This window comes from Mitsuaria sp. 7, assembly GCF_001653795.1.
Taxonomy (GTDB): Bacteria; Pseudomonadota; Gammaproteobacteria; order Burkholderiales; family Burkholderiaceae_C; genus Roseateles.
Window position 1 is genome coordinate 4,486,332 of record NZ_CP011514.1, and the last position, 55,334, is coordinate 4,541,665.

Genomic DNA, 55,334 nt, shown 5'->3' on the forward strand with positions numbered 1-55,334 from the left:
AGATGCCGGGCCACGACGGCTACTGGACCTGCCGCGAGATGCGCGCGGCCGAACCCGGCGGCTGGACGCCGATCATCTTCCTCTCCCAGTTCAACCAGGACGAGGACGTCTGGAAGGGCATCGAGGCCGGCGGTGACGACTACCTCGTCAAACCGGCCTCCGCGATGATCCTGCACGCCAAGCTGCGCGCGATGCACCGTCTGGCGCAGATGCGCGCCCGGCTGGTGACGATGTCCGAGGAGCTGCGGGCCGCCAACGCGCAGCTGGAGGAACTCTCCAGCGTCGACGCCATGACCGGCCTGATGAACCGGCGCGCGCTGGACGCGCGGCTGCAGCAGGAACTGGACCTCGCCCGCCGCGACGGCAAGCCGCTGACGCTGATGCTGTGCGACGTCGACCACTTCAAGCGCTACAACGACGCGGCCGGCCACGTCGCCGGCGACGAGTGCCTGCGCCGCATCGGCCGGCTGCTCAAGGAAACCTGCCGCCGCCCGAGCGACTGCGCCGGGCGCTACGGCGGCGAGGAATTCGCGCTGGTCCTGCCCAACACGCCCCGCTCCGGCGCGATGACCTACGCCCGCGCGCTGATGCGCACGGTGGAGCTGGCGGCGATCCCGCACCCGGATTCGCCGACCGGCGCGACGATCACGCTCTCGGGCGGGATCACCACCTGCCTGCCCGACGAGAGCACCAGCGCCGAAGGCCTGATCATCCGGGCCGACGACGCGCTCTACAACGCCAAGTCCACCGGCCGGAACCGCTTCTTCAGCTACGAGATGCAGATGGACACGGCGGAACAGCGCCGCGCGGTGGCGCCGGCGCCGGCGTCCCCTGCATCGGCGGCGTCCGCCACCCCGCCTGCCGCGCCGCCCTCGTCCCCGACTTGAGGCATACCCGAACTGCTTTCGAGGGGACCGGCCCCGCATAATCGGCTCCGGCACATCTTGTTGCCGCCTGTCGACGATGCCCGGCCATGGACGCTTCCGCCTCGCTGCCGCCTGCCTCGCTCCCTCCGCTGCGAATACTCGTCGTGGATGATCAGGCGAGCACGCGCGGGTTCCTCTGCAGCCAGCTGCAGGCGATCGGACACCACACGCTGGAGGCGGACGGCGGCGACAGCGCGCTGGCCCGCTTCGACGGCGACCATCCCGACCTGGTACTCCTCGACGTCGAGATGCCCGACCACGACGGCTACTGGGTCGCCAGCCAGATGCGGGCGCACGAGAACGGCGGCTGGACGCCGATCATCTTCCTCTCCAGCCGCGACCGCGACCAGGACCTCTGGCAGGGCATCGAGTCCGGCGGCGACGACTACCTGGTCAAACCCGTCTCCAACACCGTGCTGCAGGCCAAGCTGCGCGCGATGCAGCGCCTGCGGCGCATGCAGACGCGACTGCAGGAGGTCTCGGACGATCTTCGCCACAGCAACGCGCGGCTGGAGAAGCTGTCCGGCGAGGATCCGCTGACGCGGCTGCTGAACCGGCGCGCCTTCGACGCCCGGCTGGCGCAGGAGATCGCCTGCGCGCGGCGCGACCAGACGCCGCTGACGCTGGTGCTGTGCGACATCGACCACTTCAAGCGCTACAACGACAGCTACGGTCATCTGGCCGGGGACGCCTGCCTGCAGCGGGTCGCGCTGCTGCTGCAGGAGACCTGCCGCCGGCCGCGCGACTGTGCGGCCCGCTACGGCGGCGAGGAGTTCGCGTTGATCCTGCCCGGCACGCCGCGCTCCGGCGCGATGACCTTCGCGCGGGCGGTGATGCGCACGCTGCGCACCTGCAACATGCGGCATCCGGATTCGGTCGAGCCGCACGTCACGCTGTCCGGCGGCATCACCACCTGCGTGCCGGATGCGGACACGACCGTCGAGGGCTTGCTGCGGCGCTCCGACGACGCGCTCTACACGGCGAAGTCGCGCGGCCGCAACCGCTTCTTCAGCTTCGAGATGCAGATGGACACCGTCGAGCAGGCGCCGAGCGGCTTCGCGCCGCTGTGATCCACCCCTGCTGACACATCCGGTGCCGCGCCGGGGTACCGTCAAGGCTTTCGACGACCCCTGCTTCCGAATGCCCGTGATCGACCATGACGCGCTGCGGCGTCACGCCATCGCCCGCACCTTCTTCAAGCCGACGACGCTGCTGCGCGCGATCCAGCGCCTGGGCTTCGTGCAGGCCGACCCGATCCGCGCGCCGGCGCGGGCGCAGGACCTGATCCTGATGCACCGGGTGAAGGACTACCGCGCCGGACAGCTGGAAGCGCGCTACGCCAAGCTGGCCGTGGAGGAGGACGCCCTCGTCAACTACGGCTTCCTGCCGCGCGAGATGCTGGCGCTGCTCCATCCGCGCACCGCGAAACGTCCCTGGGACGAGGCGATGAACGCACGCGCCGCCGAGGTCCTCGCGTTCATCCGCGCACGCGGTCGCACGCATCCGCAGCATGTGCAGCAGGCCTTCAGTCATGGGCGCGTCGAAGGCTACTGGGGCGGCGAGCTCAACGCGAGCACGCAGCTGCTCGACGGCATGCATTACCGCGGCCTGCTGCGCGTGGCGCGGCGCGACTCCGGGACACGGGTCTACGAAGCGATCGAGCATCTGCTGCAGGACGACAGCCCCGAGGCCCGCCACGCGCGGGCGGGCCAGTTGCTCGACATGATCGTGGCGCTCTATGCGCCGCTGCCCTCGCCCAGCCTCGGCTACCTGACCTCGCTGCTCGGCTACGGCGCGCCGCACCTGAGGGTCGAGGCGCGCAATGTGCTGAAGGAAGCGAAGACGCGCTGGGGCCACGCGAAGGTGGACGGCGAGGTCTGGTACTGGCCGGCCGATGAGAACCCCGCGTCGCGCGCCCACAAGGTCGAGCCGGAGCGGCTGCGTTTCCTCGCCCCGTTCGATCCGCTGGTGTGGGACCGCCGCCGCTTCGAGCGGCTGTGGGGCTGGGCCTACCGCTTCGAGGCCTACACGCCGCCGGCCAGGCGCACGATGGGCCACTACGCGCTGCCGATGCTGTGGGGCGATCGCATGATCGGCTGGGCCAACCTGAAGGTCGAGGGCGGGACGCTGGTCCCGGACCTCGGCTTCATCGACAGGCGTCCGCGCGACGCGGCCTTCCGCGCCGCGCTGGACGAGGCGTATTACGGGATGGCCGTGTTCCTCGGACTCGAGGACTGACAGCGATCAGGCGTTGACCAGCGCCATCGACACTTCGGGGTAACGCGCCCCGGCGACCGGGTACTCGTCGAGCAGATCGCGCAGGTCCTCGCGCAGCACGTCGTTGAGCCGCAGGCGCGCGGCCATCGCGTTCTCTTCGAGCCGCGCGATCGAGCGGGTGCCCGGAATCGGCACCACGTCCGGACCGCGGTCCATCAGCCAGGCGAGCGCCAGTTGCGCCGGCGCCAGACCATGGTCGCGGGCCAGCGCGACGATCGCATCGGCCAGCGCGAGGTTCTGCGCGAAGTGGCCGTCCTGGAAGCGCGGATTGACGCGCCGCCAGTCGTTGGCGGCCAGCTGATCGGCGCTGCGGATCGCGCCGGTCAGGAAGCCGCGCCCCAGCGGGCTGTACGGCACCAGCGCGATGCCGAGCTCACGGCACGTCGGCAGCACCTCGGCCTCGACGTCGCGGGTCCACAGCGAGTACTCCGACTGCACCGCCGCGATCGGATGCACCTTGTGGGCGCGGCGGATCGTTTCGGCCGACGCCTCCGACAGCCCGATGTGGCGCACCTTGCCGGAACGCACCAGCGCGGCCATGGCGCCGACGGTCTCCTCGATCGGCACGGACTTGTCGACGCGGTGCAGGTAGTACAGGTCGATGTGGTTGACGCCGAGCCGACGCAGGCTCGCGTCGCACGCCGCGTGCACGTGCAGCGGCCGGCCGTCGACGCCGGCCGAGAGCCCGTCGGCGTTGCGCACGATGCCGAACTTCGTGGCGAGCACCACCTCGCGGCGGCGGTTGGCGAGCAGTCCGGACAGCAGGCGCTCGTTGGCGCCGTTGCCGTACATGTCAGCCGTGTCGAGGAAGTTCATCCCCAGGTCCAGCGCGCGGTGCAGGACGGCCATCGAGGCGCCCTCGTCGGCCGGGCCGTAGAAATCGGACATCCCCATGCAGCCGAGCCCGAGCGCGGAGACCTCCGGCCCGTGCGCGCCGAGCCGGCGGCGCGGCAGCTGGGGCAGGTTGTTGAGCGGTTCCCTGGACATGATGGTCATGGCGGCACTCCTTCAAAAGCGGTGAAAGCGCGACGACCGGACGGCCGCCGCGATGACCGAGAGCTTAGGAATCCGCCCCCCTCCCCCACCAGCGCAATGCTCGCCCGTCCTTGCCCGATCCTCCGGAACCCGGTCCGCCGCGCTCGCGGGCGCTGGCGCCGCGCGCGAGGGACTTGCACAATCCGATGCATGGTCGCACCCACTCCGATTCCCCTCGCCGACGGCTTCCCCGACGCGCTGCAGGCCCTGCGCGCGCAGATGGTGGATCTGACGCTCCGGCACATCGACGGCGAAGGCTCCCGCCCCACCGCCATCCCCTGCCTGCACCTGATCAAGGCCAGCTGCAGCATGCCCAAGACCGCGCCGGCGTTCTACGAGCCCGGCCTGGCCATCGTGCTGCAGGGGCGCAAGAAGGTGGAGCTCGGCACCGAGACCCTGTACTACGACCCGCTGCACTTCCTGCTGGTGTCCATGCCCATGCTGCCCAAGGGCGGCGTCATCGAGGCGACGCCGGACAAGCCCTACCTGTGCGTGCGCATCGACTGCTCGACCGCGACGCTGACGGAGCTGATGCTCGAGGTCGGCCCGGCGAGCACCGACGCGTCGCCGTCGGCGCAGTCGGGGCTGAACGTCGCGCCGGTGTCGGAGTCGCTGCTGAGCGCCGCGCTGCGGCTGATGCAGCTGCTCGACAACCCGTCGGACCAGCGCGTCATGGCGCCGCTGCTGCAGCGGGAGATCTTCTATCGCGTGCTGACGGGTCCGCTCGGTCCGCGGCTGCGCGCGCTGGCGCAGCAGGACAGCGCGACGCGCCGCCTGTCTCGCGCGATCGACGAGCTGAACCGCCGCTTCAGCGAGGCCATCAGCATCGACGAGCTGGCCGAGGTCGCGCACATGAGCGCCTCCACGCTGCATCAGCGCTTCAAGCAGCTGACGAGCATGTCGCCGATGCAGTACCAGAAGCAGCTCCGCTTGCAGCACGCGCGCCGGCTGATGCTCGGCGAAGGGCTGGACGCGGCGGCGGCGGCGCATCAGGTCGGCTACGAGAGCGCCTCGCAGTTCAGCCGCGAGTACCGGCGCCTCTTCGGCACGCCGCCGCGCGCGGACATCGAGCAGCTGCTGCGCGCCGGATGATGCCGGCGATGACGACCTCGATGCCGGACACCGACACCTTGAGCGCGATGCTGTCGCGCCATGCGCCGCGCGAAGGCGTCTGGCCGACGGCCCTGCCCAGGCTGTGGATCATCCGGCTCGACGCGCCGGGCGGCGAACTCGCGCATGCGGTGCAACCGGCCTCGCTGTGCGTGATCGCGCAGGGCGCGAAGGAGGTCCTGCTCGGCGACGAGCGCTATGTCTACGACGCGACGCGCTTCATGGTGTTCACGACCGATCTGCCGGTGAGCGCCCGCGTGACTGAAGCGACGCCGGCGCAGCCCTATCTCTGCCTTCGCCTGGACTTCGATGCGGAGGAGGTGGCGGAGCTGGTGGCGCGCAGCGGACCGCCCAAGGCGCCGGTCGCACCGAGGGAAGGCGGTGAGGGCGACGATCCGGGCCGCGGCCTGTTCGTCAGCGCCGTGACGTCCGAGATGCTCGATGCGTCCGCGCGTCTGATGCGGCTGCTCGACCATCCGGAGGACCAGGCCGCGCTCGCGGCCATGGCGATGCGGGAGCTGGTCTACCGCGTGCTGCGCAGCGACCAGGGCGAGCGCCTCGCGCAGGTCGCGCGCGCCGACAGCCAGACGCAGCGCGTGCACCGCGCGATCCGCTGGTTGAAGGCGCACTACGCGCAGCCGCTTCGCATCGAGTCGCTGGCCAAGGAGGCGCACATGAGCGCGTCCTCGCTGCACCACCACTTCCGCGCGCTGACATCGATGAGCCCGCTGCAGTATCAGAAGCAGTTGCGGCTCCAGGAAGCCCGCCGGCTGCTGATCGCCGAGGGCCTGGAAGTCGCGCGCGCCGGCCACGCGGTCGGATACGAAAGTCCGTCGCAGTTCAGCCGCGAGTACAGCCGCCTCTACGGCGCGCCGCCGTCGCGCGACGCGGCGAAGCGGCGCGACACGCCGGCTGCGCGGTTCACGGCCTGAGCCCCGGAGCATCGGGGCGGTCCGGTCGGCGTCGTCAACGGCGCCGAGCGGCCCCCTTCACTTGTTGAAGCAGTTGCCCATCATCGCGGGCGCGTCCTTCAAGCGGTCGTCGGTCGGGTTCATCGCGGCGACGCGGTTTTCATAAACCCGCGTGCATTTGCTGCCCTGACGGATCACCTTGGAGCCCGAGCCGCTGGTCGACACGCTCGACACGATGGGCAGCGTACCGGCGGCGTCGGCGATCGCCGACTCGACGGTGCGCGACGCGCTGTGCGAGCGCTCGTCGTTGCGGATCTGCTCGGCCATGCGCACCCAGGGATCGGAAGCAGGACCGGCCTTCGGCAGCGCGAGGTTGAGCGTCGTGCGGCCGTTGCCGAGCGGCGCTGAAGCGCCCGAGGCGGGCTGGGCCGCCGCCGTCACGGTCTGAATCGAGGTTGACGGCGAGGGCGCGGTGATGGCCACCTCAGGCGGCGCCACCAGGATGGCCGTCGGCACTCGCGGCATGTCGGGCCGGCGTCGTTCGAGCTCGGGTCGGGGCACAGGCAGCGCCTCGCGACTCATCGGCAACGGCAGTAGCCGCACCTCGGTCAATCGAGGCCCCTCGGCGGTCGTGCGACGCCGCCAGCCATGATCCATCCACAGCATCGACAGGAACACGGCCTGCACCAGCAACGCCGCCCCCAACCCGATCCATCGTCGCCTGCGCGCGGACCCCTCCCAATGCGCCACCGTCATGACGGCGTGCCGCGTTCCTCCATCGCGCCCTCCCCGGCGGACATGTCCCGGGGCGGGATGGTATCCGCCCCCCGTGACCGCTGCCGGAGGTCAGTTCAACTCAACTCAACTCAACTCAACTCGACTCGACTCGACTCGACTCGACGCCCCTCAGACGTCGTCGCGATCGAGCGAGGCCGACAAGCCCGCGTGCGCTTCCACTTCCGCCATCCGCTGACCGAAGGTCTCGCGCGCCATGCCCAGCGCGTCCGACCCCGCCACGAAATGCAGCGGCGGCGACGGCATCGCGGCCAGCTCGATGAAGGCCCGGCCCAGCTTCGCCGGATCGCCGGGCTGCTGGTGGTTGTAGGCCTCGTAGGTGGAGAGCGGCGGCGTGGGCAGCGTCGCGTAATCCGCGATCGACTGCGACCCGTACCGGACCGAACTGGCGTCCAGGAAGTCGGTGCGGAAGAAGCCCGGCTCGACCACCGTCACGCGGATGTTGAAGCCGGCGAGCTCGGGGGCCAGCGACGCGGTGAAGCCGTCGACGGCGAACTTCGTCGCGCAATACACCGTCGCGCCGTCGAAGCCGCGGAAGCCGCCGACCGACGCGATGTTCAGGATGTGCCCGTCGCGCTGGCGGCGCATGACCGGCAGCACCGCGCGGGTGACATGCATCAGGCCGAAGACGTTGGTGGCGAACTGACGTTCGATGTCCGCCGCGCTGATCTCCTCGAAGAGGCCGAGCTGTCCGTAGCCCGCGTTGTTGACCAGCACGTCGATGCGGCCGAAGCGCGCGACGGCCTGTTCGACCGCATGGGCGGCGTCCGCCTCGCGGCTGACGTCCAGCGGGAGGCAGAGGACCGCCTCGCCATGGTCCGCGTAGGCCGTCTTCAGCGCGTCGACGTTGCGGCCGGTGGCGACGACGCGGTCGCCGGCGGCCAGCGCCGCCCGGGCGATCTCGAGACCGAAACCGCGGTTGGCGCCAGTGATGAACCAGATCTTGCTCATGGGATTCCGTCCTTCAGGGGGGTTCAGGGGGTTCAGGGGATCAGGGCCGGACGGCAGCGGGTGCCGGGGCCGGTGGGGGGACGGATGAATCCTAGGAACGGGGCGGCGATCGCACGTGCCCGTTCCGGCGTGGCGCTTGCACGATCCGACAAAGGCGGCACTTGCGCTCCTCCCAACACCCGGGGTCGCGGGAGATGCAGGAATCCGGCGCTTGGGCTACAATCGCCGCTTGACTCGCACAAGACCACCCTCTTCAGGTCTTCTTCTGCAGCCCCTCCGGTCCCTCCCAGGGACACTTCTGCGAGCGGCTCGCACCAGCATCACCCCCCGGTTCGTGCGCTTGAGCGTTTCTGGTTTCGGCCTGCCTGTTCGCCATTCGGCTGATCGGCATCAGAAGCCACTTTCCGTGCCCCTTCTGTTCGTATCATCGAATTGGAGTGGTACACCTTCCCACACCGCGCCAAGACGGTTGCTTATTGCGATTGCCTGTCAAGGCGCACACCTCAAAATAATGATGCATAACAAACGCATTGAGGTGGGGCGATTCCTTGTCTCACCGATGACCAAACCCCATGCCGACGGCGGATTCGCCGCGGCCGTCTCGATCCAGTCGGGACGCGGCATGGCCAGCATTGATCGTGTCATGCGATTCGTGCCGACCTTCGAGACCCGCCGCGCCGCGTTGCGCTATGCGGAGACCGAAGGCACCGCCTGGGCGCGCAGCCACTGAGCCGCGCGCCGCTGATATCCAAGGCGAAGGCCTGCGGCAGACCGCGGCTGGCGCCGTTTTCATCTTCAAGAATGGAGCAAGCCGTATGGCCAAGGAAGAACTGATCGAAATGCAGGGTGTCGTGAACGAAATCCTGCCGGACTCGCGCTTCCGCGTGACGCTGGAAAACGGCCATCAGGTCATCGCCTACACGGGCGGCAAGATGCGCAAGCATCACATCCGCATCCTGGCCGGCGACGCCGTCTCCCTGGAAATGTCGCCGTACGACCTGACCAAGGGCCGGATCACCTTCCGTCACCTGCAGCGTTCGAACCACTCGGGCCCGCCGCCGGTCCGTCGCTGACGCGCCTTGCCGCGGGAGGCTCCGGCCGCCCGCGGGAGCATCGCCAGCCCTGACCGACGCCATGACCGACGTTCAGTCCGATACCGCCGCCGCGCCGGCCTCTCCGGAGGCTGGCGACGATCCGATGCCCGTGCCGCCGCCGCAGCCGGACATCGATGCGTGCTGCGGCAACGGCTGCGACCCGTGCATCTTCGACTTGCACGATCTCGCGATGGACGCGTACCGACAGGCCCTGCGGGCCTGGAAGGTCCGGCATCCCGGGACGCCTTGAGCGTCGACGGCCTGACGATTCTCCGAACCCCACCTGAAGGGCCGCCTCGCGCGGCCCTTTCCTTTTGGCGAAAGCACCACCCCGTCCGCACCCCCGTCCGCCTCCGGAGAGTGTTTTCCTTTCGTGACGTTTTCGGGGACATCCCCCGATTCAGAACCCTCGACCGCTGGCCGACATCAAGGACAGGCGCCGTACTTGCCACAGCGGCGCGGTGATCCCGCCCTCCGGAGGTCTCGATGTTCATGACCGGCCAGAACCATTTCCATGTCGCGCATTCCGACGCGCAGGCCAACTTGCGCTTCGCGCTGGCGCGGTTGAGCACCGATTGGCGGGGCCTCGATCCGTTCGGGCTGGAGATCCTGCTGCGTCATCTGCTGATGGCGGAGCACCGCTGCATGCCCCATCCCAGCGTGATGCGCGAGCGTCCCACCAACCGCTGGCTGCTGCCGCGCCTGCGTCGCCGGCGGATCGAGGTGGCGGAGCGCCTGGTCGCCGTCGGGGGCCGGGTCAGCCATGCGGCGCTGGCCCGCGTGCTGCCGCGCGGGCATGACTGGCCGGGCGTCTCGGCGCTGGTCGGCCGTCATGCGTGGGATCCGGTCGAGGGACGCCAGCCGCGCCCCCACCGCCCGGTCGTCGACGAGCCGAGCTACCCCCGCGCCAGCAGCAGCGCCCGGGCCACTTCCGCGAAGCCGTCGCCGCGCTCGGTCGCGGTGACGTAGGCGGGCGGGTGATCCAGCATCGGCAGGAAACGCGCGATGTTGGCCACCCCCACCGAGAGCGGCATGCGCTCGAACATCAGCTGATCGTTCGTCGAGTCGCCGACATACACCCACTCGACCGGATCGAAGTCCAGGCCCGTCAGCCGCTTCACCGCCCACTGCGCGGCGGTCCACTTGCTGTGATCGCCGATCCAGCCGTTCACGTGGATCGAGCTGACCGTCGCCACCAGCCCGTGCGCGCGCATGCGGTCGCAGACCGCGGCGATCGCGTCGTCGTCCAGCGTCGTGAACTCGCTGTGGTCGACGGCGATGTCGGTCAACCGGCCGGCGCTGTCGCGCGCGAGCATGGCGCCGGGCACGGTCGCGACGATGTCGCGCGCGCAGGCCTGGAGTCGCGCGAAATTCGCCAGACGCGTGTCGTCGTCCTGGGCGAACTCGGTGGCGAGCCCGCCTCCCTCGCGGTGCAGCAATACCCCGCCGTTTTCCGCCACGATCCCCCGGACCGGCCACGCCATGGCGAAGGGCTCGCTCCAACCGGCGGGCCGTCCCGTGATCGCGATGACCGGTACGCCGGCCGCCTGCAGCCGCTGCAGCGCCTCCAGCGCGGCGGGCGCGATGGCGCCCTCCGCCGTCAGCGTGTCGTCGATGTCCGTCAGCACCCCGCGCAGGGGGAGCCAGGCCGCGCGGGGGCAGTCGCTGAGCGGGGGGATCGTTCGCATGGGGGGCGATTGTGGCCCCGGCCACAACGCTGTCATCGAGCGCCGGCTGAACTTGACTACAATCGCGCCCTGTTCCGAGGAGCGTTGCGACCTCCCATCCCATCGAGGCCAGGCTCGGAACCGCCGCGCGGCGACACGTCCGCGGCAATGGCAACCGCGCTCACCCGTCGACCCTTCGCAGGCCGGGTGAGGACCGAGCGGCAAACGCCCTCTCCGCATCTCCCCGCCCCCTGATCGTTGGTGTCGACGGCCCTTCTTCGCAGGAGTCCGCATGAACGCCCAACTGAAGCCGCTGGCCCAAGACCAGTACCTGATCAAAGACCTGTCGCTGGCCGACTGGGGCCGCAAGGAGATCAAGATCGCCGAGAGCGAGATGCCCGCGCTCATGGCCATCCGCGAGGAATACGCCGCCGCGCAGCCGCTCAAGGGCGCGCGCATCACCGGCTCGCTGCACATGACCATCCAGACGGCCGTGCTGGTCGAGACGCTGCAGGCGCTGGGCGCCGAAGTGCGCTGGGCCTCGTGCAACATCTTCTCGACGCAGGACCACGCCGCCGCCGCGCTGGTCGCCGTCGGCACCCCGGTGTTCGCCTACAAGGGCGAGACGCTGGAAGACTACTGGGACTACACCCACCGCATCTTCGACTTCGGCGCCAAGGACACCGCGGGCGAAGGCCCCAACATGATCCTGGACGACGGCGGCGACGCGACGCTGCTGATGCACCTGGGCCAGAAGGCCGAGAAGGACCTGTCCGTGCTGGCCAACCCGGGCAGCGAGGAAGAGCGCATCCTGTTCGCCGCGATCAAGAAGAAGGTCGCCGAGGACGCCACCTGGTACACCCGCAAGAGCGCCGAGATCATCGGCGTCACGGAAGAGACGACCACGGGCGTGCACCGCCTGAAGGAAATGTCGGCCAAGGGCACGCTGCTGTTCCGCGCGATCAACGTCAACGACTCGGTCACCAAGAGCAAGTTCGACAACCTGTACGGCTGCCGCGAGTCGCTGGTGGACGGCATCAAGCGCGCCACCGACGTGATGATCGCCGGCAAGATCGCCGTGATCGCCGGCTACGGCGACGTGGGCAAGGGCTCGGCGCAGGCCATGCGCGCGCTGTCGGCGCAAGTGTGGGTCACCGAGATCGACCCGATCTGCGCACTGCAGGCCGCGATGGAAGGCTTCCGCGTCGTGACGATGGAATACGCCGCCGACAAGGCCGACATCTTCGTCACCACGACCGGCAACAAGGGCGTGATCCGCCATGAGCACATGGCCGCGATGAAGCACAACGCCATCGTCTGCAACATCGGCCACTTCGACAACGAGATCGACATCGCCTCGATCGAGAAGTACGAGTGGGAAGAGATCAAGCCGCAGGTCGACCACGTGATCTTCCCCGACGGCAAGCGCATCATCCTGCTGGCCAAGGGCCGTCTGGTGAACCTGGGCTGCGGCACGGGCCACCCGAGCTACGTGATGTCGTCCAGCTTCGCCAACCAGACGATCGCGCAGATCGAGCTGTTCGCGCACAAGGACGCCTACGCCGTCGGCCAGGTCTACGTGCTGCCCAAGCACCTGGACGAGCACGTCGCCCGCCTGCAGCTGAAGACGCTGAACGCGCAGCTGAGCGAGCTGACGGACGAGCAGGCCGCCTATATCGGCGTGTCGAAGTCGGGCCCGTACAAGCCCGATACCTACCGTTATTGATTGACTGACCCGAGACCCGACCATGCGTGCTGACCAGCTGCTTCTCTCCCTCGGCCTGGCGCCCACGCGCTCGGCTGCCCAGCGGCTGATCGACGCGCGTGCGGTCGAGTGGGAAGGCCCCAAGGGCTGGACCGTCGTGCGCAAGTGCGGCGAGGACCTGACCGAGACAACGCCCCTGCGCGTGACGGACGACGCCGAGCTGCGTTACGTCTCGCGCGGCGGGCTCAAGCTCGAAGGTGCGCTGGCCAAGGTCGGCTTGTCGGTGGCGGGCCTCACGGCGCTGGACATGGGCCAGAGCGCGGGCGGGTTCACCGACGTGCTGCTCAAGGCGGGTGCGACGCACGTGACCGGCATCGATGTCGGCCACAGCCAGCTGCATGAGACCTTGAAGGCGGATCCGCGCGTGACCGCCCATGAAGGCATGCACGTGAAGGACTACGTCCCCGCGGAACCCTTCGATCTGGTCGTGGGCGACCTGAGCTTCATCTCGATGATCGGCACGCTCAAGCACGTGGTCGGCTGGCTCAAGCCGCAAGGCCAGGCGCTGCTGCTGATCAAGCCGCAGTACGAGCTGGGGCCGAAGGCCTTGAACAAGAACGGCATCGTCAAGGACAAGTCGCAATACGTCGTGCTCAAGGAGCAGGCCCTGGCGGCCGCCGAGAAGCGCGACCTCGTCGTCAAGGGCTGGTTCGAAAGCCCCGTGACCGGCGGCGACGGCAACACCGAATTCTTCATCTGGGTTCAGAAACCATGACGACGCCCGTCAGCATCGAATTCTTTCCGCCCAACACACCCGTCGGCACCGAGAAGCTGAAGACCGTCGTGCAGGAGCTGCGCGCGGTGAATCCGCAGTACTTCAGCGTCACCTACGGCGCGGGCGGCTCGACGCGCGAGAAGACGCTGTCGACCGTCGCCGACATCGCCTCATCGGGCTTCGATGCGGCGCCTCACCTGTCCTGCGTGGGCTCGACGCGCGAGAACATCGCCGAGATCCTGGCGACCTACCGCGACCAGAACATCCGGCGCGTCGTCGCGCTGCGCGGCGACCTGCCCAGCGGCACGGCGACGGCGGGCGAGTTCCGCTACGCGGCCGAGCTGGTGCGCTTCATCCGCGAGACGCAAGGCGCGGACTGGGACATCGAGGTCGCCGCCTATCCCGAGTACCACCCGCAGCAGCGCTACGCGGCGCGCGACCTGCAGTTCTTCGCCGACAAGGTGCGCGCCGGCGCCAGCGGCGCGATCACGCAGTTCTTCTACAACCCCGATGCCTACTTCCATTTCGTCGACGCGACGCGGGCGATGGGCGTGGAGGTGCCGATCGTGCCGGGCATCATGCCGATCAACAACTTCGCGCGCATCGCGCAGTTCGCGCAGCGCGACGGCATCGAGATCCCGCGCTGGGTCGCGCTGAAGATGGAAGGCTACATGGACGACGCCGCGTCGGTGCGCGCTTTCGGCCTGGACGTCGTCACGCGGCTGTGCGAGCGGCTGATCGCCGGCGGCGTGCCGGGGCTGCACTTCTACTCGCTCAACCAGAGCGCGCTCACGCTGGCGTTGTGCGAACGCCTCGGCCTCGCGGCCAAAGTTTGACAAGGCGCAAGCGCTCCGCGCCATCACCAGGAACCGCCCGAGTTCACCGCCGTTCCTTGTGAACGGTCAAGGTTCCCGGAGCGCGGCACGCGTTCAATCCCGGTCATCCCATCGACCAGGAGTGACCGCATGTCCCGCACCCGCAACCCCGCCTTCTTCCGACCCTCGATCGCCGTCGGTGTCGCGCTCGCCGCGCTGGCCACCGCGATGGCGCCATCGGCCCACGCGCAGAACAGCCCCTGGGTGGTCCGCGCCCGCGCGGTGAACATCGACCCGGCGGACAAGGACAGGACCGGCCTGGGTCTGTCGCTGAGCCGCAAGACGATCCCCGAGTTCGACTTCAGCTACTTCCTCGCGCCGAACTGGGCCGCCGAACTGATCCTGACGGTGCCGCAGCGCCACACGCTCTACAGCAACGGCACGCGCATCGGCTCGGTGAAGCACCTGCCGCCGACGCTGACGCTGCAGTACCACTTCAATCCGGAAGGCAGCTTCCGCCCGTACGTCGGCGCGGGGCTGAACTACACGAGCTTCTCGGGCGTGCACTTCGATCCAGCGGTACAGGCGGCGCTGGAACCGACCATCAAGAAGCACAGCCTCGGCTTGGCCGCACAGGCCGGCTTCGATGTGATGCTCAACCGGCAGTGGTCGATCAACGTCGACGTAAAGAAGATCCAGATGGACACCGAGGTCCGCTCCAAGGGAACGAGCGTCGGGAAGTTCAAGATCGATCCGCTGCTGGTGGGCGTGGGGGTGGGCTACCGGTTCTGATCAGCCCGGCTCAGATCAACTCAGATCAACGCCGCGAACGCATCCCGCGTCAGGTTCTCCGGCGCGCCCGTCTCGCGGCAGGCGACGTCGTCCTCGATGCGGACACCGCCGAAGGCGCTCAGGTGCTTCACCAGCGCCCAGTCCACGTTGGCCGCCGCGGGCGTCGCGCGCAGCTTGTCCAGCAGCATCGGGATGAAGTACAGCCCCGGCTCGATCGTCACGACCATGCCGGGTTGCAGCACGCGCGTCAGGCGCAGGTACGGATGACCGTCCGGTTTGGCGATCGTGCCGCCGTCCTCACCGGCCATGAAGCCGCCGATGTCGTGGACCTGCAGGCCCAGCAGATGGCCGATGCCGTGCGGCAGGAAGGTCGAGGTCACGCCTTGCGCGAGCATCGCCTCCTCGTCCATCTTCACGATGCCCAGCTGGCGCAACACGCCGGCGGTCTCGCGGTGCGAGGCCAGGTGGATGTCGCGGTAGTCGACACCGGCGCGCACGCGATCGACCAGCCGCAACTGGGCCGCTTCCATCGCATCGATCAGCGCCTGGAACGACGCGTCGCCGTTGCCGGTCGTGCGCGTGATGTCCGACGCGTAGCCGCAGCTGTGCGCGCCCGCGTCCACCAGCAGCGACAGCGATTGCGCCGGCGCCTGCTGATCCTGGTACTGGTAATGCAGCACCGCAGCGTGCTCGTTGAGCGCGACGATGTTGCCGTAGGGCAGGTCGCGCTCGGCGAAGCCGCATGCGTCCAGATACGCGTTGTGGATGGCCGACTCGGACCGCCCCTCTCCGAACGCGCGCTGCGACGCCAGATGCGCGGTCGCGCCCAGCGCCGATGCCTCGCGCAAACGCAGCAATTCGTAGCCCGTCTTCGCGGCGCGCGCGTAGTGCAGCGGGTTCAGCACCTCAGGCGGGTTGTTCGGGACGATGTCGCCCAGCGCCGCATCCGCTTCGCCGACGATCGCCAGCGTGCCCGGCACCTGCAGGTAGGGCAGCGCCTCCTCCGGCTTGCGGACGACGATCAGCTCGAAGTGGTCGACCCAGAAGCCGCTCGGCGCTTCAGGCGGCACGTGCCAGTAGTCCTCCGGCTGCACGTAGACGAGACGCGGCTTGTGCCCCGGCCGGATCACCAGCCAGCTGTCCGGATGACGGATCAGCGGCACCCACAGCTTGAAGTGCGGGTTGGGCTGAAACACGTAGGGCCGGTCGTCGAGGAAGGCAAACTTCTCGATCCCCGAGGCGATCAGCAGCGCGTCGAAACCGCCGCGCTGCAGCGCGTGTTCGGTGCGGCGCTGCTGCTCCGCGAGGTGAGCTTTGTAGAGCTCGTTCAGGGCGTTGGAATCAACAGGACTCATGGCAGGGCTCGAGGCGGCATTCATGCGCGGGAATTCTCCCAGACGACCCCCATCTCGGTCAGCATCGCGTCGAGTCGCACGTCGTTCGGCTGGGCGGTCAGCGTCGGTTGGAAGCCATGGCTGAAGCCGACGCCGACGACCACCGGCCGAGGCTGGATCTGCGCGATGGTGCGCAGCATGAAGCCGCCGCCGTAACCCATGCGGATGCCGCCCGGCCCGTAGCCGAGGCAAGGCAGCAGCAGCAGTTGCGGATCGAATGCCTCGGTGTCCTTGGGTTTGGTGATGCCGGTGGCGTCCTCTTCCATCGGACAGCCCGGATACCAGACGTGGAAGCGCAGCCGGCCCTCCTCGCGATCGACGACGGGCAGGCCGATGCGGCGGTCGCCGTCGACCTCGCTCCAGCGGTACAACGCCGGCAGCGGATCGAATTCCCCCTTGATCGGCCAGTAGGCGGCGATGCGCTTCTCCTTGCGGCCGACCAGCCACACGCGCAGCACGCTCTGCACGACGTCGGCGAGTTCAAGGCGGCCGGGCAGGTCCAGGCGTTCGCGGATCAGGCGCTCGCGCAGCGCCTGGCGGTCTTCGGAGATCGGCAGCTTGTCGTTCGGATCCATCCAGCCCATTCGCCTTCCCTTGCGGACCCGGCGGGCCCTGGAGCGGACCATTGTGGCCGCCTCGCGGACAGGGCGCCAGCGCTGAACTAGAGTCGGCGTCATGGCACGCACCACGACCACGGGAACCGTCCGCCGCACCACCGGTGCCGGCGCGGACTTCGCGAATCACTGCATGGAGTTGCTGGCGCCGCTCGGGCCGGTGCTGGCGCGGCGGATGTTCGGCGGCTTCGGGCTGTATGTGGACGGCCTGTTCGTGGCCATCATCAGCCGCGACGAGCTCTACCTGAAGGCGGACGCCGCCAGTCAGTCCCGCTACGTGGACGCGGGCTGCGAGCCGTTCCGGTACTCGAAGACCGGCAAGGACGGGCGACAGGACGTCGCCAGCCTGAATTACTTCCGGCCGCCGGAGGAGACGCTCGAATCGCCCGCGCTCATGCTGCCCTGGGGGCGGCTGGCGATGGAGTCGGCCTTGCGCTCCGCCAATGCGAAGCCGAAGGCCAGGACGCCGAAGAAGAGCGCCGGCACCAGCGCCGAGCCGAGCACCGTCACGAAGGAGAAACCGGCCAGGGCGCTGAAGGGGGTCACGACGACGGCTCCAGCGGTCAGGCGTTCGCCAGGCGCTGGCCGAACAGCTGCCCGAAAGAAGGCAGGCGGCTGACCTGACGCGCCAGGCGCGTCGGGCAGGCCTGCGGCGGCACCAGCAGCTGGAAGCGGGCGGTCGGCCAGGCTTCCACCACCAGTTCGGTGCCGTTGGCGACTTCCAGCGTCTCGCCGGCCGACAGCCAGAAGTCCTGCGCCGGCAGGTTCAGGTCGCCGCGCTGGGTCACCCAGACGCGACCGTCGAGCACATGCAGTTCACGGCGGCCCGGGCCGATGGGCAGGCTCATGGCCTCGCCCTGCGACAACGACCACGCGGCGTCGTCGCGGCTGACCTGGATTGATGACTTTTGCATGACATTCATGATCGACTCCTCATCCCCCGGGCGGTCCGCGCACCGGCGGCCTTCCTCGTGGACATGGTGCAATATTAGGGTTGACCCGCAGCCGGGTCCAATGAGTCTTGTCGCGTCGATTGATACCATTCACGCATGAATCCGCCCCGCCATCGCCCGCTCGCCGTCGGTACGCTGCGCGCTTTCGAGGCGGTCGCGCGACGGTTGAGCTTCAGCGCCGCCGCCGAGGAGCTCTACCTGACCCAGTCCGCCATCAGCCGCCAGATCCGGTCGCTGGAGGAGGAACTGGGCGCGACGCTCTTCAAGCGCGGTACGCGCCACGTCGAGCTGGCGCCGGATGGCAAGCTGCTGCTGTCGGCGGTGGAACCGATGCTGGAGCGGCTGGACAGCACGGTGCGGCAGATCCGCTCCACGCGCGGGCGGCGCGTGGTCAACGTGACGACCTTCGCGTCGTTCGCGTCGCTGTGGCTGATCCCCCGGCTGGAGGCCTTCCAGCGCGAGCATCCGGACATGGACATCCGCGTGTCGGCGCTGGACCAGCTCGTCGAGATCGATGACAGCGAGTTCGACGTCGCGCTGCGCTACGCCGCGCCCAACCGCGTGGCGCCGTCGGCGCAGCGGATGTTCGGGGAGATGCTGACGCCGGTGGTGAATCCATGGGTCGCCAAGCAGGCGCAGGAGGGCCAGGGACCGCCGCTGAGCCAGGCGGCCGACCTGCGCCAGTACACGCTGGCCGAGGAGGATGACCAGCGCCCCAGCGGCCTGTTCCTGAGCTGGCGGCGCTGGCTGGCGCTGCATGGCGCGCCGGACCTGCAGCCGCGGCGCTGGATGTACCTGAACTTCACCTACCAGCAGATCCAGGCGGCGGTGTCAGGACAGGCGGTGGCGCTGGCGCGGCTGCCGATGATCTACGAGGCGCTGGAACGCGGCGAGCTGGTCGAGCCTTTCGGCGACGCCGGCCGTACCGATTGCCCGACGGTGTATTGGCTCATGATGTCGGAGCACGGGCGGGCGCGGCCCGAGGTCGTCGAATTCGCGCAGTGGATCAGCGGGCAGGCGGCGATCACGCGTCGTGCGATCGGCGAGCCCGATCCGCCGGTGGATGAGAACTCGGGCTGAGAAGGCCTCTGTACTTCCACCGCCGCTGGCCCTCACCCCCGCCCTCTCCCGCAAGCGGGAGAAGGAGTAAAAGCTCAGGGCGCGATGAGCTCGCGCTCGGTCAGCACGACGGTCAGTGCCTGGTCGTGCGGCTGGACTTCGAAGGCCGCCTCGCAGCAGCTCCACCCCAGCCCGATCGTCGTGACGCCGGGATGCGCCTCGATCCAGCGGTCGAAGTAGCCGCCGCCGTAACCCAGTCTGAAGCCTTCCCGCGTGTAGCCCAGGCATGGGACGAGCAGCACCTCCGGCACCAGCACCGGCCCGGACGAGCTGGGGATGCCGCACTCGTCCTTCACCGTCGGCTCCTGGCCGTCCCAGCGCCGGAACGTCATCGCCGCCGGCCCGTGGTCGCCGGCTTTACGCGCGAAGGGCAGCGCCAATTGCATTTCCCCCCCGAGCTTGTGGGTCGAGGCCCAGGCCGCTGCGTTAAATTCACCCTCCAGGGGCCAATAGAGGCCGAGGGTCAGCGGCTCGAGCTCGCGCAGCAGCGGAAGCAGCTGCTCGCCCAGCTTGTCGGCCGCGAGACGCGCCTCGGCACCGGCCCACCATTCGCGGCGGCGCGCCAGCAAGGCGCGACGCAATTCGCTTCGCTCATGGGGCCAGGTCTTGCCGGTTGTGCCGGCGGCTTCGGGGGCCGTGGGGGAGTCACTCATCGCAGGTCGGCATGAAGTTCGCTCGGATCACTGTAACCGCCCTCGCCTCCGCCACCGTGACCGTCTCGGCCACCGTCGGCGCCCTCGGTCTCCTGTGCCTGACCACGGCGGTCACGGCGCCCTCCGCCCTCGCGCAGTCGAGCACGACCTTCAACGTCGTGCCCAACGCCCTGCCGCCGCTGCCGGACCTGGTCACCGACGCCCGCGAGGCCTGGCGCGTGCGGGACCGCTCCCGCCTGGCCGCGATGCGGCAGGCGGCCTTCGACCAGCAGCATCCGCTCGCCCCCTGGTTCGACTACTGGGAGCTGAACGCCCGGCTGTCGGAAGCCCAGCAGCCCGAGCTCAACGCGTTCTACGCGCGCTGGCCCGGCGCCTACGTCGAAGACCGGCTGCGCAATGACTGGCTGCTGGAGCTGGGCCATCGCCGCGACTGGATCAACTTCCGCCGTGACCACGCCGCCTACAAGATGCAGGACGACCGCGAGGTCGCCTGCTACGCGCTGCTCGCCGACCCGCCGGGACGCGACCTGCGCGACGCCGCGCGCGCCGCCTGGTTCGCGCAGCGCGACGCGGATGAAGGCTGCAACATGCTGGCGGCCACGCTGCATGAGAACGGCCAGTTCAAGGATTCCGACGTCTGGCGCAAGCTGCGCTTCGTCGTCGAGACCAACAAGCCGCGCGCGGTGAAGCAGACCGGGGCGCTGCTGTCCAAGCCCGACCAGGAGGCGCTGGCCGAGCTGATGGACAAGCCGGACCGCTACCTGAAGCGCAAGGCCGCGGCCTCGCCGCGCGCCAAGGCCGAGCTGACGATGCTGGCGCTGATGCGCCTGCTGGCCACCGACTACGACAAGGCGGACGACGACGTGCGCCGCTGGGCGGCCAAGCTGCCCAACGACCTGTCCGCGTGGCTCTGGGCGCAGTACGGCAGACAGGCGGCGCTGCGGCTGAAGGACGAGGCCAACGAGCACTTCGATCGCGCGATGAAGCTGCAGGCCAGGCTCGGCCCGGTGGAATGGAGCGACGACACGGTCAGTTGGATGGCACGCGCCGCGCTGCGCGGCGACGCGGGCGCGAGCCGGCCGGAGCAGCTCATGTCGGCGATCTCGCTGATGAAGCCGTCGGACCAGAAGGACATCACCTGGCAGTATTGGCGCGCGAAGGCGCAGCAGCAGCTGGCGCCGAGCGGCCCGTCCGGCGACGCGCAGCGCCGCGAGACCCAGGAGACGCTGCGTGCGATCGCCTCACCGCTGAGCTTCTACGGCAAGCTGGCCGCCGATGAACTGAAGCTGCGCCTGCCGCTGCCGCCGACACCCGCCGATCTGACGGCGCCGGAGCGCACGCAGGCGCTCGCGAATCCGGGCATCCAGCGCGCGCTCCAGCTGCTGGCCGTGGGCCTGCGCAGCGAAGGCCAGCGCGAATGGAACTTCAGCCTGCGGGGTCTGTCGGATCGCGAGCTGCTGTCGATCGCGCAGGCGGCGTGCGAGCGCGAACTCTGGGAGCGCTGCATCCAGACCAGCGAGCGCACGAGGACCGAGATCGACCTCGCGCAGCGCTTCCCGATGCCCTACCGCGCGGACGTGTTGAAGCAATCGACGGCGGTGGGCCTGGACCCGGCCTATGTCTACGGCCTGATCCGTCAGGAGTCGCGCTTCATGATGGACGCGCGCTCGCATGTCGGCGCCGGCGGCCTGATGCAGGTGATGCCGGCGACCGCGAAGTGGACGGCCAAGAAGCTGGGCGTCGATTTCAAGCCCGACATGCTGCATGACCGCGACACCAACCTGCGCCTGGGCACGGGCTACCTGAAGCTGGTGATGGACAGCTTCGAGGGCTCGCAGGCGATGGCCGCGGCGGCCTACAACGCGGGACCGAACCGGCCGCGCCGCTGGCGTGACGGTCCGCAGCTCGACGCCGCGATCTGGACCGAGAACATCCCCATCTGGGAGACCCGCGACTACGTGCGCAAGGTGCTGTCCAACGCGACCATCTACGCGCAGTTGATGGGCCGCGAGACCGGCACCGTGCTGCGCGACCGGCTGGGCCGCGTCATCGGCCCGGCGGCGGCGTCGGCGCCGGACATCCCGGCCAACGGCACGAACTGACCCCCGGGGCGCCGGCGACGGCGCCCTCCCCCCTTTTCAGAAAGCGTTCCGCATGCAGCTGATCATCGGCAACAAGAACTACTCGTCCTGGTCGATGCGCCCGTGGGTGCTGATGAAGGCGCTGGGCATCGCCTTCCAGGAGCGGATCGTCCGCTTCGACTTCACGCCCGATTCGGCCTTCTATCGCGAGATCGGCGCGGTCACGCCGGCCGGCAAGGTGCCGGTGCTGGTGGACGACGGCCTGGCGGTCTGGGACTCGCTGGCGATCGTGGAGTACCTGGCCGACCGTTTCCCCGACAAGGCGGTCTGGCCACGCGACATGCGCCAGCGCGCGCGGGCTCGCTCCCTCTGCGCGGAGATGCACAGCGGCTTCGGCCAGCTGCGCAGCCACTGCATGATGAACATCGATGCGGACCTTGCGACCGTCGGCGCGCGCCTGCTGCAGACCGAGGCCGGCCTGCGCAAGGACCTCGCCCGCGTGGTGGAACTGTGGTCCGACGCGCTCACGCAGAGCGGCGGCCCCTTCCTGTTCGGCGGGTTCGGCGCGGCGGATGCCTTCTTCGCACCGGTGGTGATGCGGGTGACGCGCTACGGACTGCCGCTGCCGGCACCGCTGAAGGCCTACACAACCGCCGTGGAGGCCGCGCCGGGGGTGCGCGAGTGGATCGCCGACGCGCTGGCGGAGAAGGACTTCCTCGACTTCGAGGAACCCTACCGGGACGTCAGCGGACCGGTGCCGGTGCTGAAGCCCTGAAATGAAAAACCGCCTTCGGTTTCCTGTGCGGGCAGGTGACCGAAAGCGGCGAGGTGGGCCGAAACGAAATCAGTTGTCGCGGCGGCGGCGCACCATGAACCCTGCGGCGAGAAGGCCGCCGAGCATCATGGCTTGGTTCGTGGGCTCGGAAACGAACGAGGGCACGACGGTGTCCGCACCTTCTTGTTCGTTGACATCGGCCAGCTGCGCGGGGGCGGGCTGGCTCTGATGGGTAAAACTGGTTTCAGCGGCGACGTGCACGGAGTTCGTGTCCGGCGCTTGCTGCTCCTGGGCCTGGGCGGCGAGACCAATTCCGCCCAGCAGGAGGAGAAGAACAGACTTCATTCAAGATACTCCCTACTGCTATGCCGGCCTGCCTGACTACAACGTCTCTCTCGGTAGCTGGCCTGCTTGGGCAGGCACTGGTGTGCAGGTGGCATTGGTGAATATACGGATAGATAGCCTAATGGAGGTATCCCCTTTATCAGGGATGCTGCGCCGCAACATGAGTGATCAGATGTATCTCGTTGGCGGGGCCGTCCGGGACGAGCTCCTGGGACTGCCCGTGCAGGATCGCGATTGGGTGGTGGTGGGTGCCACGCCCAAGTCCTTGATCGACAAGGGATTTCTGCCTGTCGGCAAGGATTTTCCCGTCTTCCTGGATCCCATGACCCATGAAGAGGTGGCATTGGCCCGGACGGAACGGAAAACAGCGGCCGGGTACCACGGCTTCCAGTTCCACACGGCCCCCGATGTCACCCTTGAAGAGGACCTCGCCCGCCGGGATCTGACGATCAACGCGATGGCCCAGGCCGCGGACGGGACCATCGTCGACCCGTACGGGGGTCGGCGCGACCTGGAGGGTCGGGTGTTGCGCCACGTCTCGGAGGCCTTCGCCGAGGATCCGGTGCGCATCCTGCGCCTCGCGCGCTTCGCGGCGCGCTTCGGCGACTTCACGGTGGCACCGGAGACGATGGCCCTGATGCGCGCCATGGTCGCCGCCGGCGAGGCCGACGCGCTGGTGGCCGAGCGCGTCTGGCAGGAGGTCGCCCGCGGCCTGATGGAGGCTCACCCGGCGCGGATGATCGAGATCCTGCGGGACAGCGGCGCGCTGGCGCGCATCGCGCCGGAGCTGGAGCGGCTCTTCGGCGTGCCGCAGCCCGAGGCACACCATCCGGAGATCGATACGGGCGTCCACGTGCTGCTGGTGCTGCAGGAATGCGCGCGCGTCGAGGCACCGCTGCCGGTGCGTTACGCCTCACTGTGCCACGACCTCGGCAAGGGGACGACGCCCGAGGAGGAATGGCCGCGGCACCTGAAGCACGAATCCCGCGGCGTCGAGCTGGCGGCGGCGCTGTCGCAACGCTGGCGCGTGCCGTCGGACTGCAAGGAGCTGGCGGAACTGGTCGCGCGTGAGCATACGCATGTGCACCAGAGCCTGGACTTCACCGCCGAGGCGCGGCTGCGCCTGATCGAGCGCTGCGATGCGCCGCGCCGGCCAGAGCGCTTCGCGCAACTGCTGCTGGCCTGCGAGTGCGACGCCCGCGGCCGCACGGGTTTGCACGATCGCCCTTACCCGCAGCGTCAGGCGCTGCTGCACGACCTGCGCGCGGTGCAGTCGGTCGATCAGGCGGCGATCTCTTCAGCCGCACTGGCGGCCGGCAAGAAAGGCCCGGCCATCGGCCAAGCGATCCACGAGGCCCGCAAGGCCGCGCTCAGAGCGTGTGAGACCGATCGCCCACGCTGAACCCCAGGCAAGTCTTACTCCGGGGATACCGCAGCTTCAGTTTGAAGGGCGGCCGTCGAAGCGTCAGCCTGCGACGGCATATCGACGGGATCGATCACCCCTTCCAAATAACTCGAGTAACGCTCATGCAGATGCTTGAGCGCGGCACCCTTGTTGGCCTGGTAGGCCAGCCGTTCCTGAAAGAACTGCATGCGAGCCCGGTTGTCGTCGAGCACCTGACCCCACGTTTTGATGTGGATGGACACGTTGTCGTTCTGATGAACGAGACCGGTCGATGTATTTCGGCCGATCTTGAATTTCCCCACGGGACCGATGTCATCGCTGATCACCCAGAACACCCAGTTCACATCGACGTTGCGAAAGCGTTCGTCAGCGGTCACTGAGGCGGCATAGCACTCGATCTGGGAAATCTCGTCGCGGTCGATCTTGACGGAGGGCGCCTTGAGTTCCACAACGAGATGCGTCAAGTCGTTGGCGCGATAGCGCCGCGTCTGCCTCGACAGCATCAGGTCGACGATGCCGCGCGTCTGGACGACATGCTTGACTGGTGCGTCGATGACGACGTTCTCTCCCAACAGCGCCTTGTGCTTGCGAAGCACTTCGGTCAGCGACATGTCGTCGACGGAAAGATGGAACTCCTCACCGAAGATCCAGGGGTTCTCAGCGAGGATGCGATGCAGTTGGGCACGCTCCTTCAGTCGCTGCTTCGGTCCCTTGTCGAAGAGGATTGCTTCAAGGCCGTTCAGAAACTTGAGCCGTTCGGAGACGACCTTCGCGCCGTTGATGATTGAAGACAGCGAGCCCTCACGCAACAGTTCGGCAAGTTCCTCCTGCTGGCGCACAGGGAGGTTCAAGACCTCGGTCAAGATCAGTTGAAGATCCTCGGGGCCCTTCTCGATCGCCTGTCGGAGCATCCGAAGGTGAAGGGCCTTGCTCCTCGGCGCAGCACCTTCGAAGCCTGGAAGATAGCGGGCGACATTGAGGGCGACGATGTCGAAGACCTGGCGCTCTATGAACTCGAGCTGGGTTGTGGGTTCATCGTCGGGGAACGGATAAATCTTCTCCGCCTTCCAATCGGCGACGAAGCTGCGGGCTTCCTGCGCCGCGATCGCACGCAAGTGGCTCTTGTTCAGATCGAACGCACGACGTCCAGCGATCCTCGACTGAACCTCGATCCGAAATTCTTCTAGCTGCATGACACCTCGCTTCATTCGCTGCTTCGCGCCGGTGTGGCGCATGCGAATGGAGAGGTGATTGAACAATAGCCGCGAGGACTCGAACGCGTTCAAGACCCGCGGTTAACTAATGCCAGTCAGTGCTGCTTGAATTCCCACCAAGATGGGTCACTCCCGTTGTCGCGCCGCGCTCACAACGTATGCGACCGATCCCCCGCGCTGAACCCCAGCGCATCGAAGCCCTCCTCCGGCGCGAAGCCGATGACCTTGAAGAGCTCGCCCATCTCGTGCTCCGCGATGAGCCGGTGGGCCATGCCGCGTTGCGCGAGGTCGGCGCCGCTCATCAGGTCGACCAGGCCGCAGTTGATCAGGAAGTTGGCCTGGCTCGTGTAGCCCAGCACCATCAGCCCCGCGTCCTGTCCCGCCAGCGCGATGCCGGTGAAGTTCACGTGCGCGGTGATGTCCTTCTGCCCCGGCAGCGCCAGCGGATCGGGGTCGGACCGGTGCAGGTGATGGCACATCACCGTGCCGCCGGTGCGCTGCGGGTGGTAGTACTCCGACTCCGGGAAGCCGTAATCGATGAAGAACGCCGCGCCGCGCTTCAGGCGCTCCGCGAGCGTGCGCACGAAGGCCTCGGACTGCGGATGGATCTCCGTCACCGTGCCGGGGACGAAGCCCACGTCGTGCTCGGGCGGCGTCGGCGGACGCGCGTCGCCGGGCCGGTCGTCGAAGGACAGCACGCCCTGCCCGTCCATCGTCACGCCGCGCTGCAGCCAGTGCTCGCCGTCCCAGCGCAGCAGCTCGACCGGGATCGCGTCCAGCAGCTCGTTGGCGACCAGCACGCCGTGGATCTCGTCCGGCCAGCGATCCAGCCATTCGACCCGCGGCGCGAAACGCGCGAGCCGCTCCGCCTGGCGCTCGCGCAGCGTGCCCGACAGATCCACGATGAAGTACTTCGACACCGGCGTCCCGGCCGCATCCAGCGTCTCCAGCAGCTGTGCCGCCAGCGCACCGCTGCCCGCGCCGAACTCGATCACCGTGTCCGTGCCGCTGACCGCCAGCGCCTGCGCGACCTGCTTCGCCAGCGCTCGACCAAACAGGGGTGACAGCTCCGGCGCCGTCACGAAGTCCGAGCCCTGCTGGGGCATCGTGCCGAACTTGCGGCGCGCGTTGGCGTAGTAGCCCACGCCCGGCGCATACAGCGCCAGGCTCATGTAGCGGTCGAAAGGCAACCAGCCGCCGGCGGCGTCGATCTCGTCGCGCAGCAGCGCGGTCATGGCGGGATCGGTCGCATGGACCGGCGTACTCGGCGATGAACGGGCAGCGCCATGCGGCGCGGACGCCGCGCCATTCAGGCGGGCGGCATCGGGTGTCTTTGAAGTCATGTGTCGATTCCGGGAAGCGTCGGCTTGCCGCGCGCGGCCAGCCAGGCTTCGAATTCCTCGGCGGGCATCGCCGGGGCGATCACCTCGCCCTGCAGTTCGTCGCAGCCCCACTCGGCCAGCAGGTGCCATTGCCGCGCGTTGCGCACGCCTTCGGCGCCCACGCGCATGCCCAGGCCCTTCGCCATCTGCACCATCGCGCGCGTGATCGCGGCGGCACCGCGATCCTCCGGCAGCACGGCGACGAAACTCTGGTCGATCTTGAGTTTGTCCAGCGGCAGCCGGATCAACTGGTTCAGCGCCGTGTAGCCGGTGCCGAAGTCGTCGATCGAAATCGCCAACCCCTGCGAGCGCAGCGTCTGCAGCAACTCGGGCAGGCGGTCGATCTCCTCGGTGAGCATGCGTTCGGTCAGCTCCAGCTCCAGCCACTCGCCGGGCACGCCGGCCGTCTTCAGCACGTGGGCCACCGACTTCGAGAAACTCGCCAGCCGGAACTGCATGCTCGACAGGTTCACCGCGATCGGGATCGCGGCGACGCCGCGCTCATGCCACGCGCGCGTCTGCCGCGCGGCCTCGTACATCACCCACTCGCCCAGCGGCAGCATCAGGCGATGGCGCTCGGCCACGACGATGAAGGCGTCCGGCGTCAGCAGGCCGCGCTCCGGATGCCGCCAGCGCAGCAACGCCTCGGCGCCCACCAGTTCGCCGGTGCGCGCGTCGACCTGCGGCTGATAGAAGAGCACGAACTGGTCCGCCGTCAGCGCCTGCGCCAGCTCGGTCTCCAGCACCAGGTCCGCGTAGGCGTTCTCCGCCATCGCGTGCTCGAAGAAACGGTAGGTCGCGCGGCCCGCGGTCTTCGCGAGATACATCGCGGTGTCGGCGTGCTGCAGCAGTTCCTCGGGCGATTCGCCGTGCTCCGGGTACATCGCCACGCCGATCGACGGCGTCACCGACAGGTCGCGGCCGTCCGCCTGCACCGGCACCTCGACGACGCTCAGCAGCGCGTTGAGCACCGTCTGCACGTCCTTGCGCTGGTGCACGTCCTCGAGCAGCACGACGAACTCGTCGCCGCCGAAACGCGCCACCAGATCGCTGCCGCGCAGCCCGCCGCGCAGACGCTCGGACACGGTCCGCAGCACGCGGTCGCCTTCGAGGTGGCCCAGCGAATCGTTGACCCGCTTGAAGTTGTCGAGGTCGATGAACAGCAGCGCGGCGCGGCGCGCGGCGCCCTGCGTCAGCCGCTCGCGCAGCCGTTCCATGAAGGTCGCGCGGTTCAGCAGCCCGGTGAGCGGATCATGCTGCGCGAGGTGCTGGATGCGCGCCAGCGCCTCCAGGTGCGGACGCAGGTCGCGGACGATGGTCATGCGCAGGCGCTCGCCGTTGCGCCACAGGGTCCGCACGATGAATTCGACGGCGATGCGCTCGCCGCTGCGATGCAGGATGGCCGTCGGGTAGCGCGTCTCCGTGCCGGTGGTCATCACGTCGCGCACCGTGTCGACCTGGTCCGGCGCGATCATCGACAGGGCCGACCGCCCCACCAGTTCCTCGAGCGTGTAGCCCACCAGCTCGCACAGCGGCGGGTTGACGTCGGTCATCACGCCGTCGCGGTGGAAGACGATGCCCTCCATCGACGCCTGCATGAACTTTCCCATCCGCTCCTCGGACTCGCGCACGGCCAGTTCGGCCTCGCGGAAGCGGGTGATGTCGGAGATCAGCACGAAGCTCGACTGCACCTCGTCCGCGCCCGGCGGCACGTAGGGGATCAGGTTGACCTCGATCCAGCGCGGGCTGCCGTCGCGGCGCTCCAGGCGGCGTTCATAGCTGACGCTGACGCGCTCGCGGAGCACGCGCTGCACGTGGGGCTCGATCTCCTGCGAGGCCTCCTCGCCGATGATCTGCGCGAAGGTGCGGCCCAGCACGCTGACCTCGTCCAGGCCGAAGCTGCGCGCGTACTGGCGGTTGGCGAAGCGGCAGGTGCGCGTGGCCGCGTCGAAGACCGCGATCAGCACCGGCACGTTGTCCGCGAGCAGCCGGAACTGCGCGGCCTGGTCTTCCGCGGACGGCGCCGGGCCGGCCGGCGGCAGAGGCGGCACCGGCGCGTTCATTCAGTCCGTCCCGGCCGTCGACGGCGTGGCGGGCGCCGCGCTTGCGGCATCGCCGTCGCCGCGCGGGGGCTGCTCGTCCAGCGTCTTGAGCGCGAGGCAGAGGTCCTCCCACGCCCGCGCCTTGTCGGGCAGGTTGCGCAGCAGGTAGGCTGGGTGATAGGTGACGACCAGCGGCACGCCCTGGTAGCGGTGGACACGCCCGCGCAGCTTGCCGATCGGCTCCTGGCTGCGCAGCAGCTGCTGCACCGCGAAGCGGCCCATCGCCAGGATGATGCGCGGCTGGATCAGCTCGATCTGGCGCTGCAGGAAGGGCTCGCACTGCGCGAGCTCCGACGGATCCGGGTTGCGGTTGCGCGGCGGCCGGCACTTCAGCGTGTTGGCGATGTAGACCTGACGCTCGGGCGTGCCCTCGCCGCGGCTCAGGCCGACCGCGCGCAGCATGCTGTCCAGCAGCTTGCCGGCGGCACCGACGAAGGGTTCGCCCTGCAGGTCCTCCTGCTCGCCCGGCGCCTCGCCCACCACCATCCAGTGCGCACGCTCGTTGCCGACGCCGAACACCGTGTTCTTGCGCGACTCGCAGAGTCCGCAGGCGCGGCAGGACGCGACCTCGTCGCGCAGGCCGGGCCAGTCCAGGCGGGCGATGGCCTCGCGCGCCACGCCGCGGGCCTGGGCGAGCGCGGCATCGGCGGCAGCGGCCGCGGTCACGGGAGCCGCGATGGAGGCCACGGTCGGCGCGGTGGCGGGCGTCCTTGCCGGCGCCTCCGCAACGCGGCGCGGCGCGGGCGGTTCGGCAATGGCGACGTCGGATCCAAGCTCCGGAGCGCGCAGTGCCGGCGCGGCGACCGGGTCGGCGGATCGTGCGGGCGCAGCGGCCCGTTGCGCGACCGGCGAGGCAGACGCGACGGCCGCCGGGGCCTCGGTCGACGACGTCCCCACGGCGGGCGCCCACAGCTTGAGGCCCATCGCCTCCAGCATCGCGCGTTGACGATCGTTCCAGCTCATGGGGCGGGCTCCATCAGGCGCAGGGTCATCAGGATGGCGTCCTCGCGGCCGTCGGCGCCGGGGTAGTAGCCGCGGCGCAGGCCGCTCTGCACGAAGCCGTAGCGCTCATACAGCCGGCGCGCGCGCACGTTGCTCTCGCGGACCTCCAGCCACACCTGGTGGCAGCCTCGCGCCCGCGCCAGCAGGCCCAGCGCATCGAGCATGCGACGCGCCAGGCCTTGTCCCTGCCGCTCCTCGATGACGGTGATGTTGAGCAGGTGCATCTCATCGATCACCTGCATCGCAAGAAAGTAAGCGCAGAGCCGCGCCTGCTCGTCACGCATGACGAAGCCGGCGTAACCCGCGGCCATCGAATCGATGAAGTTGCCGCGCGTCCACGGATGGCTGTAGGAAACGGCCTCGATGGCCATCACCTCGTCGAGGTCCAGCGCGCGCAGCGGCTGCAAGGATTGCAGCGACGGCGGCCAGGCGAAGTCGCGGGGTTGGGCGCTCATCTGGGGACTGCTCCCTTGGCGGCCTCGCGCTCGGCCGTCGTCAGCGCGACCTTGTCGCGCACGTACAGCGGCAGCGCGTTCGCGGCATCTTCCGCGAGACCGGCGTTGAAAGCCTGCTGCGCGAGCGCCCCCAGCGCGCGGGCACGCGAGACGGTGGTCGGGAAGCGGCGCGCGGCGCCGGTCTCCAGGTCGAACGCGCCCAGCGCCGAGCCGGCGACGATCACTGGCGGCTCGTCGCGCCACAGCGCGCGCAGCGGGTCGACATCGGTCAGCAGCGGCCCGACGACCGTCGACCAGCGCGCGTCGTTCCAGCGATACCGGCCAAGATAGATCTGGTTCATGCGGGCGTCCATCGCCACCCACACATCGAGCGACGACACCGCGTCACCGGCGGCGATGAGCTGCTGCCGCGCGTCCTCCGCGACCAGCATCAGGCTGTCCAGCGCCAGCACCGGTCTGCCGGCGCCGAACGCCAGGCCCTGCGCCACGGAGCACGCGGTGCGCAGCCCCGTGAACGCACCCGGCCCGCGGCCGAATCCGACGGCGTCGACGGCGGCCAGCGGCAGTCCGGCCTGCTTCAACAGCGCCATCACATCGGGGACCAGCCGCTGGGAGGCCAGGGCCCCGCCATCGGCGTCCACAAAAGCATCATGGCCCTGGCCCACGAGGGCCAGAGCCATGTGTTCGGTCGAGCTATCCAGGGCCAGCAACACGCTCATGTCTGAAGTGTAGTGGCCCGGAACCGCACGGAGCGGGGAGATCCCCCGACCCCGTGGGGCTCGATCCGTCGTTCGACCGGCAGTCCGATCAGAACGAGTAACCCAGCGACAGCGTGTACACCACCGGACGGAAGTTGATGTCCGTGTGCAGCTCTTCCACGCCGTCCTTGGTCGTCGTGTACGAACGCATCTTGCTGCGCACGTCCGCGTAGGCGACCGTCGCGTTCAGCGACCACTGCTTCGTGTACGCCACGGTGAAGCCCGCGTGGGCCGCGAGGCCCCACGAGTTCTCCAGCGTGATGCGGGTCGGGCCGCCGCTGATCGCGTCGCCGGTGGGCGTGCTGCGCTTCTTCTCGAAGTAGGTGTAGTTCACGCCCGCGCCGACGAAGGGATGGACCTTGGGGAGCCATTCGCCGAGGTGGTAGTTGACGAAGGCCGTCGGCGGCATCTGGCGCACGACCGCGATCTGGCCGGCGTTGGCGAGCACGCCGTTGCCGTAGATCTTGTGCGACGGCGGCAGGCCCAGCGCCAGTTCCGCGCTCCAGCGCGGCAGGAAGCGGTAGGTGTAGCCGAAGCCCGTGGTCGTCGCGTCACCGACGCGGATCTGCGCGCCCGGCGCCGGGAACTGGCGGCTGCCGCCTTCCAGCGGACCGGCCTTGCTGTTGACGTCGATGTGCGCCAGGCCCAGGTAGACCGAGTGCGTACCGACCGCCGGCTCTTCGGCGCGGGCCGCGCCCGCGAGTGCCATCAGCGAAGCGGCCAGGATGAGGGTGATGTTCTTCTTCATGAATGATGTCTCCGTTCTGGTCGTCGGCGATTAAGGCTGAGCAGCCAGGACCGATTGGAAGAAGCCGCGTGCCAGCGCATTGCAGAACGGCGGGACCAGGGTGCCGTGATAGGCGCCTTGCACCGCGGCCGCACCGGCCGCACCGCCGCCCGCCGCGGCGGACGTGGCCGTCTTGGCTTGCGCGAATCCACCCGCGATGGTGGCTGCCGTCACCTGGCCGGCCCAGGCCATCGAGGCCGAGTTTTCCAGGTTGGAGGCCGGGTAGGACTTGCCGCGCGAGAAGAAGTCGGCCTGCGCCTGCAGGGTGTTGGTGAAGTACACCGTCGGGTCGTTCGATCCACCGCACAGCGCGACCGGCGCCTTCGGCGTCCAGCCCAGCAGCGTGTTGGTCTGCAGCGCCTTGCGGAAGTTGGAGGTCGGGTACGCGGTCTTGAAGGCCGGGTTCAGCAGGCCACCCGTGCCGAACAGGTTGGTGAAGGTCGGATCGGCCGGCAGCTTGCCTTCCTGGATCAGCGTGGTGATCGACTTCTTCGACGGGAACAGCGTTTCCGAGGTCGCCGCGAACTGCGCCGCGTACACGTCGCTCGGCGAGGTGTAGATGTTGCCGTAGGCCTTCTGGTAGCTGGTCAGCATCAGCGGCAGGAACAGCGTCGCGCCGGCGTTGACCGGGCCGGTGCTCACGATCGTGTCGCTGAAGCCCACCAGGTTGTACGGGCCGGACATCGGCGCGGCGGCGGTGACCGGGAACTCGGTCGCGTAGTCGCGCTCCATCACCTTCTGCGTCGCCATCGCCACGTGGCCGCCTTGCGAGTAGCCGGCCAGCAGCAGCTTGGCCGACGGCTTCACGGCGCTTTCAGCGGCCAGGTGGGTACGCGCGGCGCGCATCGCGTCGATCATCTCGATCGCGGACTGCTCGGCGTTCAGGTAGGTCGTGTACTGCAGGCCCGAACGGTCGTAGCCGAGGTAGTTCGGCGCCACGACGATGAAGCCCTGCGCGGCGTAGAACGCCGCGACCAGCGAGCCTTCGGCGTTGTTCTGGATGTCGGCGATGTTGTAGGCCTGGTCCGTCGTCGTGCCGTGGGCGTAGAGCACCACCGGGCGGTTGCCCGTGCAGGCGGCGGCGGTACCGGAAGGCACCAGCACGGCGGCCGAGGCGGTCGCCGGCAGGCCCTGGGGGTCCCGCGTCCAGTAGTAGACGTAGCGCACGTCCACGTCGCAGGCGGCCTTGCCGGTCAGCGCCTGCACGCCCTTGGCCGCGGTGCCCAGGTCGATCTGCGCGGCGGTGGCCGCGCCGGCCTTCAGGCCCAGTTCCAGCGTGCCGCGTGCCGGCGGCGAATCGTCGGTCGACGGGTTGCTGCCGCCACCGCAGGCGCTCAGCAATGCGGCAGCGGCCACAGTCAGGCTGGCCAGTTTGAATTGGCTGTTCATTCGGACTTCTCCAGGGGTTGTCTCCGTCGTCTGCACCGTCCCGGCGATCGCGGTCGGCACTAAATCGAACGGTCGTTCGTTTTTCTCAGGGTTCACTTTAAGCGCACGTCGCGCGACGCTTACAAAAGGAAAACCCTGACAAGCCACAGCATGCCAGGGTCGTCGGGATGACGGACGCACAACCTGACCCCATCGAGGCGTGGTTGCAACACTCCGGTCATCAAGGCGCGCGCGATGCGCGCGACAGGATCGGCTTTAGAACGGGTTGTTCGTCGCCCGGTTGATGGCCTGCGAAGCCATGTTGTTGTGCATCACCGGACCGACCAGCCGGTCGCTGGCCCACATGTGCGTGGCCGAGGTGGCGTTGGCCACCAGCGTCTTGTCGGTGCAGACCGGCGGCAGCGAACTCGCCAGGCAGGCGGCGTCCGCCGAGTTCGACGCGGAGTACAGCGTCGGATAGCGGCTCATCGTGCCCATCAGCTCATCGGTGAGGATGAGGCCGATGTAGTGGCCGTCGTTGCGGATCTTCAGGCGCATGCCGGCGTTGAAGCGGCGTGAAAGTTCCGTCAGCAGCGCGGCGCGGTCGGTGTCGGCGTGGACCGCCTTCTCGCGGATCGCGAACGGCGACAGGCCCATGTCCTGCACGGTCGAGAGGATGATGCGGCCGTTGGCGTCGACGATGCGGTTCACCTGCGCGGCCAGGGCCTCGCCGCGCGCCTGCGCCGCGTTGCCCAGCGTGCCGGCGTCCTGCGCCGGATACTGCGCGTACAGTTCGAGCACGTCGTTGGCGCCGGCCAGGATGGTGACCAGGTCCTTCGGATTGAAGCCGTCGAGCGCGAACTGGCGGTCGATCTGCCCGGTGATGTCGGCGACCTTGGCGCCGGCGGCGGCATACATGCGCGCGGTCGGCGTGGCCAGCTTGTCCGGATTGCATTCGGCGAACACGAGCCCGAAACGGGCGGCGACCTGCTGCGTCCACACCTGGTTCAAGGTGCAGGTCACGGCGGCGGTCGTCGCGTCGGTGCCGTTGATCGAGTACTTGGTGCCGTCGCTGCGGATGGCGCTCGTCTCATCGCCGAAGGCGATGACGCGGGTCGCACGGAACGGGTCGATCTGCTCGCCGCCGCCGCCGCAGGCGGCCAGCATCGCGGTCGCACCCAGCAGCACGGCCAGGTGGCGCTTCACACTCTTCATGAACTCTCCAAATCTCGAAAACTCAGCGGGGCGGGAAAGCCGCCGCCGCGCGGGACAAGCGGTCCCGCACCCCATCCCAGGCGGCCTCTTGCGGAGGCGCCTCGATCCAGATCTCCGTCGCGCCGGCCGCGTCCAGCTCGCGCAGGACGGCAAACAGCTGACGCGCCGCCGCGCGCGCCTGGGCCGGCATGGCCCGATGCAGCGCCGGGGCGCCCGTCCCGTCAAAGGACGTGCGGGAATATACCGCCAGCCCCGCCGGACGGTCGCCCGCCAGCGCGGCCTGTAACGCTTCCGATCCCATCAACCGGACCGTCGCGCGCGGCGCGTAGTGCGCAGCGAGTGTGCCCGAGGCGCGCGGCGCCTGGGCGTCGGGGGCATGTAAAGCGAGGCCCGCGGCGGCTTCCAGCTGCGCCGGCGTCAGCACGCCGGGCCGCAGCAGCACCAGGCCGCCGCGGCTGACGTCGACGATGGTCGATTCGATGCCGACGTCGCAGGGACCGCCGTCCAGCACGGTCAGGCCGGGGTCGAACTCGTCGGCGACATGGGCGGCGGTGGTCGGGCTGACCCGCCCGAAGCGGTTGGCGCTCGGCGCGGCCAGGCCTTCGACGCCGAGGGCGCGGCACTCCGCCATCAGCGCGCGGAAGACCGGGTGCGACGGGCAGCGCAGGCCCACGGTGTCCTGCCCGCCGGCGGCCGCGGCGGCGATGCCGGGCACGCGCTTGACGATCAGCGTCAGCGGACCGGGCCAGAAGGCCTCGATCAGCCGGTGGGCGACCGGCGACAGGTCTTGCCCGAAGACCCGGGCGCCCTGCTCGTCGAGCACGTGCACGATCAGCGGGTGGTCGCTGGGGCGGCCCTTGGCGGCGAAGATCTTCGCGACGGCCTCGTCCTGGTCGGCACGCGCGGCGAGACCGTAAACGGTCTCGGTCGGCACGCCCGCCAGTTCACCCGCGGCGAGCACGCGCGCGGTGGCGCGCACCGCGTCGGGTGCGTGGCCATCGAGGACCCTGGCCGACGCCGTCGTCATGTCGTCGCCCCGCGCCATCACCACGCGTCGGGCAGGCCGAGGAGCGCGCAGGCGCGGCGGGCGCTCGCGCGGGCGTCCTCGGCGGTCGCGCCGATCACGTTCAGGTGACCCATCTTGCGGCCGTGGCGCGCCTGCGCCTTGCCGTACAGATGCAGCTCGGCGCCGGGCAGCGCCAGCACGCCGGCCCAGTCGGGCGTCCGTTCCCGGCCGTCCGCGTCGAACCACAGATCGCCCAGCAGATTGAGCATCACCACCGGCGAATGCAGGCGCGGCTCGCGCAGCGGCAGGCCGGTCATCGCACGGACCTGCATCTCGAACTGCGAGACGTCGCAGGCGTCCATCGTGTAGTGGCCCGAGTTGTGCGGACGCGGCGCCATCTCGTTGACGACCAGGCGGCCGTCCTTCAGCACGAAGAACTCGACGCACAGCACGCCGACGTAGCCCATGCCGGTCGCGATCGCGGCCGCCGAGCGGCGCGCCTGCGCCTGCAGCGCGTCGTCGACGTCGGGCGCGGGCACTTCGGTGACCGCGAGGATGCCGTCGCGGTGCAGGTTCTGCTGGACGGGGAAGGTCACGACCTCGCCGTCGGCGCCGCGCACGACCAGCACGCTCAGCTCCAGGGCGAGCGGCAGCATCTGCTCGAGCACGCAGTCGACGCGGCCGAGTTCATCGAAGGCGGCGACGAGTTGCGCACGGTCGGCGACGCGCCGCTGCCCCTTGCCGTCGTAGCCCAGGCGCGCGGTCTTGAGGATGCCCGGCAGCAGCGTGTCGGGCACGGCGGCCAGATCGGCGGCCGAATCAGCGCCGTGCCGCAGCACCGCGTACGGCGCGCAAGGCACGCCGCTCGCATCGAAATGGGCCTTCTCGCGGGCGCGGTCCTGGCAGACGGCCACGGCCGACGCGCCGGGCGCGACCACGCGTACCCGGGCCAGGTGTTCCAGCGCGCGGGCCGGCACGTTCTCGAATTCGGTGGTGATCGCGTCGCAGCGGCGCGCGAGGTCGTCGAGCGCCGCCGGATCCAGGTAATCGGCCTTCAGGTGCTCCTGGGCCACCGCGCCGGCGGGGCTGGACGCGTCCGGGTCCAGCACCACGCAGCGGTAGCCCAGCGCCTGGGCGGCGTGGACGAACATGCGGCCGAGCTGGCCGCCTCCCAGCACGCCCAGCGTCGCGTCCCCCGGCAGCAGCGGCATCAGCGCAGCTCCTCGGTCATCGCGGTGGCGGCGGCGGTCTGGCGCTTGCGGAAGGCGTCGAGCTTCGCGCGCAGGTCCGGGTTGTCGCGGGCCAGCACGGCCACGGCGAACAGCGCCGCGTTGCCCGCGCCGGCGTTGCCGATGGCGAAGGTCGCGACGGGGATGCCCTTGGGCATCTGCACGATCGAGTGCAGCGAATCCACGCCCTGCAGATGGCGGCTGGCGACCGGCACGCCGAGCACCGGCACCAGCGTCTTGGCGGCCAGCATGCCCGGCAGGTGGGCGGCGCCGCCGGCGCCGGCGATGATGGCCCGCAGCCCGCGGCCTTCGGCCTGCTCCGCATAGGCGAACATCTCATCGGGCATGCGGTGGGCCGAAACCACCCGCGCCTCGAACGGCACGCCGAACTCGGTGAGAATGTCGGCGGCGTGTTTCATGGTCTCCCAGTCACTGCTGGAGCCCATGACCACGCCGATGACGGGGGCGATGTCGGGAGTGGTGGCGCTGCTCACGGGTCGGTCCTCGATCTGTCAAATCGTGAAACCTTGAATTGTAGGCGGGCAGCCTCAGGTGCCGTGATTGCCGTTCGACTTCCGTCCGGCCCGTGCTGCCAGTCATTGCCCGTCATTGCCCGTCTGCCTCCGCCCAGCCCCCCCACCATGACCGACATCACCCTCCAAAACTTCGAAGCCGACCTCCTGCAGGCCTCCATGCAGCAGCCCGTGCTGCTCGACATCTGGGCGCCGTGGTGCGGCCCCTGCCGCACGCTGGGACCGATGCTGGAGAAGCTGGAAGTGGCCTACGCGGGCCGCTGGAAGCTGACCAAGCTCAACAGCGACGACCAGCCGGAGATCGCCACGCAGCTGAGCCAGGCCTTCGGGGTGCGGTCGATCCCGTTCTGCGTGATGTTCGTCGGCGGCCAGCCGGTGGATGGATTTGTCGGCGCGATCCCGGAGGCGCAGATCCGCGAGTTCCTGGACCGCCACGTGCCGACCGGCGAGGCGCTGGAGGCCGAGGAGGACCTGGCCGAGGCGCAGGCGCTGCTGGAGGAAGGCGACGCCGACGGCGCGCTGGAGAAACTGCAGGCGGCGGTGATGGCTGACCCGAACAACGAGGCGGCGCGTTTCGACCTGATCCGCGCGCTGCTGGAAGACGACCAGTTGGAACATGCCAAGGCGGCGTTCGCGCCGGTGGCGCATCAGGCGGCGGACACCATCACGCCGCACGCGAGATTCCAGGCGCTGGCGGCGTGGATTGCCGCTGCGGAACGGGCTGAGCAAGGCCTGGATCCGGCCGCGCTGCAATCGGCGATCGCGAACAACAAGCGGGATTTCGATGCGCGCTTCGCGCTGGCGCAGGGCCTCTTCGCGGGTCGTGACTTCACCGGCGCGATGGAGGAGTTGCTCGAGATCATCATGCGTGACAAGACCTGGAACGAGCAGCTCGCGCGCAAGACCTATGTGTCGATCCTCGAGATCATGACCAAGCCTGCGCTGGCGGCGCACGGCGCCGGCGCTGGTGCGCCGCAGGCCGGCGGCCTGCAGCTGTCCGGTCACAACACGGTGACGCCGACCGATCCGCTGGTCGACCAGTACCGCCGCAAGCTCAGCATGGCGCTGTTCTGACCTGACCCCGAGCCCTGTCCCGCAGCCCTCGGTAGCAAAACCTCGGGAGTGAGACAGTGGTTGGGGACGGTGAGGCGTGAGGTTTCGGAGCTTGACTCCGGGGCCTCATGCCTCGGCGGCCAACGCCCGGCCTCATCAGGTGGGCGGTTTCAGAACATCACCTGCGCCACGCCGGCGCGGGTGAGCCGATCCAGCTCCTGAGGGTCGGCTTCGTTATCGGTGACCAGCACATCGATATTGGCGCAATCGCACACCTGCATCCGGCTGCCCTGCCCGAGCTTGCTGGAATCCGCGAGCAGCACACGCTGCCGCGCCCGGGCGAGCATCGCCTGCGCCACGGCCACCTCCGCCCACAGGTAGCTTGAAGCCCCCTGCCGCGCGTCGAGCGCCGTCGGCGAGATCAACGCGATGTCCACGCGATGCCGCGCGATCTCCGCGACGGTGAACTCCCCGAAGGTCCCTGAGGTTTCCGGCACATACGCCCCGCCGAGCATCAGCAGCTCGTGCCCCTGGCGCCCGGCCATCGCGTCGCACACCGCGACCGAATTCGTGATCACCCGCAGCTCCTGCGCCTGCGCGAGCGCCTGCGCCAACGCATGCGTCGTCGATCCCGCATCGATGAACAGGCTCATCCCCGGCTTCACCAGCGACATCGCCTGCCGCGCGATCGCCTGCTTCTGCCGCCGGCGCGACTGCGCGCGCTCCGCATAACTGGCCTCGGCCGGCACCTCCGACTGCACCGCGCCGCCGTGCACGCGGGCGAGCTTGCCGCCCTGCTCCAGCTCGATCAGATCGCGCCGCACCGTCTCGCGCGACACGCCGAGCTCACGCGCCGCCTCGTCCGTCGTGAGGCGATGCCGCTCCCGCAGCAGCAAGAGGATTTTGTCGTGTCGTTCCTGGGACCACATGGATCGCTCGTTCTCCCTGCCGGTGCGTCGCCCGTCGCATCCCTGTCGATGGGTTCAGCCGTCACCGGACTTCGCATTCACCCAAATCCACGCAGCGCCTTCATGACAGTTTGAGGATTTATTTGTGATGTTGTGGATATCCAGCACCCCAGGCGAAACCGGCTGTGGTTTTTCGTGTTTGTCGTTGTCTTGTCGTGGACGGTTGTGACAGTGCGGTCCGTTCGTTAGTCAAACCGACGCTCTTCCGACACCTCAACGCACCGAGTCCCCACCATGAAGCACCCGATGCCCACCGCCCTGGTCCTGGCCCTCAGCCTGGCCTACGTCGTCCCCGCCGCCGCCCAATCGACCGACGCCGCGACGTCCGCCGACACGACGGCCGCCTCGACCTCCTCTTCTTCCGAGCGCTCCGAGCTCGAGCGCGTCACCGTCTCCGTCGGCCGCGGCCAGCTGCGTTCCGTGCAGAGCCTGAGCCAGACCGAATTCGACAACGCCCTGGCCGGCAGCAGCCCGCTGGCGACCGTCGCCCGCCTGCCCGGCGTGAACTTCCAGTCCGCCGACGGCCTGGGCAACTACGAGTGGTCGACCCGCTTCACCGTGCGCGGCTTCTCGCAGAACCAGCTGGGCTTCACGCTCGACGACGTGCCGCTGGGCGACATGTCCTACGGCAACTTCAACGGCCTGCACATCAGCCGCGCGATCTCGAGCGAGAACGTCGGCCGCGCCTCGCTGTCGCAAGGCGCCGGCGCGCTGGAAGCGGCCTCGTCCAGCAACCTGGGCGGCACGCTGCAGTTCTATTCGAGCGACCCGCTGGACAAGTTCGGCTTCCGCGCTTCGCAGACCGTCGGCAGCGACTCCGCCGCCCGCACCTTCCTGCGCGTCGACAGCGGCCGCACCGTGGTGGGCGACTTCTACGTCAGCTACACCAACCAGGACGCCGACAAGTGGAAGGGCGACGGCAAGCAGAAGCAGGAGCAGTGGAACCTGAAGTGGACCAAGGCGATCGGTGACAGCCGCCTGTCGGCCTTCATCAACACCTCGCGCCGCAAGGAAGTGGACTACCAGGATCTGTCGCTGGACCTGATCAAGCGCAAGGGCGACAAGCTCGACAACTTCTACCCGGACTGGAATGCCGCGGTGAACGCCGCCAACACGCTGTGCGGCAACAAGGGCACCACCTACGTGGCCGCCTGCGACGACCAGTATTACGCCGGCGCCGGCCTGCGCAACGACGAGCTCTACGGCGTCTCCGCCGACCTGCGCCTGGCGCAGAACATCACCTGGAAGACGACCGCCTACTACCACCACAACAAGGGCATGGGCCTGTGGTTCACGCCGTACCAGGCCTCGCCGGACGGCACGCCGATCTCGGTGCGCACGACCGAGTACGGCATCAAGCGCGGCGGCGTGGTCTCCAACGCGGAGTTCGACCTCGGCGACCACCTGATCAAGGCCGGCGTCTGGTTCGAGGACAACGACTTCGACCAGGCCCGCCGCTTCTACGCCGCCTCGGCCGGCACCAGCGTCTACCAGTTCCCGAGCAATCCGTTCCTGACGCAGTGGCAGTACGCGTTCAACACCAAGACCTCGCAGTTCTCGCTGTCCGACACCTGGTCGGTCGCGAAGGACCTGACCGTCGGCGCCGGCTTCAAGGCGCTGAAGGTCAAGATCGACGGCCAGCGGGAAGTCGGCACCGACATGCCGTCGGGCTCGATCAGCGCCAAGAAGGGCTTCCTGCCGCAGCTGGGCATCAACTACCGCCTGTCGGCCAACAACGAGCTGTACGGCACGCTGGCCCGCAACATGCGCGCCTACCAGGGGGCGGCCACCGGCACCTCGCCGTTCGCGACGAGCGCCGCCGGCTTCGATGCGATCAAGGGCAGCCTGAAGCCTGAGACCTCCGACACCGTCGAAGCCGGCTGGCGTACCAGCGGCCGCGGCTACGAAGGATCGGTCAGCGCCTACCTGGTCAACTTCAAGAACCGTCTGCTGAGCGTCCAGCAAGGCGCCGGCATCCAGGGCAACCCGGTCGCGCTGTCCAACGTCGGCGACGTGCGCGCCACCGGCGTGGAAGGGGCGCTCTCGTTCCGCCTGGCGCCGACGCTCACCTGGTACAACAGCGTGAGCCTGTCGAAGTCGACCTACCGCGACGACGTCGTCAGCGGCACCACGACGATCGCCATCCGCGGCAAGCGCGTGGCCGACGCGCCGGACACGATGATCAAGTCGCAGCTGGGCTACGACGACGGCGCGCTGTTCGGCAACATCGGCGTGGACTACATGTCCAAGCGCTACTACTCGTACACCAACGACGCCTCGGTCCCGGACCGCACGCTGGTGAACCTGAGCGCCGGCTACAAGCTGAAGAACGTGTCGATGCTGCGCGAGCTGAGCCTGCAGGGCAGCGTGACCAACGTGTTCGACAAGCACTACATCTCGACGATCGGCTCGAACGGCTTCACGAACAGCGATCCGACGGGCAGCTACGCCACGCTGCTGCCGGGCGCGCCGCGTCAGTTCTTCGTGACGCTGACCGGGAAGTTCTGAGCCTCATGACGCGCGCCTCCCGCCTGACGCGCCGCCAGCTGCTGCTGGCGGGATCGCTGGCCACGCCGCTGGCGGTCCCGCTCGCGGGCTGCGCGACGCCGACGCCCGCGGACACGCCGGTGTCTTCGGCGAAGGACGCGGAGGCGACGCGGCGTTTCCGCGTCGCCTTCGGCTCCTGCGCGAAGCAGTCCAAACCGCAGCCGATCTGGCGCGCGATCGGGGCGGCGAAGCCGGACCTGTTCGTCTTCCTCGGCGACAACCTGTACGCCGACGCGCGCGACGAGGCGACGCTGCGCCAGCGGTATGCCGAGTTCATGGCGGTCGAGCCGCTGCAGGCGTTCCGGCGCTCCACGCGCCACGTCGCGATCTGGGACGACCACGACTTCGGCGACGACGACGAAGGCGCGGACTACCCGCTCAAGCAGCTCTCGCAGCAGCTGTTCTGCGATGCGTGGAACGAGCCGGCGGACTCGCCGCGCCGGCGCGCGGACGGCATCTACCAGAGCTATGTCTTCGAGGCGCTCGGCAAGCGCATCCAGGTCATCCTGCCCGACCTGCGCTTCAACCGCACGATGCTGACGGCGGACCCGTCGCTGAAGTCGAGCTACGCGGCGATGGTGCTGCGCGCCAAGCTCAGCGGACAGCCGATGACGGGCTGGTACGTGCCCGATGCGCGGCCCGAGGCCACGCTGCTGGGCGAGGCGCAATGGACCTGGCTCGAAGCGCAGCTGCGCGTGCCGGCGGACGTGCGGCTGATCGGCTCCAGCGTCCAGTTCGCGGCGGACGGCAGCGGCTGGGAAGGCTGGGCCAACTTCCCGCGGGAACGCGCGCGGCTGGTCGAGCTGATCCGCACGACGCGCGCGGAAGGCGTCGTCTTCCTCAGCGGCGACATGCACTACGCGGAGATGTCCAGCGTGGCGGTCGACGGCGGCTATCCGCTGTGGGACGCGACCTCCAGCGGCCTGACCGAGGTGTGGGACATCCCCACGCCCAACCGCAACCGGCGCTCGGCGGTGATGGCGGAATTGAACTTCGGGGTGCTCGATGTCGAGCCTGTCACCGAAGGGGAGGATGATCTTCGCCTGCGCTTCGCGCTGTGCGACGTGAATGGAAAGGCCAAGGTGACGAAGGAACTGACGCTGTCGGGCCTGCGTTTCCCGGCCAAGGAGAAGACCGCATGACCTTGTCCCGACGCAGCTTGCTGCGGACCCTGCCCGCTTCGCTGCCGGCCCTCGTGCCCGGCGCCCTGCCCACCCTCCTGCCCGCCTCGCTCGGGCTTTTTGCGTTTGATGCCTCGGCGCAAGGCGGCCAGCCGGCGTCGATCGCGCTGGACGCGTTGATGACCGCCGCCCGCAAGGAAGGCCGCGTGAACAGCCTGGGCATGCCCGACGACTGGGCCAACTGGCGCGCGACCTGGGCCGACCTGCAGCGGCTCTACGGCCTGGCGCATGTCGACACCGACATGAGCAGCGCCGAGGAGATCGCCAAGATCGAGGCCGAGAAGACCAACGCGAGCGCGGACATCGGCGACGTGGGGTTCGAGTTCGGCGCGATCGCGAAGGCGCGCGGCATCACGCAACCGTACAAGCCGACGACCTGGGCGCAGGTGCCCGACTGGGCCAAGGATGCCGAAGGGCACTGGGCGCTCGCCTACACCGGCACGATCGCGTTCGCGGTGAACCGCAAGCGGGTCAAGGACGTGCCGCGGAGCTGGCAGGCGCTGTTCGCCTCCAAGGCGCGCGTGATGATCGGCGAAGTCGGCCGCGCGGCGCAGTCCAATGCGGCGGTGCTCGCGGCGGCGGTGGCGCTGGGCGGCGACGAGACGAAGCTGCAGCCCGCGCTGACGGCCTTCGCGCAGATCGCGAAGGACAAGCGTCTGATCGGCACCAACGCGACGCCCGCGCTGATGGAGCGCGCCGAAGCCGACGTCTTCCTGCTGTGGGACTTCAACGCCCTCTCCTACCGCGCGAAGCTGCCCAACGCGGCGGACTACGAAGTGCTGATCCCCTCGGACGGCTCGATCACCAGCGGCTACACGACGATCCTCAACCGCTGGTCGCAGCGGCCGAACGCGGCGATGCTGACGAGGGAGTACATCTTCAGCGACGCCGGCCAGATGAACCTCGCACGCGGCCACGCGCGGCCGATCCGCATCGCGCAGCTGCCGCTGCCCGCGGAACTGAAGGCGCTGCTGGTGCCCGAGGCGCAGTACGCGAAGGCGCGCGCGCTGAAGCCGGCCGTATGGACCGAAGAGGTCAAGAAGCTGCCGCGCGCGTGGCAGCGCGAGGTGCTGGGAGCGGCGCGATGAACCCGGGCGTCAACCCCACCTCCGGCATCGCAGCGACGGCCGACGCGATCTCGGGCGCAGCGCAGGCCGGGACGTCGTCCACGTCCGGATCGTCGATCGATGCCGTGGCCGAAGCGGCCGCGGCCATCGCGCAGGCGGCCGATCCGGCGCGCAAGCTCGTCGTGCTGCTGGCCGACGGTCTGCGCGCCGACACCGCGCGCGACTACATGGGCTACCTGCAGGCGCTCAACGAGGCGGGCCGCGCGCAATGGCGCTCGCTGCGCTGCGAGCTGCCGAGCCTCTCGCGCCCGCTCTACGCGACGGTGATCAACGGCGAGCCGCCGCTGACGCACGGCATCCTCGGCAACGGGCAGGCAGGGCAGCAGCTCGCGCGTCACCTGTTCCAGCGCCTGGACGCGCAGGGCGTGCCGGCGGCGGTCGCCGCCTACCACTGGTTCTACGAGCTGCTGGCGGGCGAGGTCTTCGATCCGCTGCAGCATCGCGACGCGGTGCCGGCCGGCTGCGGCATCCAGGCGGCGCGCTGGTACTGGGAAGACGACTACCCCGACAGCCACCTGCTCGCCGACGCCGAAGCGCTGCGCCGCGCGCACCTGCCGGTGCAAGGCCCGTCGCTGCTGTTCATCCATCCGATGGGGCCGGACCTCGCGGGTCATGTGCACGGCGGCGAATCGACGCAGTACGCGATGAGCGCGCGCAAGCTCGACATGCTGCTCGCGCAGCTGCTGCCGCGCTGGCACGCGGACGGCTTCGACCTGCTGCTGACCAGCGACCACGGCATGAACGCCGACCGCATGCACGGCGGGCCGCTGCCGGTCGAACGCGAGGTCCCGCTGGTCTGGGTGCCGCATGACGGCGCGGTGGGCCTGGACTTGCCCGAGCGCCAGACCGGCATCGCGGATTGGATCCTGGCTCGGCTGGGCCTCAAGGACGCCACGGGAGGCGCGCCCGCATGAGCCTGAACGCGCGGACCGCCACGCGCCTCGCCGGGCCCCTGCTGCTGCTGACGGCGGCCGCGTTGCTGCTGCCCTTCGGCTGGCGCGCCGTGGCCCTCCTCGGCGACTGCATCGGCCAAGGCAGCGGCTGCGCCATCGGCGAGCTGACGGCCGACGGCTACTACGTCGAAGCCGCCTGGAACACGCTGTGGCTGAGCACGCTTTCCGCGCTGATCGGCCTCACCCTCGGGCTCGGCGCGGCGATCGCGCTGCTGCGAGTCCCCAAGCTCGAGTCTTCGGTGACGCTGCTCGCCAGCCTCGGCGCGAACTTCTCCGGCGTGCCGCTCGCGGTCGCACTGCTGCTGCTCTTCGGCGCGCAAGGCGTGGTGACGGCGACGATGCAAGCCGCCGGGCTCGCGCCGTGGATCGCCCTGCAAGACCTGGACGGTCTGCTGCTCGCGTACGTCTGCTTCCAGGCGCCGCTGGCCACGCTGCTGCTCATCGCGCCGGTGAAGATGCTGGACGGCTCGCTGCAGGACGCGGCGGCCACGCTGGGCGCGGGGCCGGTGCTGTACTGGCGGCGCGTCGGGCTGCCGCTGATGCTGCCGAGCCTGGTGGAAGTCTTGGGCCTGCTCTTCGCCAATGCGGCGGCCGCGTTCGCCACGCCGTTCGCCTTGAGCGGCACGGCCGCCCACGTGCTCGCGGTGCGCATCGCCTCGCTCGTGAGCGGCGACATCTTTGCGCAGCCCGAGCTGTCGGCGCTGCTGGCGCTGGTGCTGTTCGTGATGCTCGCGGCGGTGATCGGGATGACGCGCTGGCTCTCGGCACGCCTTCGGACGGGCCGCGCATGAGCGCCGCATCGACCTCCACCACGAACCGCCCGGTGATCTCTGCCTTCGCGCTGGCGGCGCTGCTGATCGTGGTGCTCGTGCCGATGACGGCCTTGCTGATCTACGGCCTCACCGGACGATGGGATCGCCACTGGTGGCCGGAAGATCCGACGCTGCGCTGGATGGTCGATGCCGTCGTCGATCCGCGCGTGCAGGGCGCGGTGCTGCGCACGACGCTGCTCGCCCTGGCGAGTGCGACCCTGGCGCTGGTCTGCGGCGCGCTGGCGACGATCCCCGCGGCGCTCGCGGTGCAGCTCGACGACGGCCCGGCCGCACGACGACTGCAGCGCACGCTGGACCTCGTCGCGCTGCTGCCCTTCGCGATCGCCCCGGTGGTGATCGCGATCTGCGCACTGGAGCTGTTCGTCGGACGCTGGGGCGGCTGGTTGCCGCTGCCGCTGGTCTACGTCGCGGTGGTCGCGCCGACGCTGTTCCCGCTGATCCACAAGACGCTGCAATCGGCGCTCGCGCAACTGAACGCCGCTTCGCTGATCGAGGCGGGCCGCACGCTCGGCGCGAGCGACGGCCACACGGTGCGTCGCGTGCTGCTGCCGATGCTGGCGCCGGCGCTGCTCGCCGCGTTCCTGCTCGCGTGGGTCACGGCGGCGATGGAATTCGCGATCGCCAACCTGCTGCTCGGCGGACAGCTGGAGCTCCTGCAGCCGCTGATGAACAGCCTGCGCAACGCCAACGGCCACCAGGCGGCGGCGCTGATGGTGCTGGCTTTCGCCGGCGTCGGCGCGGTGGTCGCGGCGGTCGCCGCGCTCACCCGCCGCTGGACTTCGGGCGCGCAGGACCGATGAGCGTTCGCCTCGCCACTGCTTCGCTTTCCCGTCTCACTTCAACGACCTCCGTGCGATGAATTCGACCGATGCTCCGACCGCTGCTTCGCCTTCCCTGGCTACCGACCTGCCGGCGCAACTCGCGGTCCGCGGCGCGGAACTCGCGTTGGGCGGGCGACCGGTCCTGCGCGGCGTCGACCTGACGCTCGCGCGTGGCGAGGTCGTCGCATTGCTGGGCGCCTCGGGCTGCGGCAAGACGACCTTGCTGCGATCGATTGCCGGGCTGCAGCGACTGGATCGCGGGTCCATCGCGATGGCGGGCCAGGAAGTGGAGTCGCTGCGGCCGCAGCAGCGCGACATCGGCATGGTGTTCCAGCACTACGCGCTGTTCCCGAATCTGTCGGTGAGGGAGAACATCCGCTTCGGCCCGCTGGCGCGCGGCGAGGAAGCGGCGCTCGCCGACAAGCGGGCGGACGAGCTGCTCGATCTCATCGACCTGCGCGCGCTGGCGGACCGGCTGCCGCAGGCGCTCTCGGGCGGCCAGCGGCAGCGCGTGGCGCTCGCGCGGGCGCTGGCGACGCGGCCGATGCTGCTGCTGATGGACGAGCCGTTCTCCGCGCTCGACGAGCACTTCCGGCTGCCGCTGCGGCGGCAGTTCCGGCAGCTGCAGCGCGAGCTCGGCCAGAGCTGCGTGATCGTCACGCACGACCGCGAGGAGGCGTTCGAGATCGCCGACCGCGTGGCGGTCATGTTCGACGGCGTCATCGCGCAATGCGCGTCGCCGCGCGAGCTGCGGCGCGCGCCGGCGAACCGGCGGGTGGCGGACTTCCTCGGGATCTTCAACCGGCTGGACGCGAGGACCTTGGACGGCGCTTGGCGCCGCGATGGCGGGCACTGGATCGCACCGGTGGAGGCGCTGGTGCTTGATGCCGGTCACGCAGACAGCGACGCTTCATGCGAGGCGCTGCGCTTCACCGCGACGCTGCGAGCGAGTTATCCCGGGCAGCAACGCGTGGCGTGCGAGCTCGAAGGGCCGGGAGGCCAGACCTTGACGCTGTGGCGCAGGCATGAGGATGCCGAGATCGCGCCGGGCAGCGTCGTGCAGGTGGCGATCGCGGAGCCGGCATTGCGGTGGATCGAGGAATGAATCGTCCCTCCCACCTGAGAACAGGCAAGTCCTGGCACAGATGACGTCCGGGTGACGATCGCGCGCCGGAGCGCCCCCCCAAAGGTTGGTAGCAGCCAGGCGGCAAGTCCTGCAGAATCGCGGCGCTGATCAGGGAGAGAGGTGATCCGGCTCATGGCGCAAAGACGCTGGCCGGTTATCCGCGCGTGCGCCGTTGTGGCTTGCATGAGAGTCCCTGTCGTCGTTTCGATGCCATCGGGAGTCCTCCATCATGTCCATTCAACGGAACGCCCTCTTCGCGTTCATGGCGCTGACCGGCGCCACACCGGTCTTCGCGACCGATTGCCACAAGCTCTGGAACACCTTCGACTTCGTCTCGCGATCGCTGCGCGTGGCGGGCGGCTTGCCCGGGTGCTATCCGACACCCGAAGCCTTGAAGGAGGCGCTGTGGGCAGCGGTGAAACCCATCATCGAGAAGCCTCTAGAGAATTCCGACTACGTGGAAACAAGCACTGTTTCCCCAGGACCTTGCCAGCCAGCGGGGTTTCACGACGTGCTGCCCTATCCCCTCCACCAATGCAGCTACTCGATCCTGACAAAGGTGTTCTACAAGGTCAGCGGCAACACCACGTCGTCCGTCACCAACAAGTATTTCGACATGACGATGGACTGCGGTGCCTACTTGAACAGCAATTGGCGCGCAGACCTGAACCGCTGCATGAGGTGGCTCGACGAGCGGCCGGCTAATACGTGCACGCCGCAACGCGGCAATCCGATCGGCATCCTGACCGGTCTCAAGTCACAACGTGAACGCATCGTGGGCTGGGGCCGCGGGCATGAGTTGGTCCTCAGCTATGCCCCGCGCGACGCCGCCCTGCTCATTGACAGGTATCCAGGCGGGCCCGCCACCTTCGGCAGGTTATGGCAAGCCAATCTGCTCAAGCGCGTGATGATGAATGGCAGCCTCTACACGCCGATCTTCATGCGCGGCGATGGCACGTCGAAGTCCTTCCAATCCTTCGGAGATCAGGCCTCAACACCGCTGGAGCTGGACAAGGCCACTTTCGTCCGCAACGAAACAAGCTGGAACTACTACGACACGAGCGCCTCAGCCGTCGAACGGTATGTCGGCGATTCGAGGCCGGAGTTGACGCGCGTGCACTATGCCGACGGACGGTATCTGGACTATCTCTACGGTGGCGTGCTGGCCAAGGAGGGCGGAACGATGAGCGTGCGCGTCATCACCGCAGTGCGCGATGAAACGGGGAGGATGCTGAGCTTTGAGTACGAGCCGGATCCCTACTACTTTTCGACGGTCCGCGTGAAATCGGTGATCGACGCGGGCGGTCGACGGCATTCATTCCAATACGGCGTGTTCGGCGGCCTGGCCTCCATCGGACATCCTGACAACACGTCGCGCAGCTATCGCTATGAGGATGCGGCCCACACCTGGGCCATCACCTCGCTGGTCGATGAGGCGGGCGATGTTCATGGCAGCTACACCTACGACTCGGAGGGTCGTGCCGTCTCGACGGCCACCGGCAGCAACGGGGAGCGGTGGCAGGTCTCGTGGCCGACACCGCCGCAGTGGACGTTGACGCTCACGGACGATATCCCGAACAGTCGAACCACTCGCCGGCTGGACGTGCTGCAGGCGGTGAGCGCGAATGTCACAGGACCGGATGGTCGAACGACGGGCGTCGCCAGCCAGCAGATTGCGGGCTCCACGGTGACGAAGGGGCTGTCGCAGCCGGCCGGCTCGGGTTGCGAGGCGGCGAGTTCGACTTTGGACTACGACACGGAAGGCAATGTCAGTCGTCGGGCCGATTTCAACGGTGGACAGACCTGCCACGCCAACATCCCGGTGCGACACCTGGAGTCGTCACGGGTCGAGGGCCTTGCCTCGGGCGCAGCGTGCGCACCGGTGTTGAGCACGGGGGCGACCTTACCCGCCGGAGCGCGAAAGGTTAGTTCGCAATGGCATCCCGACTGGCGCATGGCGACGAAGACGGCGGAGCCGCGTCGCATCACCACGCTGGTCTACAACGGTCAGCCGGATCCGTTCAACGGCAACGCCGTGGCCAGCTGTGCGCCGGCGGACGCGAAGCTGCCGGACGGCAAGCCCATCGTCGTGCTGTGCAAGCGCGTGGAGCACGCGACGACCGATGAGACGGGGGCTCTCGGTTTCAACGCCGTGCTCCAGTCCGGTGTGCCAGCCCGTGCGACCGCTTGGACTTACAACGCGACGGGTCAGGTCTTGACCGAGAGTGATCCGCGCGGGAATGTCGTCGTCGTCAATGAGTACTACACCGACACGACGGCGGACCACACCAAGGGCGATCTGAAGTCGTCGCAGAACGCTGTCGGCCAGATCACGAGCTTCCTGCGCTACGACGCCTACGGCAAGCCGCTGGAGGTCGTCGACGCCAACACGAGCACGACGACTTACGTCTACGACCTGCGTCAGCGACTGACATCGGTGACGACGGCGGATTCGACCAGCACCTACGAGTACTGGCCAACAGGCCTACTCAAGAAGTCGTCTCAGCTAGACGGCAGCGCGGTGAACTACGAGTACGACGATGCGCACAGACTGGTCGCGGCCTCCGACACGCGGGGCAATCGCGTCGAGTACACGCTCGACCAGAGCGGCAACAAGACCAATGAAATCGCCAAGGACCCGCAGGGCGCGCTCAAGCGGTCAATGAGCCGCGCGTTCGATGCGCTGGGTCGGGCACAACAGACGACGGGGAGGGAGTAAGTCATGCATGGAATCAAGAGGCACCTGCAGTGCCGGAGCAAGCTCGCGGCCGCAATGACCGCGTTTATCGCCGTGATCGGCTCAGCCGGATCGATCGCCCATGCAGCGACGCTGCCGCCTCCGCCGGTATCACCCCCACCGGTCACCGATTACGAGTACGACGCCAAGGGCAATCCGACCAAGGTGATCAAGGCCAAGGGCGTGAGCGGCTTCGGCTTCGCGACGACCAATGCCTACGACCCGCTGGACCGGGTCAAGACCAGCACGGACGCCCGTAACGGCGTGACGCAGCTGGGCTACGACGGCATTGATCAGCTGAAGCAGGTCACCGATCCGCGCAGCCTCGTGACCTCATATCAGCGCAACGGGCTCGGTGATCTCACGCAGCTGGCGAGTCCTGACACGGGCACCGCCAACAGCACGTACGACCCCAATGGAAACCTGCTCACCCGGACCGACAGCCGCGGCGTTCAGGCGACCTATGTCTACGACCCGCTCGACCGAATGACATCGGCGATCTACACGAAGAGCGGGCAGGCGGCGCAGAACTACTCGTGGACTTATGACCAGACGGGCGGTGACTTCGGCATAGGCACCAAACGTCTGACCACGGCAGTCAGCCCCTCGACAACGACGAAATACGGCTACGACATCAAGGGTCGGCTCATCACCGTGATTCAAAGCGTTGGCGGCGTGGTGCTCACCACGCGCTACGGCTACGACCGCGCGGACCACGTCACCTCCATCACGTATCCGTCGGGCCGACTGCTGACGATTCAGTATCAAGACGGTTTCATGACCGGCATGACGCTGGCCAAGGATGCGGTCAGCACCGCCAAGCCGCTGATCACCAATGTCCAGTGGGATCCATTCGGGCCGATGAGCAGCTGGCAGATCCAGCTGACGGCAGGACCGAAGACGATCGAGCGGGTCTTCGACACGTATGGGCGCCTTGTCCGCTACCCGCTGAACGGCGTGGTGCGCGACATCACCTACGACGCCGCCGATCGCATCGTCAGCTACACGCACCTGGACGCGGCAACTGGAGCGGTGACGGCTGAAGCGCAGGCGATGAACCAGAGCTTCGGGTACGACGAGCTCGGTCGCCTGACCAGCATCATCACGCCGGCCAACTCCTGGACCATCGGCTACGACGCCAACGGCAACCGGACTGGGATGACGCTCAACGGCGCGGCGCGGAACTACACCACCGCGACGACGAGCAACCGGCTCACCGGTATCGATAACCCGGTACGCAGCTTCACCCACGACGCCGCAGGCAACACGCTCACAGACACCGGGCTCGGCTACACGACCACGTACGGGCTCGATAACCGTCTGGCCACGCTCACGAGCGCTGGCGTCACCACGACCTACAACTACGACGCTGGCGGCCAACGCGTGCGCAAGGTGACAGGCACGTCCCGACCCCACTTCGCGTATGACCCGAACGGACAGCTCCTCGGCGAGTACAACAGCTCAGGCGGCGCGCTGCAGGAATTCGTCTGGCTGGGCAACACGCTGATCGCGGTGCTGACCAACTCGTCGACAACGGAGCCGCGGATCTACTACGCGTACTCGGATCACCTCAACACACCGCGCGTGATCGTGAACGCCGCGGGAGACGTCCGCTGGCGCTGGATCGCCGAGCCATTCGGGACAACGGCGGCAGAGACGATCCCCAACTCGCTTGAGAACCTCGTCGTCAACCTGCGCTTCCCCGGTCAGTACTTCGACAAGGAATCGGGGCTGAGCTACAACTACTTCCGGGACTATGACTCCACACTGGGGCGATACACACAATCAGACCCTATAGGGCTTGCAGGAGGTCTCAACACGTTCAGCTACGTGAGTGGACGACCAACTCAACTGAGCGATCAGCTCGGACTCTGTCCCATCTGCCTGATCCCAGCGCTCCCCTTCCTTCCCGAGGCAACGATCATCGGGGGGCTGTGGTGGTCATCCCAGCACGATTCGTCGTCGAGGTCGAAAACAGGCGGAGCAAGCGAGGAATGGAAAGCTTGCCCGCCCAACGCTGGCAATCAAGACCCTTGCAAGGGTCTTCGAGATCAGCTTGCAGATCACCGACGGAAGTACGATGAGTACGTTAAGAATCCCAGCGCCGGCGATAACAAAGGGGTACTGGCCGCAGCGTTCGAGAGCAACGACATGGAGCTATACAACAAGATCATCAACGGACGTCTTAAGAGTCTGCAGGGGCAGATCGAGAATTTCCAACGTCAGCTTGAGGTATGTGAGAGGCAGCATGGAAAAAAGTAAGTCCATCGATATTCATCAACTAAGGGTGGCCGTTGACGCCGCTTTGCGCCACATCGCGGAGAATCTTGGCAAAGACCATATTGAGCTTGACGAAGATCTTTACTGGGAGGTTCCGTTCCCCGATCTTTTCAATCTTCGCAAGTCTCCTGTTGAGCTAGAGGTTGGAAATCTCAGTGATGATCTGGAGTTCCTAGACGCGATTCAGTCAGAGCCTAAGAACGCCACGGCACTTTCTCTCGTTCATATTTTTCCGTTGCTGAGGTACCTGGCGCACAAGGTGGACGGTTAAGGAGAGTACGCCTCAGGTAACCCTTCCCGATACGGATAGAACTTGAAGTACGGCCTCGCCTCGTCGAGCGTGCGCACGACCGACGGGCGCTGCATCAACCGCCCGAAGTACGCCCCCAGCCGCCGCTGCGATTCCCCGAACGGCACCAGCGTCGCCGCATAGAACAGCGACGGTGCCGCCGCGCAATCCGCCATGCTGAAGTGCTCGCCCGCGGCCCACTCGCGGTCGGCGAGCCGCTCCTCCAACATCCCATACGCCATCGCCAGCGTGCCGCGCGCCTTGTTCACCGCGATCGGATCGCGGTCTGCTTCCGCGCGCAGCCGGTCCCCGACGATCGCCTGCATCGGCAGCATCACGTAGAGATCGAGCAGCCGGTCCATCAACCTCACCTCCTGCGCCGCGTCCTCATCGGTCGGCACCAGTTGCTGATCCGGCCGTCCATATCGCTTCGCGAGGTACTCGATGATCACGCTGGTCTCCGGCACCACGCGGTCGCCGTCGACCAGCAGCGGCATCTTCCCCGTCGGCCAGCGCGCGAGGAACTCCGCCCGCTGCGTCGCATCGCCGAGATCGAGGAAGCGCCGCTCGACCTCGATGTCCAGCTCGTTCAACGCGATCAGCGCCTTGTGGCAGAACGAAGAGAGCGGATGGAAGTGCAGGCTCAGCGCCATGTCATTCACCTTGATGAGGTTGCCGTGAAAGACAGGTTAACTCCTGCCCGCGCTGCGAAGTCAGGGGCAGGGCTTCCGATCGCCATCGCCTAAGTTTCCTGGCCTCATCCCGAGCCGGCTTTGAGGAGACGCGATGAAGAAGACCTTCGTGCGATGCGGCTAGATCAAACGCTCCTGGAAGGCCCACGCGATCGCCTCAGCAAGCGACTTGAACGCTTTCCCGAGCACGGCCGCGCCCCGCTCCTGCCATCGGAGATTCCAGCCCTCGCCGTCCTCGAGGAGATACCACCCGTCTGCCGCACCGTCCTCCCACGAAAAGCCGACCGGCAACTCCCGGATGCGCACGAGGAGCGCGGCGTCAGCACCGAGTACGTCCGCCAGGGCGAGGTCCGGGTGGATTCGCACCAGAGCGTCGATGTACTCGCGGGCCCGCATGACGGCTCCTCAACGCGTCGGCGCCGCCGGCACGAGGTCCAGCTCATCCAAGCTATGCGCCAGCGTGAGGTCCATGCGCCGCCAGAGCCGCTCCTTGAGCTGCTGCTGTTCCTGCGGGCTGTAGTCCTCGCGCCGGTCCTTCAGCGCGAGGTCGGTGTCGTCGTCCTTGCGATCGCACATCCGTGGCCAGCCCGACTTCCAGGCCACCACCTTGCGGGACTGCACATCCAGGAATTGCACGGCATAGCCGAGGTACACGCACTTCTCCAGGTCGCCGAGGATGGACAGCTCGTTCAGGCCGTAACCCGGGCGGATCGGCCGGTGGTTGTCGTTGACGCTTTCGCGGAACAGCAGCACATGGTCGACGCCCTTGGCCTGCGCCTCCGTCCACACGTCCGGCGGGATCTCGCGGCTCAACGGCGAGTCCTTCAAGGACGTCCGGTCCAGCACCACCGCCGTGAAGTCCTTGCGTACGGACAGCATCGCGACTGTCCGCTCGGCCAACCGGCGGTCGACCTGCCAGTCGGCCACATCCCAAGCGGTATATCGCGTGTTGCTGAAGGTCGCGGCCGCGCGACCCCGGAATTCGTTCCCGAGCAGCGACATCACCCCGATGCGCTGCACCTTGGCCTGGTCTTCCTGACGCACCGCCGTGGGCAAGGTCCCCGCGCAGCCCGCCAGCAATGCCGCCAGCCCCAGACCCACCACCGTCCTTGCGATCCCCATCATCCCGCTCTCCCCATGTCGTTGTCTCGGAAAAACGGAATCGTATCGAGCCGTGAGCGGCGGCGCGGAGGGCGCACTTCGGTTTCTCCGATGTCCTGCTTCGGGAACGGTCTTTGCCCGCTGTCCGATTCCCGTCCGTGCAACATCGCAAGAAGACGAACAAGGAGGATCGATGGAAGCCGCCTCTCTGAAACTGGGCCTCGTCGGCAACTGCGCAGTCAGCGCGCTGATCGACGACCGCGCCCGCGTCGTCTGGTGCTGCGCCCCGCGCTTCGACGGCGACCCCGTCTTCCACGCGCTCATCGACTCCCCCGACGGCATCGGGCCTGACGGCACCTTCCAGGTCGAGCTGGAAGATTTTG

55 protein-coding genes and 1 riboswitch (2 of these 56 cut by a window edge) are annotated in these 55,334 nt (G+C 68.5%); of the genes, 30 read left to right on the forward strand and 25 right to left on the reverse strand.

Annotated elements, in window-relative coordinates:
• From ABE85_RS19630 to ABE85_RS19640, 3 genes are all read left to right on the forward strand, one after another.
• Window positions 1-887, forward strand: partial view of a diguanylate cyclase domain-containing protein gene (locus ABE85_RS19630; protein WP_409072554.1) — the 3' portion only. 199 nt of this gene lie to the left of the window's left edge; only the last 887 of its 1,086 coding nucleotides appear in the window; its start codon lies beyond the left edge, outside the window; it ends in the stop codon at window positions 885-887.
• Window positions 888-973: 86 nt separating this feature from the next.
• On the forward strand, window positions 974-1,996 hold the full coding sequence (locus ABE85_RS19635; RefSeq protein WP_067278526.1) for a diguanylate cyclase: 1,023 nt from the start codon (window positions 974-976) through the stop codon (window positions 1,994-1,996).
• A gap of 70 nt (window positions 1,997-2,066) precedes the next feature.
• Window positions 2,067-3,164, forward strand: coding sequence for a DNA glycosylase AlkZ-like family protein (locus tag ABE85_RS19640; protein WP_067278529.1), 1,098 nt, complete (start codon window positions 2,067-2,069; stop codon window positions 3,162-3,164).
• A gap of 6 nt (window positions 3,165-3,170) precedes the next feature.
• On the opposite strand, the gene ABE85_RS19645 is transcribed toward ABE85_RS19640, so the two are convergent.
• Window positions 3,171-4,199, reverse strand: a complete 1,029-nt coding sequence (locus ABE85_RS19645; protein WP_409072555.1) for an aldo/keto reductase — start codon at window positions 4,197-4,199, stop codon at window positions 3,171-3,173.
• Between the two features lie 189 nt (window positions 4,200-4,388).
• Here ABE85_RS19645 and ABE85_RS28535 point away from each other — a divergent pair, with 189 nt between their 5' ends.
• Window positions 4,389-5,330, forward strand: coding sequence for an AraC family transcriptional regulator (locus ABE85_RS28535; RefSeq protein WP_067278533.1), 942 nt, complete (start codon window positions 4,389-4,391; stop codon window positions 5,328-5,330).
• Window positions 5,331-5,338: 8 nt separating this feature from the next.
• Complete coding sequence (locus tag ABE85_RS19655; protein ID WP_231993139.1) at window positions 5,339-6,280, forward strand: AraC family transcriptional regulator; 942 nt, start codon at window positions 5,339-5,341, stop codon at window positions 6,278-6,280.
• A gap of 57 nt (window positions 6,281-6,337) precedes the next feature.
• On the opposite strand, the gene ABE85_RS19660 is transcribed toward ABE85_RS19655, so the two are convergent.
• Together ABE85_RS19660 and ABE85_RS19665 are read right to left on the reverse strand one after the other, a co-directional pair.
• Window positions 6,338-6,964 carry a hypothetical protein gene (locus ABE85_RS19660; protein ID WP_157522661.1) on the reverse strand — a complete coding sequence of 209 codons (627 nt, stop codon included), beginning with the start codon at window positions 6,962-6,964 and terminating at the stop codon, window positions 6,338-6,340.
• Window positions 6,965-7,165: 201 nt separating this feature from the next.
• Entirely contained in the window at window positions 7,166-8,005 is an 840-nt protein-coding gene (locus ABE85_RS19665; protein WP_067278539.1) for an SDR family NAD(P)-dependent oxidoreductase, read from the reverse strand.
• 559 nt (window positions 8,006-8,564) lie between these two features.
• On the opposite strand from ABE85_RS19665, the gene ABE85_RS28080 reads away from it, so the two are divergent.
• The 4 genes from ABE85_RS28080 (at window position 8,565) to ABE85_RS19680 (ending at window position 10,068) form a co-directional block, all read left to right on the forward strand.
• Entirely contained in the window at window positions 8,565-8,735 is a 171-nt protein-coding gene (locus tag ABE85_RS28080; RefSeq protein ID WP_197507081.1) for a hypothetical protein, read from the forward strand.
• Between the two features lie 85 nt (window positions 8,736-8,820).
• Complete coding sequence (infA, locus tag ABE85_RS19670; protein ID WP_067278543.1) at window positions 8,821-9,078, forward strand: translation initiation factor IF-1; 258 nt, start codon at window positions 8,821-8,823, stop codon at window positions 9,076-9,078.
• A gap of 61 nt (window positions 9,079-9,139) precedes the next feature.
• Window positions 9,140-9,349, forward strand: coding sequence for an oxidoreductase-like domain-containing protein (locus ABE85_RS19675; protein ID WP_067278546.1), 210 nt, complete (start codon window positions 9,140-9,142; stop codon window positions 9,347-9,349).
• 236 nt (window positions 9,350-9,585) lie between these two features.
• Window positions 9,586-10,068 (forward strand): hypothetical protein, encoded by a 483-nt coding sequence (locus ABE85_RS19680; protein ID WP_067278549.1) that lies wholly within the window; start codon window positions 9,586-9,588, stop codon window positions 10,066-10,068.
• Here the strand turns inward: ABE85_RS19680 and ABE85_RS19685 are convergent.
• Entirely contained in the window at window positions 9,996-10,787 is a 792-nt protein-coding gene (locus ABE85_RS19685) for an HAD-IIB family hydrolase (RefSeq protein WP_067278553.1), read from the reverse strand. The genes ABE85_RS19680 and ABE85_RS19685 overlap by 73 nt on opposite strands.
• Window positions 10,788-10,857: 70 nt before the next feature.
• Window positions 10,858-10,956: riboswitch (S-adenosyl-L-homocysteine riboswitch) on the forward strand.
• A 102-nt stretch (window positions 10,957-11,058) separates the two neighbouring features.
• Here ABE85_RS19685 and ahcY point away from each other — a divergent pair.
• From ahcY to ABE85_RS19705, 4 genes are all read left to right on the forward strand, one after another.
• The gene (gene ahcY / locus ABE85_RS19690) at window positions 11,059-12,492 is read left to right on the forward strand and encodes an adenosylhomocysteinase (protein ID WP_067278556.1); all 1,434 of its coding nucleotides are present in this window, start codon (window positions 11,059-11,061) and stop codon (window positions 12,490-12,492) included.
• Between the two features lie 22 nt (window positions 12,493-12,514).
• Complete coding sequence (locus ABE85_RS19695) at window positions 12,515-13,246, forward strand: TlyA family RNA methyltransferase (protein WP_067278559.1); 732 nt, start codon at window positions 12,515-12,517, stop codon at window positions 13,244-13,246.
• Entirely contained in the window at window positions 13,243-14,082 is an 840-nt protein-coding gene (gene metF, locus ABE85_RS19700; RefSeq protein WP_067278563.1) for a methylenetetrahydrofolate reductase [NAD(P)H], read from the forward strand. The genes ABE85_RS19695 and metF overlap by 4 nt, the downstream gene beginning before the upstream one ends.
• Before the next feature lie 129 nt (window positions 14,083-14,211).
• On the forward strand, window positions 14,212-14,853 hold the full coding sequence (locus ABE85_RS19705; protein ID WP_067278566.1) for an OmpW family protein: 642 nt from the start codon (window positions 14,212-14,214) through the stop codon (window positions 14,851-14,853).
• Window positions 14,854-14,873: 20 nt separating this feature from the next.
• Here the strand turns inward: ABE85_RS19705 and pepQ are convergent, their stop codons facing one another.
• Both pepQ and ABE85_RS19715 read right to left on the reverse strand, forming a co-directional pair.
• A complete protein-coding gene (gene pepQ / locus ABE85_RS19710; protein WP_067278569.1) occupies window positions 14,874-16,208 on the reverse strand; it encodes a Xaa-Pro dipeptidase in 1,335 nt (444 codons plus the stop codon).
• 20 nt (window positions 16,209-16,228) lie between these two features.
• Complete coding sequence (locus ABE85_RS19715; RefSeq protein ID WP_067283175.1) at window positions 16,229-16,822, reverse strand: 5-formyltetrahydrofolate cyclo-ligase; 594 nt, start codon at window positions 16,820-16,822, stop codon at window positions 16,229-16,231.
• A gap of 100 nt (window positions 16,823-16,922) precedes the next feature.
• On the opposite strand from ABE85_RS19715, the gene ABE85_RS27085 reads away from it, so the two are divergent.
• Window positions 16,923-17,480 (forward strand): TfoX/Sxy family protein, encoded by a 558-nt coding sequence (locus tag ABE85_RS27085; RefSeq protein ID WP_082938776.1) that lies wholly within the window; start codon window positions 16,923-16,925, stop codon window positions 17,478-17,480.
• Here ABE85_RS27085 and ABE85_RS19725 read toward each other — a convergent pair.
• The gene (locus ABE85_RS19725) at window positions 17,425-17,784 is read right to left on the reverse strand and encodes a DUF2917 domain-containing protein (protein WP_067278575.1); all 360 of its coding nucleotides are present in this window, start codon (window positions 17,782-17,784) and stop codon (window positions 17,425-17,427) included. The genes ABE85_RS27085 and ABE85_RS19725 overlap by 56 nt on opposite strands.
• Before the next feature lie 126 nt (window positions 17,785-17,910).
• Between ABE85_RS19725 and ABE85_RS19730 the strand changes: the two genes are divergently transcribed.
• Complete coding sequence (locus tag ABE85_RS19730; protein ID WP_067278578.1) at window positions 17,911-18,894, forward strand: LysR family transcriptional regulator; 984 nt, start codon at window positions 17,911-17,913, stop codon at window positions 18,892-18,894.
• Window positions 18,895-18,968: 74 nt separating this feature from the next.
• Here ABE85_RS19730 and ABE85_RS19735 read toward each other — a convergent pair whose 3' ends face one another.
• Window positions 18,969-19,586, reverse strand: a complete 618-nt coding sequence (locus tag ABE85_RS19735) for a 5-formyltetrahydrofolate cyclo-ligase (protein ID WP_082938778.1) — start codon at window positions 19,584-19,586, stop codon at window positions 18,969-18,971.
• An 11-nt stretch (window positions 19,587-19,597) separates the two neighbouring features.
• Here ABE85_RS19735 and ABE85_RS19740 point away from each other — a divergent pair, with 11 nt between their 5' ends.
• Both ABE85_RS19740 and ABE85_RS19745 read left to right on the forward strand, forming a co-directional pair.
• Window positions 19,598-21,688, forward strand: coding sequence for a lytic transglycosylase domain-containing protein (locus tag ABE85_RS19740; protein WP_082938779.1), 2,091 nt, complete (start codon window positions 19,598-19,600; stop codon window positions 21,686-21,688).
• Between the two features lie 52 nt (window positions 21,689-21,740).
• Window positions 21,741-22,442, forward strand: coding sequence for a glutathione S-transferase (locus ABE85_RS19745; protein ID WP_067278583.1), 702 nt, complete (start codon window positions 21,741-21,743; stop codon window positions 22,440-22,442).
• Between the two features lie 69 nt (window positions 22,443-22,511).
• On the opposite strand, the gene ABE85_RS19750 is transcribed toward ABE85_RS19745, so the two are convergent.
• Window positions 22,512-22,787 (reverse strand): hypothetical protein, encoded by a 276-nt coding sequence (locus ABE85_RS19750; RefSeq protein WP_067278587.1) that lies wholly within the window; start codon window positions 22,785-22,787, stop codon window positions 22,512-22,514.
• 145 nt (window positions 22,788-22,932) lie between these two features.
• Between ABE85_RS19750 and ABE85_RS19755 the strand changes: the two genes are divergently transcribed.
• Complete coding sequence (locus ABE85_RS19755; protein WP_231993140.1) at window positions 22,933-24,189, forward strand: multifunctional CCA addition/repair protein; 1,257 nt, start codon at window positions 22,933-22,935, stop codon at window positions 24,187-24,189.
• A 14-nt stretch (window positions 24,190-24,203) separates the two neighbouring features.
• Here ABE85_RS19755 and ABE85_RS19760 read toward each other — a convergent pair whose 3' ends face one another.
• The 12 genes from ABE85_RS19760 to purE form a co-directional block, all read right to left on the reverse strand.
• On the reverse strand, window positions 24,204-25,385 hold the full coding sequence (locus tag ABE85_RS19760) for a histidine kinase (RefSeq protein WP_197507082.1): 1,182 nt from the start codon (window positions 25,383-25,385) through the stop codon (window positions 24,204-24,206).
• A 170-nt stretch (window positions 25,386-25,555) separates the two neighbouring features.
• On the reverse strand, window positions 25,556-26,719 hold the full coding sequence (locus ABE85_RS19765) for a class I SAM-dependent methyltransferase (RefSeq protein WP_409072590.1): 1,164 nt from the start codon (window positions 26,717-26,719) through the stop codon (window positions 25,556-25,558).
• 26 nt (window positions 26,720-26,745) lie between these two features.
• Entirely contained in the window at window positions 26,746-28,851 is a 2,106-nt protein-coding gene (locus ABE85_RS19770; RefSeq protein ID WP_082938780.1) for a bifunctional diguanylate cyclase/phosphodiesterase, read from the reverse strand.
• Entirely contained in the window at window positions 28,852-29,853 is a 1,002-nt protein-coding gene (locus ABE85_RS27090) for a uracil-DNA glycosylase family protein (protein WP_082938781.1), read from the reverse strand. It lies immediately after the preceding gene.
• Complete coding sequence (rimI, locus tag ABE85_RS19780) at window positions 29,850-30,347, reverse strand: ribosomal protein S18-alanine N-acetyltransferase (RefSeq protein WP_067278599.1); 498 nt, start codon at window positions 30,345-30,347, stop codon at window positions 29,850-29,852. The genes ABE85_RS27090 and rimI overlap by 4 nt, the downstream gene beginning before the upstream one ends.
• The gene (tsaB, locus tag ABE85_RS19785; protein ID WP_067278602.1) at window positions 30,344-31,066 is read right to left on the reverse strand and encodes a tRNA (adenosine(37)-N6)-threonylcarbamoyltransferase complex dimerization subunit type 1 TsaB; all 723 of its coding nucleotides are present in this window, start codon (window positions 31,064-31,066) and stop codon (window positions 30,344-30,346) included. Before tsaB ends, rimI begins: the two co-directional genes overlap by 4 nt.
• 88 nt (window positions 31,067-31,154) lie before the next feature.
• Complete coding sequence (locus ABE85_RS19790) at window positions 31,155-31,853, reverse strand: OmpW family protein (RefSeq protein WP_067278605.1); 699 nt, start codon at window positions 31,851-31,853, stop codon at window positions 31,155-31,157.
• 30 nt (window positions 31,854-31,883) lie between these two features.
• A complete protein-coding gene (locus ABE85_RS19795) occupies window positions 31,884-33,281 on the reverse strand; it encodes a S9 family peptidase (protein ID WP_067278609.1) in 1,398 nt (465 codons plus the stop codon).
• 255 nt (window positions 33,282-33,536) lie between these two features.
• A complete protein-coding gene (locus ABE85_RS19800; RefSeq protein ID WP_067278612.1) occupies window positions 33,537-34,475 on the reverse strand; it encodes an SGNH/GDSL hydrolase family protein in 939 nt (312 codons plus the stop codon).
• Between the two features lie 22 nt (window positions 34,476-34,497).
• Window positions 34,498-35,502 (reverse strand): L-threonylcarbamoyladenylate synthase, encoded by a 1,005-nt coding sequence (locus tag ABE85_RS19805; RefSeq protein ID WP_067283186.1) that lies wholly within the window; start codon window positions 35,500-35,502, stop codon window positions 34,498-34,500.
• A 17-nt stretch (window positions 35,503-35,519) separates the two neighbouring features.
• Complete coding sequence (locus ABE85_RS19810; protein ID WP_067278616.1) at window positions 35,520-36,692, reverse strand: 5-(carboxyamino)imidazole ribonucleotide synthase; 1,173 nt, start codon at window positions 36,690-36,692, stop codon at window positions 35,520-35,522.
• Window positions 36,692-37,156: a 5-(carboxyamino)imidazole ribonucleotide mutase gene (purE, locus tag ABE85_RS19815; protein ID WP_067283188.1), complete on the reverse strand. Its 465-nt coding sequence runs from the start codon at window positions 37,154-37,156 to the stop codon at window positions 36,692-36,694. Before purE ends, ABE85_RS19810 begins: the two co-directional genes overlap by 1 nt.
• A 195-nt stretch (window positions 37,157-37,351) precedes the next feature.
• Between purE and ABE85_RS19820 the strand changes: the two genes are divergently transcribed.
• Window positions 37,352-38,317, forward strand: a complete 966-nt coding sequence (locus tag ABE85_RS19820; protein ID WP_067278619.1) for a tetratricopeptide repeat protein — start codon at window positions 37,352-37,354, stop codon at window positions 38,315-38,317.
• Between the two features lie 149 nt (window positions 38,318-38,466).
• On the opposite strand, the gene ABE85_RS19825 is transcribed toward ABE85_RS19820, so the two are convergent.
• Entirely contained in the window at window positions 38,467-39,225 is a 759-nt protein-coding gene (locus ABE85_RS19825) for a DeoR/GlpR family DNA-binding transcription regulator (RefSeq protein WP_067278623.1), read from the reverse strand.
• 285 nt (window positions 39,226-39,510) lie between these two features.
• Here ABE85_RS19825 and ABE85_RS19830 point away from each other — a divergent pair, with 285 nt between their 5' ends.
• From ABE85_RS19830 to ABE85_RS19875, 10 genes are all read left to right on the forward strand, one after another.
• A complete protein-coding gene (locus ABE85_RS19830; protein ID WP_067278626.1) occupies window positions 39,511-41,772 on the forward strand; it encodes a TonB-dependent receptor in 2,262 nt (753 codons plus the stop codon).
• A gap of 5 nt (window positions 41,773-41,777) precedes the next feature.
• A complete protein-coding gene (locus ABE85_RS19835; protein WP_082938783.1) occupies window positions 41,778-42,953 on the forward strand; it encodes an alkaline phosphatase D family protein in 1,176 nt (391 codons plus the stop codon).
• Entirely contained in the window at window positions 42,950-44,080 is a 1,131-nt protein-coding gene (locus ABE85_RS19840; protein ID WP_082938784.1) for an ABC transporter substrate-binding protein, read from the forward strand. Before ABE85_RS19835 ends, ABE85_RS19840 begins: the two co-directional genes overlap by 4 nt.
• Window positions 44,077-45,033: an alkaline phosphatase family protein gene (locus ABE85_RS19845; protein WP_197507084.1), complete on the forward strand. Its 957-nt coding sequence runs from the start codon at window positions 44,077-44,079 to the stop codon at window positions 45,031-45,033. Before ABE85_RS19840 ends, ABE85_RS19845 begins: the two co-directional genes overlap by 4 nt.
• The gene (locus tag ABE85_RS28085) at window positions 45,030-45,863 is read left to right on the forward strand and encodes a hypothetical protein (RefSeq protein WP_067278628.1); all 834 of its coding nucleotides are present in this window, start codon (window positions 45,030-45,032) and stop codon (window positions 45,861-45,863) included. Before ABE85_RS19845 ends, ABE85_RS28085 begins: the two co-directional genes overlap by 4 nt.
• On the forward strand, window positions 45,860-46,705 hold the full coding sequence (locus ABE85_RS28090; RefSeq protein WP_067278632.1) for an ABC transporter permease subunit: 846 nt from the start codon (window positions 45,860-45,862) through the stop codon (window positions 46,703-46,705). Before ABE85_RS28085 ends, ABE85_RS28090 begins: the two co-directional genes overlap by 4 nt.
• Before the next feature lie 55 nt (window positions 46,706-46,760).
• On the forward strand, window positions 46,761-47,831 hold the full coding sequence (locus ABE85_RS19860) for an ABC transporter ATP-binding protein (protein ID WP_067278635.1): 1,071 nt from the start codon (window positions 46,761-46,763) through the stop codon (window positions 47,829-47,831).
• A 250-nt stretch (window positions 47,832-48,081) separates the two neighbouring features.
• Window positions 48,082-50,571: an RHS repeat domain-containing protein gene (locus ABE85_RS19865; RefSeq protein ID WP_067278638.1), complete on the forward strand. Its 2,490-nt coding sequence runs from the start codon at window positions 48,082-48,084 to the stop codon at window positions 50,569-50,571.
• Between the two features lie 3 nt (window positions 50,572-50,574).
• A complete protein-coding gene (locus ABE85_RS19870) occupies window positions 50,575-52,851 on the forward strand; it encodes an RHS repeat domain-containing protein (protein WP_082938786.1) in 2,277 nt (758 codons plus the stop codon).
• A complete protein-coding gene (locus ABE85_RS19875) occupies window positions 52,838-53,140 on the forward strand; it encodes a hypothetical protein (protein ID WP_157522670.1) in 303 nt (100 codons plus the stop codon). Before ABE85_RS19870 ends, ABE85_RS19875 begins: the two co-directional genes overlap by 14 nt.
• Here the strand turns inward: ABE85_RS19875 and ABE85_RS19880 are convergent.
• From ABE85_RS19880 to ABE85_RS19890, 3 genes are all read right to left on the reverse strand, one after another.
• The gene (locus ABE85_RS19880; protein ID WP_067278648.1) at window positions 53,137-53,811 is read right to left on the reverse strand and encodes a glutathione S-transferase family protein; all 675 of its coding nucleotides are present in this window, start codon (window positions 53,809-53,811) and stop codon (window positions 53,137-53,139) included. The genes ABE85_RS19875 and ABE85_RS19880 overlap by 4 nt on opposite strands.
• Before the next feature lie 159 nt (window positions 53,812-53,970).
• On the reverse strand, window positions 53,971-54,246 hold the full coding sequence (locus tag ABE85_RS19885; protein WP_067278653.1) for a hypothetical protein: 276 nt from the start codon (window positions 54,244-54,246) through the stop codon (window positions 53,971-53,973).
• A 9-nt stretch (window positions 54,247-54,255) separates the two neighbouring features.
• Entirely contained in the window at window positions 54,256-54,975 is a 720-nt protein-coding gene (locus ABE85_RS19890) for a hypothetical protein (protein WP_067278654.1), read from the reverse strand.
• Between the two features lie 169 nt (window positions 54,976-55,144).
• On the opposite strand from ABE85_RS19890, the gene ABE85_RS19895 reads away from it, so the two are divergent.
• On the forward strand, window positions 55,145-55,334 hold the beginning of the coding sequence (locus ABE85_RS19895) for a glycoside hydrolase family 15 protein (protein ID WP_067278656.1). 1,604 nt of this gene lie beyond the right edge of the window; the window shows 190 of its 1,794 coding nt (coding positions 1-190); it begins with the start codon at window positions 55,145-55,147; the stop codon falls past the right edge of the window.

Bases quoted from the DNA above. Each gene is read 5' to 3' on its own strand.
- ABE85_RS19635 (WP_067278526.1), top strand. From the start codon at position 974: ATGGACGCTTCCGCCTCGCTGCCGCCTGCCTCGCTCCCTCCGCTGCGA.
- ABE85_RS19640 (WP_067278529.1), top strand. From the start codon at position 2,067: ATGCCCGTGATCGACCATGACGCGCTGCGGCGTCACGCCATCGCCCGC.
- ABE85_RS19645 (WP_409072555.1), bottom strand. From the start codon at position 4,199: ATGACCATCATGTCCAGGGAACCGCTCAACAACCTGCCCCAGCTGCCG.
- ABE85_RS28535 (WP_067278533.1), top strand. From the start codon at position 4,389: ATGGTCGCACCCACTCCGATTCCCCTCGCCGACGGCTTCCCCGACGCG.
- ABE85_RS19655 (WP_231993139.1), top strand. From the start codon at position 5,339: ATGACGACCTCGATGCCGGACACCGACACCTTGAGCGCGATGCTGTCG.
- ABE85_RS19665 (WP_067278539.1), bottom strand. From the start codon at position 8,005: ATGAGCAAGATCTGGTTCATCACTGGCGCCAACCGCGGTTTCGGTCTC.
- ABE85_RS28080 (WP_197507081.1), top strand. From the start codon at position 8,565: ATGACCAAACCCCATGCCGACGGCGGATTCGCCGCGGCCGTCTCGATC.
- infA (WP_067278543.1), top strand. From the start codon at position 8,821: ATGGCCAAGGAAGAACTGATCGAAATGCAGGGTGTCGTGAACGAAATC.
- ABE85_RS19675 (WP_067278546.1), top strand. From the start codon at position 9,140: ATGACCGACGTTCAGTCCGATACCGCCGCCGCGCCGGCCTCTCCGGAG.
- ABE85_RS19680 (WP_067278549.1), top strand. From the start codon at position 9,586: ATGTTCATGACCGGCCAGAACCATTTCCATGTCGCGCATTCCGACGCG.
- ABE85_RS19685 (WP_067278553.1), bottom strand. From the start codon at position 10,787: ATGCGAACGATCCCCCCGCTCAGCGACTGCCCCCGCGCGGCCTGGCTC.
- ahcY (WP_067278556.1), top strand. From the start codon at position 11,059: ATGAACGCCCAACTGAAGCCGCTGGCCCAAGACCAGTACCTGATCAAA.
- ABE85_RS19695 (WP_067278559.1), top strand. From the start codon at position 12,515: ATGCGTGCTGACCAGCTGCTTCTCTCCCTCGGCCTGGCGCCCACGCGC.
- metF (WP_067278563.1), top strand. From the start codon at position 13,243: ATGACGACGCCCGTCAGCATCGAATTCTTTCCGCCCAACACACCCGTC.
- ABE85_RS19705 (WP_067278566.1), top strand. From the start codon at position 14,212: ATGTCCCGCACCCGCAACCCCGCCTTCTTCCGACCCTCGATCGCCGTC.
- pepQ (WP_067278569.1), bottom strand. From the start codon at position 16,208: ATGAGTCCTGTTGATTCCAACGCCCTGAACGAGCTCTACAAAGCTCAC.
- ABE85_RS19715 (WP_067283175.1), bottom strand. From the start codon at position 16,822: ATGGATCCGAACGACAAGCTGCCGATCTCCGAAGACCGCCAGGCGCTG.
- ABE85_RS27085 (WP_082938776.1), top strand. From the start codon at position 16,923: ATGGCACGCACCACGACCACGGGAACCGTCCGCCGCACCACCGGTGCC.
- ABE85_RS19725 (WP_067278575.1), bottom strand. From the start codon at position 17,784: ATGAATGTCATGCAAAAGTCATCAATCCAGGTCAGCCGCGACGACGCC.
- ABE85_RS19730 (WP_067278578.1), top strand. From the start codon at position 17,911: ATGAATCCGCCCCGCCATCGCCCGCTCGCCGTCGGTACGCTGCGCGCT.
- ABE85_RS19735 (WP_082938778.1), bottom strand. From the start codon at position 19,586: ATGAGTGACTCCCCCACGGCCCCCGAAGCCGCCGGCACAACCGGCAAG.
- ABE85_RS19740 (WP_082938779.1), top strand. From the start codon at position 19,598: ATGAAGTTCGCTCGGATCACTGTAACCGCCCTCGCCTCCGCCACCGTG.
- ABE85_RS19745 (WP_067278583.1), top strand. From the start codon at position 21,741: ATGCAGCTGATCATCGGCAACAAGAACTACTCGTCCTGGTCGATGCGC.
- ABE85_RS19750 (WP_067278587.1), bottom strand. From the start codon at position 22,787: ATGAAGTCTGTTCTTCTCCTCCTGCTGGGCGGAATTGGTCTCGCCGCC.
- ABE85_RS19755 (WP_231993140.1), top strand. From the start codon at position 22,933: ATGCTGCGCCGCAACATGAGTGATCAGATGTATCTCGTTGGCGGGGCC.
- ABE85_RS19760 (WP_197507082.1), bottom strand. From the start codon at position 25,385: ATGCAGCTAGAAGAATTTCGGATCGAGGTTCAGTCGAGGATCGCTGGA.
- ABE85_RS19770 (WP_082938780.1), bottom strand. From the start codon at position 28,851: ATGAACGCGCCGGTGCCGCCTCTGCCGCCGGCCGGCCCGGCGCCGTCC.
- ABE85_RS27090 (WP_082938781.1), bottom strand. From the start codon at position 29,853: ATGAGCTGGAACGATCGTCAACGCGCGATGCTGGAGGCGATGGGCCTC.
- rimI (WP_067278599.1), bottom strand. From the start codon at position 30,347: ATGAGCGCCCAACCCCGCGACTTCGCCTGGCCGCCGTCGCTGCAATCC.
- tsaB (WP_067278602.1), bottom strand. From the start codon at position 31,066: ATGAGCGTGTTGCTGGCCCTGGATAGCTCGACCGAACACATGGCTCTG.
- ABE85_RS19790 (WP_067278605.1), bottom strand. From the start codon at position 31,853: ATGAAGAAGAACATCACCCTCATCCTGGCCGCTTCGCTGATGGCACTC.
- ABE85_RS19795 (WP_067278609.1), bottom strand. From the start codon at position 33,281: ATGAACAGCCAATTCAAACTGGCCAGCCTGACTGTGGCCGCTGCCGCA.
- ABE85_RS19800 (WP_067278612.1), bottom strand. From the start codon at position 34,475: ATGAAGAGTGTGAAGCGCCACCTGGCCGTGCTGCTGGGTGCGACCGCG.
- ABE85_RS19805 (WP_067283186.1), bottom strand. From the start codon at position 35,502: ATGACGACGGCGTCGGCCAGGGTCCTCGATGGCCACGCACCCGACGCG.
- ABE85_RS19810 (WP_067278616.1), bottom strand. From the start codon at position 36,692: ATGCCGCTGCTGCCGGGGGACGCGACGCTGGGCGTGCTGGGAGGCGGC.
- purE (WP_067283188.1), bottom strand. From the start codon at position 37,156: ATGGGCTCCAGCAGTGACTGGGAGACCATGAAACACGCCGCCGACATT.
- ABE85_RS19820 (WP_067278619.1), top strand. From the start codon at position 37,352: ATGACCGACATCACCCTCCAAAACTTCGAAGCCGACCTCCTGCAGGCC.
- ABE85_RS19825 (WP_067278623.1), bottom strand. From the start codon at position 39,225: ATGTGGTCCCAGGAACGACACGACAAAATCCTCTTGCTGCTGCGGGAG.
- ABE85_RS19830 (WP_067278626.1), top strand. From the start codon at position 39,511: ATGCCCACCGCCCTGGTCCTGGCCCTCAGCCTGGCCTACGTCGTCCCC.
- ABE85_RS19835 (WP_082938783.1), top strand. From the start codon at position 41,778: ATGACGCGCGCCTCCCGCCTGACGCGCCGCCAGCTGCTGCTGGCGGGA.
- ABE85_RS19840 (WP_082938784.1), top strand. From the start codon at position 42,950: ATGACCTTGTCCCGACGCAGCTTGCTGCGGACCCTGCCCGCTTCGCTG.
- ABE85_RS19845 (WP_197507084.1), top strand. From the start codon at position 44,077: ATGAACCCGGGCGTCAACCCCACCTCCGGCATCGCAGCGACGGCCGAC.
- ABE85_RS28085 (WP_067278628.1), top strand. From the start codon at position 45,030: ATGAGCCTGAACGCGCGGACCGCCACGCGCCTCGCCGGGCCCCTGCTG.
- ABE85_RS28090 (WP_067278632.1), top strand. From the start codon at position 45,860: ATGAGCGCCGCATCGACCTCCACCACGAACCGCCCGGTGATCTCTGCC.
- ABE85_RS19860 (WP_067278635.1), top strand. From the start codon at position 46,761: ATGAATTCGACCGATGCTCCGACCGCTGCTTCGCCTTCCCTGGCTACC.
- ABE85_RS19865 (WP_067278638.1), top strand. From the start codon at position 48,082: ATGTCCATTCAACGGAACGCCCTCTTCGCGTTCATGGCGCTGACCGGC.
- ABE85_RS19870 (WP_082938786.1), top strand. From the start codon at position 50,575: ATGCATGGAATCAAGAGGCACCTGCAGTGCCGGAGCAAGCTCGCGGCC.
- ABE85_RS19875 (WP_157522670.1), top strand. From the start codon at position 52,838: ATGGAAAAAAGTAAGTCCATCGATATTCATCAACTAAGGGTGGCCGTT.
- ABE85_RS19880 (WP_067278648.1), bottom strand. From the start codon at position 53,811: ATGGCGCTGAGCCTGCACTTCCATCCGCTCTCTTCGTTCTGCCACAAG.
- ABE85_RS19885 (WP_067278653.1), bottom strand. From the start codon at position 54,246: ATGCGGGCCCGCGAGTACATCGACGCTCTGGTGCGAATCCACCCGGAC.
- ABE85_RS19890 (WP_067278654.1), bottom strand. From the start codon at position 54,975: ATGATGGGGATCGCAAGGACGGTGGTGGGTCTGGGGCTGGCGGCATTG.